At 58.0% G+C, this 57,671-nt stretch carries 46 protein-coding genes (1 of these 46 only partly in view); 26 read left to right on the top strand and 20 right to left on the bottom strand.

Annotated features, from left to right (window positions below):
* Positions 1–48: 48 nt before the first annotated feature.
* Both IVA78_RS19955 and IVA78_RS19950 read left to right on the top strand, forming a co-directional pair.
* Positions 49–297: a hypothetical protein gene (locus IVA78_RS19955; RefSeq protein ID WP_247467280.1), complete on the top strand. Its 249-nt coding sequence runs from the start codon at positions 49–51 to the stop codon at positions 295–297.
* Between the two features lie 1,086 nt (positions 298–1,383).
* Entirely contained in the window at positions 1,384–1,719 is a 336-nt protein-coding gene (locus tag IVA78_RS19950) for a hypothetical protein (RefSeq protein WP_247467277.1), read from the top strand.
* Between the two features lie 47 nt (positions 1,720–1,766).
* Here the strand turns inward: IVA78_RS19950 and IVA78_RS19945 are convergent, their stop codons facing one another.
* Together IVA78_RS19945 and IVA78_RS19940 are read right to left on the bottom strand one after the other, a co-directional pair.
* Positions 1,767–2,360, bottom strand: a complete 594-nt coding sequence (locus tag IVA78_RS19945; protein ID WP_247467274.1) for a hypothetical protein — start codon at positions 2,358–2,360, stop codon at positions 1,767–1,769.
* Positions 2,361–2,488: 128 nt separating this feature from the next.
* Positions 2,489–3,226: a metallophosphoesterase family protein gene (locus tag IVA78_RS19940; protein ID WP_247355400.1), complete on the bottom strand. Its 738-nt coding sequence runs from the start codon at positions 3,224–3,226 to the stop codon at positions 2,489–2,491.
* Positions 3,227–3,420: 194 nt separating this feature from the next.
* Here IVA78_RS19940 and IVA78_RS19935 point away from each other — a divergent pair, with 194 nt between their 5' ends.
* Complete coding sequence (locus IVA78_RS19935; protein ID WP_247467270.1) at positions 3,421–4,047, top strand: transglutaminase-like cysteine peptidase; 627 nt, start codon at positions 3,421–3,423, stop codon at positions 4,045–4,047.
* Positions 4,048–4,058: 11 nt separating this feature from the next.
* Here the strand turns inward: IVA78_RS19935 and IVA78_RS19930 are convergent, their stop codons facing one another.
* The gene (locus tag IVA78_RS19930) at positions 4,059–5,330 is read right to left on the bottom strand and encodes a hypothetical protein (protein WP_247467266.1); all 1,272 of its coding nucleotides are present in this window, start codon (positions 5,328–5,330) and stop codon (positions 4,059–4,061) included.
* Positions 5,331–5,471: 141 nt separating this feature from the next.
* A complete protein-coding gene (locus tag IVA78_RS19925) occupies positions 5,472–5,750 on the bottom strand; it encodes a hypothetical protein (protein WP_247305302.1) in 279 nt (92 codons plus the stop codon).
* A 683-nt stretch (positions 5,751–6,433) separates the two neighbouring features.
* On the opposite strand from IVA78_RS19925, the gene IVA78_RS19920 reads away from it, so the two are divergent.
* The 10 genes from IVA78_RS19920 (at position 6,434) to IVA78_RS19875 (ending at position 18,713) form a co-directional block, all read left to right on the top strand.
* The gene (locus IVA78_RS19920; RefSeq protein WP_247277326.1) at positions 6,434–7,636 is read left to right on the top strand and encodes a polysaccharide biosynthesis/export family protein; all 1,203 of its coding nucleotides are present in this window, start codon (positions 6,434–6,436) and stop codon (positions 7,634–7,636) included.
* A gap of 194 nt (positions 7,637–7,830) precedes the next feature.
* Complete coding sequence (locus IVA78_RS19915; protein WP_247467263.1) at positions 7,831–8,373, top strand: hypothetical protein; 543 nt, start codon at positions 7,831–7,833, stop codon at positions 8,371–8,373.
* 439 nt (positions 8,374–8,812) lie between these two features.
* Complete coding sequence (locus IVA78_RS19910) at positions 8,813–9,901, top strand: O-antigen ligase family protein (RefSeq protein ID WP_247467261.1); 1,089 nt, start codon at positions 8,813–8,815, stop codon at positions 9,899–9,901.
* Between the two features lie 141 nt (positions 9,902–10,042).
* Positions 10,043–10,657: a hypothetical protein gene (locus tag IVA78_RS19905; protein WP_247467359.1), complete on the top strand. Its 615-nt coding sequence runs from the start codon at positions 10,043–10,045 to the stop codon at positions 10,655–10,657.
* 262 nt (positions 10,658–10,919) lie between these two features.
* Positions 10,920–13,175 carry a polysaccharide biosynthesis tyrosine autokinase gene (locus IVA78_RS19900; protein ID WP_247467256.1) on the top strand — a complete coding sequence of 752 codons (2,256 nt, stop codon included), beginning with the start codon at positions 10,920–10,922 and terminating at the stop codon, positions 13,173–13,175.
* 147 nt (positions 13,176–13,322) lie between these two features.
* Positions 13,323–13,958, top strand: coding sequence for a hypothetical protein (locus IVA78_RS19895; protein ID WP_247467253.1), 636 nt, complete (start codon positions 13,323–13,325; stop codon positions 13,956–13,958).
* A 621-nt stretch (positions 13,959–14,579) separates the two neighbouring features.
* On the top strand, positions 14,580–15,965 hold the full coding sequence (locus IVA78_RS19890) for a right-handed parallel beta-helix repeat-containing protein (protein WP_247467250.1): 1,386 nt from the start codon (positions 14,580–14,582) through the stop codon (positions 15,963–15,965).
* Positions 15,947–16,384 (top strand): hypothetical protein, encoded by a 438-nt coding sequence (locus tag IVA78_RS19885; protein ID WP_247467247.1) that lies wholly within the window; start codon positions 15,947–15,949, stop codon positions 16,382–16,384. Before IVA78_RS19890 ends, IVA78_RS19885 begins: the two co-directional genes overlap by 19 nt.
* A gap of 114 nt (positions 16,385–16,498) precedes the next feature.
* On the top strand, positions 16,499–17,749 hold the full coding sequence (locus tag IVA78_RS19880; protein ID WP_247467244.1) for a hypothetical protein: 1,251 nt from the start codon (positions 16,499–16,501) through the stop codon (positions 17,747–17,749).
* 85 nt (positions 17,750–17,834) lie between these two features.
* Entirely contained in the window at positions 17,835–18,713 is an 879-nt protein-coding gene (locus IVA78_RS19875) for a glycosyltransferase family 2 protein (protein WP_247467241.1), read from the top strand.
* A gap of 1,249 nt (positions 18,714–19,962) precedes the next feature.
* On the opposite strand, the gene IVA78_RS19870 is transcribed toward IVA78_RS19875, so the two are convergent.
* Genes IVA78_RS19870 through IVA78_RS19860 form a run of 3 tightly spaced genes read right to left on the bottom strand, consistent with a single transcriptional unit; the run spans position 19,963 to position 23,823 of the window.
* Positions 19,963–21,315: a polysaccharide biosynthesis C-terminal domain-containing protein gene (locus IVA78_RS19870; protein ID WP_247467238.1), complete on the bottom strand. Its 1,353-nt coding sequence runs from the start codon at positions 21,313–21,315 to the stop codon at positions 19,963–19,965.
* 52 nt (positions 21,316–21,367) lie between these two features.
* The gene (locus IVA78_RS19865; RefSeq protein ID WP_247467234.1) at positions 21,368–22,441 is read right to left on the bottom strand and encodes a glycosyltransferase family 4 protein; all 1,074 of its coding nucleotides are present in this window, start codon (positions 22,439–22,441) and stop codon (positions 21,368–21,370) included.
* 26 nt (positions 22,442–22,467) lie between these two features.
* On the bottom strand, positions 22,468–23,823 hold the full coding sequence (locus IVA78_RS19860; RefSeq protein WP_247467231.1) for an undecaprenyl-phosphate glucose phosphotransferase: 1,356 nt from the start codon (positions 23,821–23,823) through the stop codon (positions 22,468–22,470).
* Between the two features lie 367 nt (positions 23,824–24,190).
* On the opposite strand from IVA78_RS19860, the gene IVA78_RS19855 reads away from it, so the two are divergent.
* From IVA78_RS19855 to IVA78_RS19840, 4 genes are all read left to right on the top strand, one after another.
* Positions 24,191–25,216 (top strand): ABC transporter substrate-binding protein, encoded by a 1,026-nt coding sequence (locus IVA78_RS19855; protein ID WP_247467229.1) that lies wholly within the window; start codon positions 24,191–24,193, stop codon positions 25,214–25,216.
* A 207-nt stretch (positions 25,217–25,423) separates the two neighbouring features.
* Positions 25,424–25,696: a hypothetical protein gene (locus tag IVA78_RS19850; protein ID WP_247467226.1), complete on the top strand. Its 273-nt coding sequence runs from the start codon at positions 25,424–25,426 to the stop codon at positions 25,694–25,696.
* 283 nt (positions 25,697–25,979) lie between these two features.
* Positions 25,980–26,954, top strand: coding sequence for a GDP-L-fucose synthase (locus IVA78_RS19845; RefSeq protein WP_247467222.1), 975 nt, complete (start codon positions 25,980–25,982; stop codon positions 26,952–26,954).
* A 60-nt stretch (positions 26,955–27,014) separates the two neighbouring features.
* A complete protein-coding gene (locus tag IVA78_RS19840) occupies positions 27,015–28,322 on the top strand; it encodes a WcaI family glycosyltransferase (protein WP_247467220.1) in 1,308 nt (435 codons plus the stop codon).
* A gap of 126 nt (positions 28,323–28,448) precedes the next feature.
* On the opposite strand, the gene IVA78_RS19835 is transcribed toward IVA78_RS19840, so the two are convergent.
* A complete protein-coding gene (locus IVA78_RS19835) occupies positions 28,449–30,413 on the bottom strand; it encodes an acyltransferase family protein (RefSeq protein WP_247467217.1) in 1,965 nt (654 codons plus the stop codon).
* Between the two features lie 232 nt (positions 30,414–30,645).
* Entirely contained in the window at positions 30,646–31,413 is a 768-nt protein-coding gene (locus tag IVA78_RS19830) for an FkbM family methyltransferase (RefSeq protein WP_247467214.1), read from the bottom strand.
* A 336-nt stretch (positions 31,414–31,749) separates the two neighbouring features.
* Between IVA78_RS19830 and IVA78_RS19825 the strand changes: the two genes are divergently transcribed.
* Positions 31,750–32,346, top strand: a complete 597-nt coding sequence (locus tag IVA78_RS19825; RefSeq protein WP_247467212.1) for a methyltransferase domain-containing protein — start codon at positions 31,750–31,752, stop codon at positions 32,344–32,346.
* Between the two features lie 301 nt (positions 32,347–32,647).
* Here IVA78_RS19825 and gmd read toward each other — a convergent pair whose 3' ends face one another.
* On the bottom strand, positions 32,648–33,739 hold the full coding sequence (gene gmd, locus IVA78_RS19820) for a GDP-mannose 4,6-dehydratase (protein WP_247467209.1): 1,092 nt from the start codon (positions 33,737–33,739) through the stop codon (positions 32,648–32,650).
* 192 nt (positions 33,740–33,931) lie between these two features.
* Positions 33,932–34,279, bottom strand: a complete 348-nt coding sequence (locus tag IVA78_RS19815) for a transglutaminase-like cysteine peptidase (protein WP_247467352.1) — start codon at positions 34,277–34,279, stop codon at positions 33,932–33,934.
* 1,650 nt (positions 34,280–35,929) lie between these two features.
* Here IVA78_RS19815 and tnpB point away from each other — a divergent pair.
* Both tnpB and IVA78_RS19805 read left to right on the top strand, forming a co-directional pair.
* Positions 35,930–36,928, top strand: a complete 999-nt coding sequence (tnpB, locus tag IVA78_RS19810; protein ID WP_247467205.1) for an IS66 family insertion sequence element accessory protein TnpB — start codon at positions 35,930–35,932, stop codon at positions 36,926–36,928.
* A gap of 744 nt (positions 36,929–37,672) precedes the next feature.
* Positions 37,673–37,951: a hypothetical protein gene (locus tag IVA78_RS19805; RefSeq protein WP_247355428.1), complete on the top strand. Its 279-nt coding sequence runs from the start codon at positions 37,673–37,675 to the stop codon at positions 37,949–37,951.
* A 90-nt stretch (positions 37,952–38,041) separates the two neighbouring features.
* On the opposite strand, the gene IVA78_RS19800 is transcribed toward IVA78_RS19805, so the two are convergent.
* Both IVA78_RS19800 and IVA78_RS19795 read right to left on the bottom strand, forming a co-directional pair.
* Positions 38,042–38,779, bottom strand: a complete 738-nt coding sequence (locus IVA78_RS19800) for a metallophosphoesterase family protein (protein ID WP_247279672.1) — start codon at positions 38,777–38,779, stop codon at positions 38,042–38,044.
* Complete coding sequence (locus tag IVA78_RS19795; RefSeq protein ID WP_247467202.1) at positions 38,776–39,003, bottom strand: hypothetical protein; 228 nt, start codon at positions 39,001–39,003, stop codon at positions 38,776–38,778. The genes IVA78_RS19800 and IVA78_RS19795 overlap by 4 nt, the downstream gene beginning before the upstream one ends.
* 378 nt (positions 39,004–39,381) lie before the next feature.
* Here IVA78_RS19795 and IVA78_RS19790 point away from each other — a divergent pair, with 378 nt between their 5' ends.
* On the top strand, positions 39,382–40,812 hold the full coding sequence (locus IVA78_RS19790) for an undecaprenyl-phosphate glucose phosphotransferase (RefSeq protein ID WP_247467199.1): 1,431 nt from the start codon (positions 39,382–39,384) through the stop codon (positions 40,810–40,812).
* 1,040 nt (positions 40,813–41,852) lie between these two features.
* On the opposite strand, the gene IVA78_RS19785 is transcribed toward IVA78_RS19790, so the two are convergent.
* From IVA78_RS19785 to IVA78_RS19760, 6 genes are all read right to left on the bottom strand, one after another.
* Positions 41,853–42,479, bottom strand: coding sequence for a hypothetical protein (locus tag IVA78_RS19785; protein ID WP_247355429.1), 627 nt, complete (start codon positions 42,477–42,479; stop codon positions 41,853–41,855).
* A 55-nt stretch (positions 42,480–42,534) separates the two neighbouring features.
* Positions 42,535–43,860: a hypothetical protein gene (locus tag IVA78_RS19780; RefSeq protein WP_247467196.1), complete on the bottom strand. Its 1,326-nt coding sequence runs from the start codon at positions 43,858–43,860 to the stop codon at positions 42,535–42,537.
* A 222-nt stretch (positions 43,861–44,082) separates the two neighbouring features.
* Positions 44,083–44,724 (bottom strand): hypothetical protein, encoded by a 642-nt coding sequence (locus IVA78_RS19775; protein ID WP_247467194.1) that lies wholly within the window; start codon positions 44,722–44,724, stop codon positions 44,083–44,085.
* A gap of 67 nt (positions 44,725–44,791) precedes the next feature.
* Positions 44,792–47,209, bottom strand: coding sequence for a polysaccharide biosynthesis tyrosine autokinase (locus tag IVA78_RS19770; RefSeq protein ID WP_247467189.1), 2,418 nt, complete (start codon positions 47,207–47,209; stop codon positions 44,792–44,794).
* Positions 47,210–47,853: 644 nt separating this feature from the next.
* Positions 47,854–48,837, bottom strand: a complete 984-nt coding sequence (locus IVA78_RS19765; protein ID WP_247467186.1) for an NAD(P)-dependent oxidoreductase — start codon at positions 48,835–48,837, stop codon at positions 47,854–47,856.
* 387 nt (positions 48,838–49,224) lie between these two features.
* Complete coding sequence (locus tag IVA78_RS19760) at positions 49,225–49,503, bottom strand: hypothetical protein (protein WP_247279499.1); 279 nt, start codon at positions 49,501–49,503, stop codon at positions 49,225–49,227.
* A 472-nt stretch (positions 49,504–49,975) separates the two neighbouring features.
* On the opposite strand from IVA78_RS19760, the gene IVA78_RS19755 reads away from it, so the two are divergent.
* Entirely contained in the window at positions 49,976–51,046 is a 1,071-nt protein-coding gene (locus IVA78_RS19755; protein ID WP_247467183.1) for a glycosyltransferase family 2 protein, read from the top strand.
* Between the two features lie 26 nt (positions 51,047–51,072).
* On the opposite strand, the gene IVA78_RS19750 is transcribed toward IVA78_RS19755, so the two are convergent.
* Entirely contained in the window at positions 51,073–52,353 is a 1,281-nt protein-coding gene (locus IVA78_RS19750; RefSeq protein ID WP_247467180.1) for a hypothetical protein, read from the bottom strand.
* Between the two features lie 138 nt (positions 52,354–52,491).
* On the opposite strand from IVA78_RS19750, the gene IVA78_RS19745 reads away from it, so the two are divergent.
* From IVA78_RS19745 to IVA78_RS19730, 4 genes are all read left to right on the top strand, one after another.
* The gene (locus IVA78_RS19745; RefSeq protein WP_256468126.1) at positions 52,492–53,682 is read left to right on the top strand and encodes an acyltransferase; all 1,191 of its coding nucleotides are present in this window, start codon (positions 52,492–52,494) and stop codon (positions 53,680–53,682) included.
* A 145-nt stretch (positions 53,683–53,827) separates the two neighbouring features.
* Entirely contained in the window at positions 53,828–55,174 is a 1,347-nt protein-coding gene (locus IVA78_RS19740) for a glycoside hydrolase family 16 protein (RefSeq protein ID WP_247467174.1), read from the top strand.
* Positions 55,175–55,351: 177 nt separating this feature from the next.
* Positions 55,352–56,452 (top strand): glycosyltransferase family 61 protein, encoded by a 1,101-nt coding sequence (locus tag IVA78_RS19735; protein ID WP_247467170.1) that lies wholly within the window; start codon positions 55,352–55,354, stop codon positions 56,450–56,452.
* 13 nt (positions 56,453–56,465) lie between these two features.
* A protein-coding gene (locus IVA78_RS19730; protein ID WP_247467167.1) for a lipopolysaccharide biosynthesis protein crosses the window boundary here: on the top strand, positions 56,466–57,671 show its 5' portion. The gene runs 342 nt beyond the window's last position; the window shows 1,206 of its 1,548 coding nt (coding positions 1–1,206); the start codon lies at positions 56,466–56,468; its stop codon lies off the right edge, out of view.

Raw genomic sequence — 57,671 nt, 5'->3', positions numbered from 1 at the left:
TGGGCAGAAACCTGTGACATTTCGCCCAGCTCCTCTTTCCGGTGTTTGATGATGCGCAGCATTTTGATGGCAATCAGTTTCTTGGCCCTTCTGGTTCAGCCCGCTTTGGCGCAAGGCGTGAAGGATCAGGCCAACACCACCAGTTCCAGCATCATCACAACGCCGACCAAAAAGGCGCAAACCAGCCAGGCCGCGTCCCGGCCTACCGCGGTCCGAAATGTGACGGGGAGCCTTCCTGCCGGAAGGGCGGCCCAAGGCGTCTGGAGGGATGGCAAGCTGATTGCCGTGCCTCGGTGAAGGCAATGCAAGCAACCGTGAAGGAACGGTGTTCGCCTCCCTGACGTTCCTGCTCGGGAGATGTCGCACATGAAACGCTTAGTCTCGATCATATTCGCGCTTGTCGTGCCGGCCGCCGGCTGGGCCCAGGGCGTCAACGATCCCTCGACGCCCAATCGCAATGTGATCATCGTCAACCCACCGCAGCCGTCGCCCTCCACGGCGACGCGAAATATTCCGAGCCGAATCGAGCCCCCCGTGACGAGCGGCTCTGCCCGGCCCTATTACGGGAACAGAACTCGGGGCAGCGACTCGAGCAGGCGGTAATTGTGTTGGCGGCCCGGCTGGGGAGCGGAAAGCTCGCCCTGTGTTGTCCAGTTGGAGAGATTGAGCCTTAGCTCTTTCCAAAAGGCAAAGAAGAAGCCTCACAGGCGCTCGGACCGGGTAAGAGGTTGTCCTCGTCGGCAGTAAGGGGCCGTTGGGAGCGAGAAGCCGAATGCAGACAAAGGTGGCATTAAAGCCCAATCAGCGATACCGGCATTGACGGGCATAGCGACGCATTGGCCAGTTCCGGTCTCGTTCTCAGCTCTTGCGCGTTCCGGTGAGCGCCCGCCGATCAAATGATAGGATCCTTCGATCTATGCGCGGCTGCGGAGCTGTTTGAGCAGAATGTCACCTCTTCAAGCAGTTCGCGCAGGCGTTGAGTGTTGCCAGTTCGAGTTTCTTGCCACTCGATGCGGTCTGAGGCAGTCCACAGAAGAGACTCTCGCTCGAAGCGATATCTCTCCGACCTGTCCGCTTCATACTAGTATGGATGAATTGCGGGTATTCGATCTGGCCTGCCGCCGGGCGTCCCGAACCACGTGCTGAAATCCCTGCGAACTAAAGTGGAAAGTCTGCCCGCGAACTGGCTTTCTTGCTACCTGCGAAGGTACAGACTGAAGAGCTGAAGATAGCGAAATGGCCAATGGTCGTCCTTATCGTTCTGCCTGGAGTTATCAATTGCGAACAGGTCGGCGTGATCACGAGGGAAAATGGTTTGGGGCGCCGTCTCGGGCGGTCATAATTGTTGCCGGTGCGCTCGGTCTTGGTTTCGCCAGCCCCTCGTTGTGTGTCGCCCAGAGCGAACCGGAGCTCTCACTCAACGACTATCTTCCGCCGAGCGAGCCGGAAGTCACGCGCGATGAATGGCATCAGCGGATCGAGGACGCGCGGCGCCGGGCAAAGGAGGTCTCGCGCGAGCGGCGGGAGCATCCCGAGCTCTACAAGCCGATTCCCGAAGATCCGGACCTTGTCGCGACCGAACGTCTCTTGCGCGACGAGAGCCTGCAACGCGGCGACATCGTCGCGACCAAGAAGGGCATGTTCGTCTACCAGGGCCGATCCGACCAACCGCGCCGCGATCAGGATTTTGTGCCGGTCAACCCGAAATCGGTGCGCTGAGAACTCGCTGCAGCCCAAGGAGCGATGGCAACGAAGCTCATACAGGTTCAGTATCGCCGCATAATTTCGTTGAATTTGGGATCGGTCACTTTCGTGGTCTCCAGCAGCAGCGACTTGCCTTGCGGCGTTGCCTGCACATAGGCCGCGATCAGCAGTGGCTCGTAACGAGAGCGATTGGCCAGAGCCGACCGGATGTCGGATTGCGCCAGCAGCTTGATCTCTTCATCGGTCGCGGCCGCGCTCGACGTGACAATCTGGACGCGAGAGAGGGCAACGTCGATCGGCACCGATCCGGTCAAGTAGGACATTTTCACTGCAGGCGTTACCGCCTCGCCGGCCTGTGCCTGCAGCGTGCCGAGCGTGAGCCATAGCGCAGGCCTGATCGGTGAGACTTTCAAGGCGGCTACGACCGCGCCTTGAGCTGCCTTGTTTTCGCTGGCCCGTCCGCCCGCTTCGGTTGACGGACGGTGAAGAACGTCAGCGGCGATCGCTGCCGCATAATTCGCCAGCAGATCGCCATCCCATGAAAAAGATGCCAGGCCGCCGGCGGCCGCCAGCTTGGCCTTGTCGGGCGGGATCTCGCCCGAGAACAAATCGCTGGCGCGAAAGTTCGGCCGTATCAGATCGCCGTAGAACGCCATGCCGGCGTGAAGCGCCAGCGCGGTTGCGGTGCAGATGCCGACGACGCGAAGCAGGATGATGCGGTTCATGATGGAATTGACGAGCCGGTGAGGGCGAGCGAACGACGGGACCGAGATCCAGCCAGAGCCTAAATTGCGAGCAGACTATCGCCTTGGATCGTTAGCAGCGTCAAGTTTCCGGTCGCGTAGGCGCCGGTGTCGATGTTGATGCGGTTAGGACGGATATCGGGCGCGCCGACCGGCGTATGACCGTGGACGATATATTTGCCGAAGCGGTCTTCGCAGTTCAGGAATTCCTCGCGGATCCAGAGCAGGTCCTCGTCCTTCTGACGATCGAGCGCGACGCCCGGCTTGACGCCGGCATGCACGAAAAAGAAGTCGCCGCAGGTGAAGGACGAGGGCAATTGCTGGAGGAAGGACAAGTGCTCCAGCGGGAGCGCGCGTTTCAGTCGCTCGATCAGTTCGACCTGCTGTTCCGCGGACGGATTCATGGTCGGCGTGATGCCGTAGGAAACCAGCGTCAAGAGGCCGCCATAGTGGCGCCACTCCTGCAAGCGGGCGGGATCCTTGAGCACCTCGAGCAGGAAGACTTCGTGATTGCCCTTCAGACAAACCGTCTCGTGAGATTTCGAGCGCGCGATCAACAGATCAAGAACGCCGCGTGAGTCCGGGCCACGGTCGACATAGTCGCCGAGAAAGACCTGAATGGCGCGTTGGGGGGCCGAGCGGGCAAGGTCGGCATCGATGACGGTTAACAGCGATTGAAGCAAATCGGCGCGGCCGTGCACATCGCCGATCGCATAGACGCGAACACCATCGGGAAGCCGAGGCTTGGTCTTCTTTCGAAAGCGTGAGGAAAGGTCCATCAGGTCGGTCGAATCGCATCCAGCGCCACGAGCGGAACGTCGTGACCGCTCTTAGCAGAACCAGTCACACATCGACATTCTTAATTGTTTGCAACCAACGCGCACGCATTTTGATTAAAGGATCGCTTGGCCTTTGAGCCGTATTTCAAGAGGTCTCGCGTAGCGTCCTTTCCTACAAGAAGGGGGAGCGCGATATGCGCAAAGTTGTAAAGTTCCTGGCGGCCGTGGCCGCCGTCGTCGTTGCTGGCGGGGTGCAGCAGAGCGCGGAAGCCGCCTTCGTGGGCGCGCCGTTGGGGCTGCGAGGTGCCATCCAATACATCAAATTCGACCAGCCGACGCTGGCGCCGATGGCGTTCACCATCTTTTGCCTGAAGTACAAGGATGAGTGCAGGCCGCGGCCGCAGCAGATCGTATTCCGCGGCGGCCGTCTGAAGCTCACGCCGGAGCGGCTGGCGCAGATGCAAGAGGTCAACCAGCGGGTCAATACCGCCATCCGTCCCGAGGCCAATCTGGAAGGGCTGCGGGCCGAGAAATGGCTACTGCATCCGGCGAGCGGCGACTGCAACGATTACGCGGTGACAAAGCGCCACGATTTGATCGCCAAAGGCTTTCCGGCGCGCGCGGTGCTGCTCAGCGAGGTCGTGACCACCTGGGGCGAGCATCATCTCGTGGTCGTGGTGCGCACCTTCTCCGGCGATCTCGTGCTGGACAATCTCTCCGGCCACATCCTGCCGTGGTCGAAGAAGCCTTATCGTTGGGTCCGCATTCAATCGCCCAAGAACCCGAATTACTGGGCGTCACTCGGGGATCGCGCTGTCTGATGACCGGCGCTCTATCGTGATGAAGATTGGCTGACGCTCTGCGACAGCCCCAGTCCCACGATCACCGAAAGACACAGGATTGCTGCCGGGCGCAGCAGTCCCGGACCGGCGAAGCTCTGGACGAGTGCAAAGAGAACGCAGGCCGCGCTCGCCGCCGGGAAGAACGAGTCGCGCCCGCGCTGGAGCGCGCCGAAGAACAGGCGCACCAGAGCGATCAGGCTTACTGCCATCATGGCGGTCAAACCGATCCCTCCCGTAACCGCAAAGGCGGCGATGGCCGCCGAGGGTGCGGTCAAAGTCGTGCCAGTCTCGCTCTGATAGATTCTGGCGACGGCCGAAAACGTCCCTGCGCCCGCGCCGAACCAGCGTGTGTCGGCCAACATCCTCTCGAGGGCGGCCTTCGTCTCGCCGCCTGCGGCTGGGACGAGCCGCATGAGGATAGGTCCAGAGCTCTTCTCGAAGAGGAAGCTCAATACGATGGTCGCGCCGATCAGAGCTGCTGCCGACAATGCGCCGGCGGCCAATGGCGAGAGATCGAGCCTGCGGATGATGAGGATCAGCAGCATCAGTACAACCCCAAAGGCCGCTGCGATCGCGCTGTTCGTTCCGGAAAACCCAAAGATCGCGGCTGCGCTGACCAGGGCCCCGACAAGGCCGCAAAGGCCGATCGCGACCGAGCGAAGGACCGAGTGCCGCGTTTCGGCCCGTTCAGCAGCAAGCTGCATGACGGCTAAATTGAGCATGAGACCGAGGCCGGCCAAAGTCGTCGTGAAGCCAGCGGGCGCGGCTGCCGCAACGCTCGGCGACAGCCGATGCAAGTCCAAGGTCAAGGCGGACACCGCGGTCACTCCGCTCAGCACGAAGAGAACCAGTTCGGCACGGCCGCGGTTGCGGACCACCGGGATGGTGACGCCGAGCAACGAGACCGCCGCGAGTGCCAGCAGCAGCGCGTTCACCGTCAAGCCGGTATCGGCCGTGATCGGCCCGAGCGACAGGCCGCCGAGGACGTCGTGAGCGCTGGCCCAGATCGGATGCGCCCAGCTCAGCGGAAGAGGGACGAGTTGGGCGGCGATGCACAGCGGAATGGCAAGCAGGATCCACCGGCCCCAGGCGGTCGCGCGAACATAGTGCTCGTAGTCGGCCTTTCGCGTGCTTAAGGCGGCCGCCAGCAAGCTCAGCGCTGCGGCCATCATCCCGAGTTGCGCACCGATCCTGGCGCCGGCAATTTCGAGAGCGGAAGCTGAGACGATTGAAACGATGAGGGCAAAATAAGCGAAGGACAAACGGCGCGCTCGAAGGGAATCCTGAAACGGTCAGATCACCATACAAGCCGGCGGTGCGTTTTCAAACGGAGGTCTGCCGGGAGAACAGCCTGACCTTCGGCCTTTCGTGCCCCGCGAAGGTCCAGCGCAGTGTGAGTCGGCTTAATCAGCGGGCAGTGTTGACGGGCGGGCGAACACGCGGCCGGCCCGCGCCGCAGCAAGGCCAAAGCGCGCTCCTGATCCAAAGAGGTAGCCGCCCTGGAGGGCGATGACGGCGAACACCACGTCTTTCAGGCTCTCAACCACGGTGAGATCGACCATCAAGCCGACCGGAATGGCGGCGAGCACCATGACGAAGGTCAGCGGCAGGACTACCAGGACGCGAAAGCGCTGGCCCAGCACGGCACCTACGAGAAAGCTGAAAATCAAAAACGCGGTCATCCGAAACACTCTCCGTGCTCCGGACCCTAGGTTTTCCCCCTAAAAAGACCCTTAAGTTGTATGGCTAAATTTGGTCTATTGGCTGCCGGGGCGGGAAGGGCCGGATCAAGGCCACCAGCACGTCGATCTTGCCCTTCGGCGCACATCAGACGATCAAGCCGGCGAAGTCCGGATCCGACTGGATCGTGTCCGCGGTCTTCATGATCGCAGCGAAGCTCTCGCCGTCCTTCGCTCCTTGTGTCCGGGTGAATTTCCAGAGGGAAGCAGGGGCAGGGGCTACCGCAACAACCGGTGCGCCGTGGCAGGAGAGCCCCACGCTGCCAGGACATGGGGCGGCAGTGCCCCATGGGCGATCGGCGGCGCCAAGGAGGGAACCCTGCCAAACAGCGGGATCAGAAGAAGACTGGACACGGGGATTCCTCCTCTCAATGGCCCAGCCTTAGCAGACCCCCGCGAGGTCAAGAAGCCTTACGCTCGACACATCGAGCCCTCGACTTCGGCGGTTTGCTCGCCGACGGGCACACGAAATACAACAAATAGTCACAAAGGGTTAAACCAAGCCCCAAAGAGTGTCCCGCACGCAACACTAGCCGACCGATCGCTCCGTTAACCACCCGGAGCCCTTGTCGCACCGCCCCCTAGGCCGTACCAATTTATGTCACTTGGGGACTCGGGCGCGATTCATGTCATCTATTGCCAAGACTTATGTATTGAAGCCGGCATTTCTGGCGGCCGCTCTAGCGCTGGGGGCGTGTTCGACCAATCCCGGCTCCGGTCCGCTGACGGACGACGTTAACAACAAGATCCAGACTGAAAACGCGCCGGCCTACGAGTTGGTGCCACTCAATCCGGCCACGGTGAAGATCCTGCACACCCATGAGCCCAAGGGACTCGCGGGCGCCTTCACGGACAAGCGGCCGCCGGCCAGCATCGTGTTCGGCGTCGGCGACATCGTCAGCGTTACCATCTTCGAAGCCGCCGCAGGCGGTCTGTTCATCCCGGCGGAAGCCGGCGTCCGTCCGGGTAACTTCGTAACGATTCCTGATCAATCCGTCGACAATGACGGGTTCATTACCGTGCCTTATGCCGGCCAGGTCAAGGCGGCCGGCCTTACGGCGGTGCAAATCCAGCGGGCTATCGTCGAGAAGATCTCCAATCGCGCGATCGAGCCGCAGGTTGTCGTTGCGATGTCGTCGCAGCGTACCCAGCTCATCAGCGTGCTGGGCGAAGTCAACACGCCAGTCCGTTTTCCAGCGAGCGCGGCGGGTGCGAAGGATCGCGTGCTTGACGCGATCACCCGCGCCGGCGGCATCAGGGGCCAGGGCTTCGAGACCTGGGTCATGCTGGAGCGCGGCGGACGGCGGGCAACCGTGCCGTTCGAGAATCTCGTGATGGCGCCCGAGAACAATATCTATGTTCGGCCGGACGACAGCATCTATGTCTATCGTGAGCAGCAGAAGTTCCTGGCGTTCGGTGCCAGCGGCCAGAGCGGCGAGTTCAACTTCGATGCCTGGCGCATCAACCTCGGCGAAGCCGTCGGCAAGGCCGGTGGTCTTTTGGATGGCCAAGCCGATCCGGCTGCCGTGTATCTCTATCGCCGCGAGCCGCGCGAGGTTGCAGCTCAGCTCGGCATCGACGTCAGCAAGTACACGTCGGAGACGGTCCCGGTCATCTTCAACGTGAACTTCCGCGATCCCGGTGGCTTCTTCCTCGCCACCAAGGTCATGATGAAGAATGGCGACATCATCTACGTCTCGAACTCGCGCAACGTCGAAGTTGCCAAGTTCCTGAACTACCTGCGCGTGATCATGGCGACCGGCAACGATGCCGTGAATCTCTCGAACAATGCGCTGATCTTCCGCAACAACGTCAAGCTGGCGCCGTAAGACGCCGACTTGATCGACCAAAGCGATGGCACCGGGGCCTTGTCCCGGTGCCATTTTCGTTTAGCGATCCAATCGGTACTGTTCGGGCTATGGATCAAGGCACAACCAGGCAAGGCGCGCCGGTCTTCGGTCATCCCGCAGTGTCGCGAGGCCTCATGCGCTTTGGATGGCGACCATTCCGGGGTTTTCTGACCGTGGCCATCGCCGGCCCCGCTCTGCTTGACGAAGCTTGCGGCGCGGCTGGAGAGCTCGGTGTTCGCCACCGGATCGACGTGGTTGTCTCCGCCGAGCCCGATGCGCCGATCTTTCGGCGCTTGAAGGGCACCAAGGGCGAGCTCTCGTTCACGGTTCGCTTGTCAGCAAATTCCAAGGAGAGCCGGTTCTTCGGGATGCTGCACCCGTCGTTCCCGGATATCGTTGTCCCCGATGTTGCCAACAAGCCGTTGGCCCAGCAGACCAAGCTGTGGGAGGAGGAGGTCTGTCATCAGCGGCGTGGGCTGCCGAAGGTGACGGTGACCCAGCTCGGCGGCCATTTTGGCAAGGGGGAGGGACGGATCGAGATTTCCGCCGTCAGCCGGCATATCGGCGTCCCGGTCCCGCCCGATGAATTAACCCCTGGAATAAAACTCGATCCGGGGCGTGACAATCTTGGGCTATTCTACGCCTTTCGGGCGCAGAGCCGGAACAGCCGCCTCAACGTTGATGTGAAGATCTATCCGATCGATTGTTTCCTCTAAAGCCAACAAAGCTTTCCCAGAACGATGCGCCTTTGGCCTCCCAATATGAGCTGGTCCAGGATTGGCTGGTCGTGGAGCCTGCCCGCGACTTTCATCCTGTTCTTCGTCGCCGCGGGCGCACCGTTTCCGTTCGGCTCGACCAACGATCTGTCGATCGCGTTCTGGTGCCTGTGCTTGGGAATCGCCGTGATCTTCGCGCCGACGCGTGAGCTGCGGGCGCCGCATCTGTGGCTGCTCGCCGGCATCGCCGTGATCGTCGCGGCTTACGCCTTCGTGCTGCATGAGCAGCTGTCCGATCATCCCTTCCTCGCGCCATTCCAGCCGATCTGGAAGCAGGCCGCGGATCTTCTCGGCGTGCCGATCGCCCCGTCCGCGTCCATCGTGAAAGAACGAGGCGTTCTTCGCGCTCGGCGCCCCGCTCGCCAACATCCTCGCCATCGTGCTCGGCATCACCGTCGGCGCCGATCGCGAGCGTGCGCGAAAATTGCTGTGGGTGATCGCGATCTCGGGCGCGGCTTACGCGCTCTACGGCGTGCTCTCGTTCCTGATCGAGCCGACCATGATCCTGTGGCGGGACAAGACGGCCTATCTCGGCAGCGTCACCGGCACCTTCATCAACCGCAACACGGCGGCGGCCTATTTCGGCTCCTGCGCGGTGATCTGGATGCTGCTGATTCTGGAGGACGTCCGCCGCCGGCTTCCTGAGCGGTACATCGAGTGGCGGCGTCTGTCCCTCGACTTGCGCGCGATTGCTCCAAAAGAAATCTTGCCGCAGCTCGCAAGCCTGCTGATCTGCCTCATGGCGATGTTCATGACGACCTCGCGGGCTGGTGTTGGTCTTTCGCTGCTGGCCATGATTGTTTCGACAACCGTCTTCCTCAGACGGGACCTGCCGCCGCGCACCGGCATATGGATCGCCCTGGGATCGGGAGTCGTAATTGCGCTTGGCCTGTTGCAACTTCTGGGCGGGCAGGTCTCCAGCCGCTTCGACAGCCAGGGCCTGGTCGATGAGGGCCGCGCCGAGGCCTGGAAATCGACGCTTCGAATTATCGCCGACAATCCCCTGTTCGGCACCGGCATGGGCACCTTCCAATGGGCCTTCCCGCCCTATCGCAGTCCCAACATCTCGATTCGCGGCATCTGGGATGCCGCGCATTCGACGCCGCTGGAGCTTGCCTCCGAGGTGGGCATTCCCATGGCGCTCTTGGTCGCGGTCGGCTGGGCGATCATGCTGCTCGTGCTGGCTCAGGGCGTGTTCGGGCGACGGCGCGACGCCATCATCCCGCTGGCGGCCACGGCCACCGCCACGCTGTCGCTGCTGCATTCGTGCCTCGACTTCACGCTCCAGGTGCCCGGCTACAGTGTTCCATTCTTTGCGCTTTTCGGAGCCGGTCTTGCGCAATCCTTCCCGACCCGGCAGGGCCGCTCGGCCGCGGATGCCCTCGCTACCGGCGGGCGAGGCGAGGCCCGTCAGACAACCGCTGACACAACCGCGCGGCGAATGCCTCCGCTTCATAAAAGTGTCTAGTTTTGAAGCAGTTGCGCTGTTTACGAAATCTTTAGAATAAATGGACAGCTCATTTCCCTTCGGATAGGTTCCGCGCTGCACAGCCATTTGCCCGGCGCCGAGGAAGCAAAGCGGGGCAGCTGATTTTTTGGAGGTCTATTTATGAGCGTTATCGAGATTGCGCTTCGCATGGCTGCCGCCGCGGCCCTCGCCGCGACGATCACCTCAGTCGCAAGCGCCGCCGTTTATCCGCCGCAGCGCCAGCTGCCGGCCCAAATCATTTCCGAGTTCAAGGCCGCCCCCAACAGTCTGCTACAGCAATATCCGACCGGCGCCCCGCAGCTGATCTCGCGCGTGCGCGACCTCGGCGCCTCCGATCCGACCACGCTCCCGGGCCTGATCGCGCTTCTGAAGGATCCCGCGACCACCAAGGACCAGATGCGCGCCATCGTGGCCGGTCTCGCGCAGGTCGCCCGCATGGCCGCGCAGACTGATCAGGCTTACGGCGCTGAGATCCAGGCCGCGATCGCCGGAACCGGCAACCCCGACGTGATTGCCGCCTATCAGGCCGCAACCGGCGATGTCCAGATCGCCGCGACCGGCGGCGGCGCTGGCGGCGGCACCGGCGCGGGCGGCCCGACCGGAACCAGCGGCTTTGCCACAGGTGGCAATGGCAGCATCGGCTTTACTTTCGGCAACAACACGACGGGCAACAATGGCACCAGCACCGGCGGCGGTGGCGTCGGCAGCGCCGCGAACAGCGTGAGCCCGCGCTGACCGGTCCGGCCCTGTGGCCCATACATGAGACATCACGACAGCGGCGCCATCGGGCGCCGCTATGCGTTTGCGCCGTTAAGCTTCACATGAAATGTCGCGCGACCGGCGCTGTGCACTGCGCCAATCGCGTTCAATTGAAGATGAATAATGTGCTAGTCTCTCGCGCGGCGCGGGCTGGCATCGGGTTTGCTCCGGATGCAGCCAGGCTGTTGCAGATTTCCAATCCTCAAAGACGCATCGATCCATTTTCAGGAATTGCTAGATGTTGCAGGTGAACAAGCCGACCTCGGAGATCAATCGTGATTTCCCCGAGGCCGACGGCTCCCCGTCGCAGACGCTGACCTCATATCTCGACATTATCAAGCGCCAGTTCCCGACCATGGTCGCGATCGTCTCGGCCTGCGTGATCCTGGCGCTGCTCTATCTCTTCACTGCCGCGCCGCTGTTCACCTCCACCGCCTCCATGGTGATCGACACCCGCAAAGTCCAGCTGTTCCAACAGCAATCGTTGCTCGGAGACGTCGCGATCGATTCGGCGACGGTGGAAACCCAGGTCGAGATCCTGAAATCCGAGAACATCAGCCTCGCCGTCATTCGCGACCTGCACCTGATCGAGGATCCTGAGTTCACCGGCAGCGGCGGCGGTCTCTTCGGTGCGATCCTTGGCTCAGTCAGCGGTCTGTTCTCCTCGAACCACACTCCGTCTGAGTTCGAGCTGATGCGCAAGGCGTTAGGGCGTTTCGAGAAGAGCCGCACCATCAAGCGCCTCGGCCTCACCTATGTGATGGAGATCGGCTTCACATCGGTTGACTCGCAAAAGGCTGCGCGCATCGCCAATGCGGTCGCAGATGCCTATATCGTCGACCAGCTCGAGGCAAAATATCAAGCGACGCGCCGCGCCAGCGTCTGGCTGCAGGACCGCATCAAGGAGCTGCGCACCCAGGCCTCCGCCGCGCAGAAGGCGGTGGTCGATTTCAAGACCGCCAACAATATCGTGGACACCGGCGGGCGACTGATGAACGAGCAGCAGCTCGCCGAGGTGAACAGCCAGCTGGTGCTGGCGCATGCGTCGACAGCCGAGGCCAAGGCACGGCTCGACCGCATGAATGACATCGTCAAGCAGGACATCCCGGATGCCAACATCACTGACGCGCTGAAGAACGACACCATCGTCAAGCTGCGCGGGCAATACGTGGATATGGCCTCGAAGGAATCGATCTGGTCTGCCAAATACGGCCGCGATCATCTCGCCGCGGTGAACCTGCGCACCCAGATGGCGGAGGTCAAGAAGAACATCCAGGACGAGCTCAGACGCATCCAGGAATCCTATAAGAGCGACTACGACATCGCGATGACCCGGGAAGATGCCATCAAGTCGAGTCTCGCCAACGTCGTCTCGGAATCACAGCTCACCAACCAGGCACAGATCCAACTCCGCGAGCTTGAGAGCAACGCGCAGAGCTATCAAGCAATGTACGACAATTTTCTCCAGCGCTACATGGAATCGGTGCAGCAGCAATCGTTCCCGATTAGCGAGGCGCGCGTGATCAGCGCGGCTACCGCCCCGCTGATCAAGAGCGCGCCGAAGTCGCTGATCGTTCTCGGCGCGGCGCTGCTCTGCGGTCTGCTGCTGAGTTTCGGCGCAGCTATGGCGCGCGAGCTTACCGACAAGGTCTTCCGCACCACCGGCCAGGTCGAGGAGCAGCTGGGGGCCAACTGTGTCGCCATCCTGCCGGCGCTAGGCGCGCCGGCGTCCGCGACGGCGCTCCCTGGCAAGCTCGGCCGCAAGAAGAACAACCCCGAGTTGGACCTGTTGCGCTATGTCGTCGACAATCCGCTGTCTCGTTTCTCTGAGGCGGTGCGTTCGCTGAAGGTGGCGGTTGATCTCAACTCCGTCGTGCGCGAGAACCGCGTGTTGGGGGTGACCTCGACTTTGCCTAACGAGGGCAAGAGCACGCTCTCGACCAACCTCGCGCAGCTCATCGCCCATGGCGGCGCGCGGGTGATCCTGGTCGATGCAGATCTGCGTAATCCCTCGCTCTCGCGCGCCCTGCGGCCGGATGCGAAAGCCGGCCTCGTCGACGTCGTTGCGCACAAGTTGCAGCTCGAGGACGTCGTCAGCATCGATTCGCAGACTGGGCTCGCGATCCTTGCCGCCGGCAGCACCTCGAAGTTGCTGCACACCAACGAGGTACTCGCGTCAAAGCCGATGCGCGATCTTGTGACGCTGCTCCGCTCGAAATATGATTACGTGGTGCTCGACATGCCGCCAATGGCCCCGGTAGTGGACGTGCGCGTCACCTCGCCCTTCGTCGATTCCTTCGTATTCGTGGTGGAGTGGGGCAAGACGAAGATCGACGTTGTCAGGCACAATCTGCGCAACGCGCCGGAGATCCAGGACAAGCTTCTAGGCGTCGTGCTGAACAAGGCCGACACGAAGTTACTCGCACGTTACGAGTCTTATCATGGCCGCTACTACTATCAAAAATACTATGCCCGTTATGGATATACGGAGTAACGGTCATTGCCAACGGCACCAGCCTTCATCCTTACGAGCCTGCAAAGAGGCGTTCAGGCTTTGCGGCTATTGCTAGGCTGTGCCGCGGGACTCTGGTCCGTAATGATTCTACCTGCGTCCTGGTCGGCAGCGCCGGCGAAAAGCTTCATGGCGCACATCCTCGCGGATGATCGCTTCAAGGCGGCCACGCTGAACGAAGTGCTCGCGATGGTGCCCACTAGTCCCGAACGCCTTAGGAGGCGAAGCGACTGGGTGCGGGCGGAAGCGTTGATCCGGCTTCGAATCGCAGAAGAAGCGTTGGGACGACAGAGCCCGGGAGAGGCCGACGGTCAGGCGACCGCGTTAGATGACAAGCTAAAGTCATCCTTAGCGTTCAACCCAACCGACTCCTTTCTCTGGCTCGTGCTGTATTCGCTGGAGATCACGCGACACGGCTTCGAGGAGGGGGCTGTTGGCTTTCTCAGCAAATCCTACGAGACCGGCCCGTTGGAAGGATGGATCAGCCTTCGCCGCAATAACGTTGCACTCGCCGCGTTTGCTAGCCTGAGCGCAGGGACGCAGGCTGTGGTTGTGGCAGAGTTTTCCGCGATGGTCGACAGCGACTTCGTGGAAATCGCCGCCCGTAACCTGATGGGGGGCGGTTGGAAAGAAAAGGATCGCCTTGTTGCGAGCCTTGCGAATGTGGAGCTGATCCCACGGGAGGCGTTTGCGAAGAGATTATCTCGGGAGGGTCTTAAGGTCAGTATTCCCGGCGTGTATCTGGATGAGAGGTTGTGGCGGTGATGAGTAATATTCGACGTCGACCGAGGAGGCTAACGTCAGCGTTCCTGATGCTTGCGGTGCTCCAGTCGCTTCTTGAGCCCGCCTCGGCTCAGACCAGCGCCCCCGCTCCAGCCGCGAGACTAAGGCTCCAAGGCGGGCCGGAGAATTCAGGCAATCAGGTGATCCGCGACTCTCTGAATCGACCGTGTTTGGACGTGGAGGCCGCATCTCGAATGCAGAAGGTGAATCCTCGGATGATCGACCATCTGATAAGCGTAAAGAACAGATGTCCTCGTCTGATCAGAGTCAAGATTTGCTACTTCGATAGCGATCGGTGCAAGTCCTTCAGCCTTAGTTCGTTTGGGCGTGAAGATGTAGTACTGGGTAGTATGATCAACCAAAGTTCGTTCCGGTATAGCCTTTCGCAAAATTAGACCGGCCATTTTCTGGCACACTGGATCGCCTCCTTGCGTACGACAGGTCCGTAGAATTCGAAAGTGTAAACGGATGCCTTGCGGCAAACACCTATGGATCGCCCTCGCGGTCAGCCTTGCACTCTTTGGAAGCTCAACCAGTCTGCGGGCAGATGAATTCCACATAGATGTCTCAGATCGCCAAAGCGGACTTTCTCTTCGAGATGCAATGTTGCTGGCCCGAAAACATCGGCGGGAAGCCCCCTCTGAAGCTATTGTCGTAAATCTGCCCGCCGGCGCAGTGCGGCTGACTGCACCCCTGGAGCTTTCCGCAGCCGACTCCGGGGTACCAGAAGCTCCGTTGATCATAAGAGGAGCGACGAATGCGAAAACGGAATTAAAGGGATCGATCACAGTTTCTGGTCTGACACCGAGTTCTCGTCGGGCGGAAAAATGGCTGGGGCGCGAGCCAGAGCTTGGTCTCTTCGAGCTAGATGTGAGTAGGTTCAACGGGAGGGCCGAACTCTCGAAACGGGGAATGGATCAAAGAGGTGCTTCTAGCAATTTTGATTTGTATCACCAAGGTCGCCGCCTAAGGATCGCTCGGTGGCCTCAGGTGGGATTTAGCCGCGAAGTGATCGCTCACGTCGATGCTGCCGATAAGCTCGTGCATTTGAAGCTTCCTGACCTTTTGTTCGATGTCGTGCGGGGCGAAAAGAACGTATGGATTGGTGGATTCTGGAACGCGGATTGGAAATATGAGACGGCTTCGTTGATCGCATCGGAGCCTGATCGCGACCACAAGATATCTGGCGCTTTGGGTCTCTCTACGCGCGGCTCATTTCGCCTTTCACTTTTTAACGCTCTTGGTTTTCTGAGCGAGAAAGATACCTACGTCTTGGATGCGGGGCAGAAGAGAGCGATCATCCTCGGGGAGCCGGGCGCCTCCTACGAAGTTGCAATCCTCAAGAATGTCATAGTGATGAAGAATGCCAAGAACATCAAAATCGAGAATGTGGCGATCGAGCAAGCGCTCGGAGACGTGATTACTATCTCCGACTCCGATGACATAACTCTAGAAAACTGCTTCATCGGGCATTCGGGTTCGACCGCAATTGCCATCTATGGTGGACATCGCAACGTAGTACGTCATTGCGTCATCAGAGATAGCTCGGAAACTGGCGTCTCAATAATCGGCGGAGACTATCAAACACTCGCGCCCTCGGGACACTCGATCGAGGAATCGATCGTCCAAGATTTCGGCCTGGAAAGTTTCAGCTATCGTCCCGGTGTTCAGATCCGAGGCGTTGGAAACTCAGTGATCAACTCGATCATTGAGGGGGGGCCTCACTCCGCAATCATACTGGAAGGCAACGATCATCGAATCATCGGCAACGAGATCTCGAATGTTGCCTTGTGGACGGACGATGTAGGGGGTCTTTACCTAGATCGTAGCTGGATCGCGAGAGGCAATGTAATCGCTAAGAACTACATCCATGACCTTGGAAACCCAACTTCTGCCCAGAGCTTAGTCATTGGAATATATTTGGACGATCAGTTTAGTGGGGTCGAAATCGAAGGTAATATATTTGAGCGTTGCAGGAACCGATCCTGATTGGGGGCGGGAAGGATAACTTTGTTCACGATAATCTGTTCATCATGGACGGCACGTATGCAGTGACCATGGATGGGAGAGGGCTGACGTGGCAAGGACCAAATTCCGAGGCCGGCCGCGCTCTTTTGTCGAACTATCAGCGCGTGCTCAGTAGCGCGCCTGAGGCATTGGTACGTTATCCGGCGCTGAGGTTAGACGAACGCCGGATGTGGGCCCCGACGGGCAATCGGGTCAGGGCCAACCGCATTGTTGGAGGACGCCTGTCGAAGGTCGCGAGTGAAGCGGCTCAGTACCTGGAGCAATCAACTGACAACGTTGTGGTAGCCCCGGGGGCGCCCGCCTCCGAACACGCGATGCGGGCGGCGATATCCAGGGAAAATTTGCTTTCAAACCTGCTTTTTCGTTCCAGGGCAAACTAGGCAGAGCGGTCGAGTAAGATGGGACAGCGTAGATCCGGATGCGATCGTGGTGTCATGATCCCTCAGTCAAAATCGTTCAGCCGATCGTACGACGGAACGAAATTTCTCCGTTACATGGTATTCACCGTAACGATAACCGGCGTTTCTTCCAGCCTCGCGCTCGCTTATGGGGTGGGCCTTCGGGGCTTCGAAGCTATTCCCTACGTCAACCTTGCGACGACAACCGCCGCACTAGGAGTGCAATGTTTCTTTCTGGGCAGGATAAGCGGCGTGGTGGGCGGTTCGCTCAGCAAGATCTACCTACTAAACTTCATTTTCGTTCCCGTAGCGGCGATGATTGGGCTGCTACTAACGAACAGCATCATTCACATTTTGGCTTGGCTGGCTTACTTCACCGTCAACTTGCTTTCTGTTCTGATACAGAACTCGTACACTAAGTCCGACTATTGTGGCTCGGACGAGCGTTTTGTGAGCGCGATCGCGGTCTGTGCCGCTCTGCTGTTGGTCGTGAAGCTGCTAACGAAGGTTCTTGATGTTTCGTCATCATTGGACAGCGTCTTGCTGTTGACCTTGGCGGTTTTCTTTCTTTCGGGGCCTTTGTCCGGTCGGTATCGAGTTTTGGGCGTGCTCCTGTTAGGTTCGTCCCTGATCGGGGTCACCGAGACAGGAGCATGGCAACTTGAAGGGAACCGAGCTGGTTATGTCGCCGTCTATGTAGGGCTGGTAGCCGCAGCGATTTTCCAGCGGCAACTCGTCCGGTTGTTGCCACTCGCGATCGTGCCCCTGCTCCTTTACTTCGTCGCTCTTTCGCTGGATCGCGCTGTCGTTGATGGCTTTTCACGAAACATCCGAGAGGCCGTGCTGCTTATCCAGGGGGATGATCTATCGAACCACGTCGCTACGCAGCAGCGCTTTTATGAAGCCGAGAAGGTTATGGCCGACCTCAATGAGGCGGGAGCTATAGGCCTTGTGACGGGCCTTGGATTGGGACGAACGATTGATATGTCAGCTTCCAGGGACAACTCAGTCCAGAGCGCTTCTATCACCGGTGCCGACAAGGTAAACAACGTCCACTTTCTTCATGTGGCGATCTTTCACAAGTTTGGTCTGATTGGGTTGGCTCTCCATGGCCTGATGTGGCTGATCCTTCTCCACTGCCTTCTTTCATTCTCCCCCAACAATCGTACGCCGCTTGCCTTATTCAGCGCTGTGTACCTGGTGGTTTGCATCTCCTATTCGGCGTCCGCGTCAATCACCTATTTCAGCAGCCCTTATCTAGGTATTTGCCTTGCTCTTTTGGATCGGGCTGTAGCTAGACCCTCCAAGCACGTGGCCTATCAACCGCGCCGAACAGCAATGTCATAGCTAACAGAGCATCCGAGTATTACTTCGATCAAGCCGTGGATCTGATTGGCGAAGATCCACTTTTCAGACTGAGCAGCGAGGATGCATGCGCATAGCAGTTGGATATGCAACGAAGGGAAGGCGCGACGTTATTGCGCTCTCAATCATTGCGCTAGCTCGGCAAACGAGGTCGCCCGACCACGTATTCTTCTCGATCACGAGCGAGGAGGATCTCGATCGCAATGATCTTGATCAGGTGCCATGCCCCGTCTCTGTAATCTCTGATCAAGCGTCGGGGCTGTGTTCGCAGCGAAACAGGATTTTAGAGAGATGCTCCGAATTCGACATCGTCATCTATTTCGATGACGACTTTATCATGCGAAGTGATTACATCGAGAGTTTGGAAACTATTTTTGCCTCTGACGAAAACATTCAGTTGTTGACTGGCCGTGTGGTCGCAGACGGTGCATCGGGACCTGGACTGTCAGCCTCGGAGGCCGAAGAGACGTTGCGTGTTTCGGAGAACCATTCTGCCATGATTGAGGACGTCTTCAGTGCCTACGGGTGCAATATGGCGGTCCGAATGCCGTTGGTCAAAAAGCAGGACCTTCGGTTCGATGAGGAACTGCCCCTTTACGGGTGGCTAGAGGATATGTGCTTTAGCCGTATGGTCGTTCTCCATGGAAGAGTTGTCCGTGCGACCAATTTGGTCGGAGTACATCTAGGGGTGAAGAAGGCGCGGGTTTCGGGTCGTAAATACGGTTACTCGCAGATTGCCAATCCATTGCATCTCAAATCGCGTGGGCTCGTCTCTCAACCACTTGTAATCAGGTATATCGCGAGGAATTTGGCGATGAACATCGCGCGGTACGCATGGCCCGAACCCTGGATAGATCGTCGCGGAAGGTTCAGAGGTAACCTTCTGGCGCTCAGGGACCTAATCTCTGGTAAGGTCCACCCTCGCAGGATACTTGAAGAAATATGAGAAGGTACGTGGCGGCGATTTCATCGAGATCAGAGGCTTCCTCCTCGGTTGAGGTGTTTGATTCAGGATTTCGAAAATGCCGGTTTGCTCGATTGTGGTGCCTGCCTTTAATAGCGCTTCAACCCTTGGCTTAGTCTTCGACTCCAAAACGCTCGGTGGCCAGTTGGACCTGCATCGATACCTATCGAGCGTCGGATGGAAGCACGACTATGGTACTCTTAAGCCAATAATCCGAAAGGAATTCATCACTGCTACAGGTTTGAGTTACAATTTGGAGGCCCGGTTCCCTCAAGATTTCTACTTCTTGCTAGACTTTTTCTTATCGGGGGCGTTGCGTATGTTTCAAATGAGGCGTTCTACAGGTACACGCTGCCGTTTAGTCCATTATTAAGAAAGTGGACCACGACAGGCGCAGGAGCTTGGAGGCATAATTTCGAGGTAGCTCTTAAAGTGAACGAGTCTTACCTTGAAAAAGAGCCAGTACTAGAGGGTCCCGAAGTCGAGGGTCTGCTGCGACGAAGGAGCGCTATTTTGAAGCGCAGCTTAAAATGGTCTGCTTTCAAAAGGCTCCTTCTAGAGGAGGGCACCAAAGAAGCGCTAATCTATCTGATCCAACGTCCTAAGTTCTGGCAGACTGCGCTTCGAAGGCTCATGCTCGGACGATTCTAGACGCGAGCGAACATGAGCCCGCCAGCCATCGGCGGAATCGTTTATCGCCGCTCAACCTAAACGCTAACATGGTCGCCCGGTGATCGGCGCGGGTTCGATTGGGCGATTAGTCGTCCGCTCGTGGAGGCACTTAGCAGAGACTTGGAATAGGAAAAATGTGTTCTCATCACGTTGCAGGCAGTCACGCGTCTGATTTCGTGAGAGCAGCAAAGAACGAATGCGTCGACCCGCTCCATGGGATTTGTTGGTCGTGAGATTCGAAAACAATAAGCGGAAGCGTTCGATCCAATCTGTGTTTGGCGCAGCATAATCCTGCTGGAGATAAACTTACTTGCGGACTTCCCAGTGGCTCGAGGCAATCCGGAGTGAAATGTCGCCTTTTTCGCGAAGACGAAGCGAGATGATTTTGGATCTATGTCTTGAGGGAGCTCGGCGCACAGACGCCATGCGGGCGTTGATAAAGCCGAAAGTGCGAACGGCCGAAGCGAAAGCCTCTATTCTCCGTAATGCAACTATGGACATTTTTTGTTTTCCTTTGAAATGATCGTTAAAATCGTGGCTTCTGGTCAAATCGGGTCAGTCATTTCTGTTCATTTCGCGCGATCGCAAATAGCTGGGAAATCAACGCTCGCACCTCAGCGGGGCGGGCTATGACCTTAGTGGCTAAACCGCTTATTAGGACGAACATTGCTGATTCGAGCAAGAACATGGCGATAGCGCCGCCGACTGCGCCGAAGCGTCTAGCCAATGGATAAGTGAGGAATACCGATACAATCGACAGAAAGAGGTAGCGGTAGGCGTAGTAACGTTGATGATTGATCGCTTGTAGAAGGTTGGACACTGGATACCAAAGGCCATGCAGGAACATCACGAGTGTCATAACGATCAGCACGGAGTTTGAAGGCCGAATTGCTCCCCCGCTCCAGAACTCCACAAACCGCTCACCGAAAAAACAAAGGAAGAAGAAGGCTGGAATCAACACAGCTACGGAGGAAGCGAGCGTGAGTCCATAAAGTTGGATGAGTCGCCCTCGCTCATCTAGCGCGAAAGCTGCTGAAAATTCTGGGGCGCTGGCGTTACACACGAGACTGCCAATTTGTACCCCGGCCCGCGTTAAGGTTCTGACGGCTGTAAATGCCGCTACATGGACCGGTCCTGCTCCGATGCCGATCGCCAACGCAGTGCCTTGCAGAACTCCGGCTAGTGACATGGGGATGATCATACTGGCGACAGACGGAGCAAAGAGCCGTTTGATCTCTTCTAGATTGACTTTCTCAAATCCCAGTTCAAGCCACGGCGCTCGCCGTTTTGCCTGTAGAACTAATGCCAAAACACCAAAAAAGCGCAGGAGCAGGTAGAGCCCTGAGGCAAGCACCATAGATCCGCCCAAGACAACGGAGGTTGCTATCACGCCTCCTTCGACGAGAACGACGATCGCCATTGTGAAGGTGCCAATAGCAAAATCGCCGTTAGCGCGGAGAACTCCGATGATCATCCAACCTTGGAGACCGATCCACGAATATCCAATCAAAAGCCAAAGGGTGTATCGAAGCTCGTCCGCCGAAACTGCACCGGAGGATGGGAAAGCCCCAGCGGGTAGGAGTGCGCCGATTACCCCAACGCATACACAAAATATCGAGGACAAGCAGAGCATAGTCAGCCAAGCACTTTGGAACACCACTGCTGCCTCGGCGAACTCGCCGCGCGCTACCCGCATAGTCATCTGCGTGGCCGATGTGCTCCCAAATCCGAGATCGCTCAGCGAGAGGAAACTCGGGAGGGTGAATAGCATCACCCATGTACCATAGAGGTTTGCACCCCAGTGTGATGCGAGCACCGGTAATAGGAGCAATTGAAGAACAATGTTGGCGAGCTGAAATAACCCAGCGGCTCCGAAGCCGCGAACAATCCGTGCCCGGAGCGAATGCGCCATGCCAGACTTCTTGGATTGTTCGGAATCTCTGTGGGTTGTATTTGTCGGATAGTTAGTCACTGTCGAAGCCTCTGCGGGCGCGTTCTCTCTCGTCGATATGACGTATCCTCATTTCATCTGAAACAGAGCTTCGTCGCGCGCCATCAAAGTTGTTGTGCAAATCGCTTAACCAAGCCAGTGCCTGCGGGGCAAATGGCTGATCTGCCGAAATGATGAGACCATGCTTGTGGATTTGAGAGGCTATACAGCCTCTTTCGTATGCGAGCACGAGGTTTCCCGCCGCCATCGCCTCATAGAGTACTGTCGGTTGGGCCTCGTTGGCATAGATGGTCGGAAACACGAACACGTCGATCGACTGGTAGAAGCGGGTTTTGTCGTCATCATAGAGTGGACCGGCGTAGTGCAGTCGTTCGCCGAACTCCTTCTGCGCAGCCACGAGGGCGGTTCTGTCGTCCGGCTCGCGCACTGGCCCAGCTAGCGTTCCGTGGATGTTTAAGCCTTGGTCGCGTGCCGCGCGCAACAGATCGAGGAAGAGATAGAGGCCTTTTTCGCGATTAAGGTTGCTCAGAAGTCCTATTCTGAGCAGCCCGCCAGGTGAGGGGATGGTTCGGTTGGCCAAGGGAGAAACGAAGGCGGCGTTCGAAATCACCAGCGAGCGTTTTGGTTGCCCATAGGTCTCCCCGAAGCGCGTTCGCATATAGTCGCAAAGGAAGATGTGCACGACCTCGGAGCCGCCCGCTCGGAGCGTGGACTCCATCATCCTGCGCCTCTCGTTGATGTATCCGAAATTATGATGATGAAGATACGTCGGATAGCGGAACAGCCGCGCAACGGCCAAGAGATAGGCCGTATAGACGAGACCAAAATCGCTTTGGCACGGCATGTAACAGGCGCGGTTCCCCCGCCATGCATGGAACGCAAGATGCAGCGATGCGCCCAGCACGATTGCAGTCCTCGATAGATGATAGGCAACACCCCGCTTCGACACCCTTGGTGAAATATTCAGAACCCTGACGTCGTGATCTTCAGCGAGAAGCTTGACGTACTCCGACGTGATGTAGGCGAGGCCGTCTGTTGGCGGTGGAATTTGTCCGATCGCCACAATGAAACGTCGATTGGGATTCATAGGAGGGTGGTCGGCCTGAATGCGAACTAATATGCCGAGGTATTGAGCATGCCAAAGGCGGTTCGCGTGATGATCTTGATATCCAGCCCCACGCTCCAATTATTGATGTACCACAGATCATGCTCCACGCGCTTTTGCATCAGCTCGAGCGTGCGGGTTTCTCCACGATAACCGTTCACCTGGGCCCAGCCGGTGATGCCGGGCTTGACGTGGTGGCGGAAGGCGTAGTTGCCGATGATCTGCTCATATTCGGTGTTGTGGGCGGCCGCGTGCGGGCGGGGGCCGACCAGCGACATGTCGCCCTTGAGCACGTTGAGGAGCTGCGGCAGCTCGTCGATCGAGGTCTTGCGCAGCCATTTGCCGATCGGCGTGACGCGCGGGTCGTTCTTCTGCGCCTGCACGATCGTCGGGCCGTCCTCGAGCACGCGCATGGTGCGGAACTTGAAGATCCTGAACGCGCGCCCATTGAAGCCGTTGCGGGTCTGGCGGAAGAACACCGGGCCCTTCGAGCTCAGCTTGATCAGGATCGCGGTCACCAGCATCACGGGCGCGAACACCAGCAGCGCAAGGCTCGCGCCGACGAGGTCCAGCGCGCGCTTGAGCGCGCGTTCGCGCAAGGTGAGCGGGGCGCGGCGCAGCTCGGCGGTGAAGGTGTTGCCGGTGCCCTCAAGCGGATAGCGCAGGAAGCGCGCCGTGTTGGCGTCCGGCACCAGATGCACCGGAACGGGGAGGATCTTCAGCACGTCCAGAATGCTGTCGATCGCATGCTGCCGGCTCCAGTTGATCAAGAGGAAGACGTGCTCGATCCGGCTCTCGCGCGCATAGGCGATCAGCTCCTCGAAGCGCGGCGCGAGCGAGGACAGCAGCAGCGGCGAATCGAGGTCCTTGGGCCGGACCTCCAGCACCCGCATCAGGCGGTAGCCGTGCTGGCCGAGGTCGTCGACCGCGTTGGACGAGGTAGCAAGGCCGAACTCGGCGATCAGAAGCGCGCGGCCGTTGGCGAAGGCGCCGGTGCGCAAGGCATGCGCGGTCCAGCGCGCGGCGGCTGCCTTCCAGGCGAGCAGGACGGCGAGGCCGCTCAGATAGAACGAGATCGTGGTGCCGCGGGAGAATTCGTCGCTGACCTTCATCGTGAAGGCGATCGCCAGCAGCGCGCCGAACAGGCCGGTCCACGTCGTCAGCGTCATCCGGAACGTGCGGGCCAAGTCGGTGATAGTCTTCAGCCGGTAGCCCTGCTGGACGATCGTCAGAAGGACGAAATTGATTGCAACCAATAGACTGGCCGCCGCATAAACGTCGGCCTTGCCGAGCGTGCCGGCAGTTGCGACGTGATAGCCGACGGCACAGCCAATGCCGCTGAACAGGATTAACACTGCATCCATGAGCGTCATAAGTCGTTCAACGACCATAGGCCGCAACCACCTCGGCGCTAAGCTTTTAGCTGTCGCCGGAGGCTGCTCGATGATGCGAATCTTCGCCGGAGAATCACAAACAGCCGAGGGCCGAGTGGAAACAAGAGTCATCCTGTCAAATATCCATTTACTCAAAATAAACTGTCCGACATTTCGCGGTGTCGGCCAAAATCATTCTCGAAACAACGGGAAGCGGAAAGTAACCTTAAACTTCCTGATTGATTGTAGCTCATTTGCCTAGACTGAGATATTAACTTTCGTAGCCCCTTGGGAGATATGATTGTCGCGAACCCGGTCCCGGCGGCGGTCCAGCCAAAGATGGAGCCGTTATCTGGCGATGGGTCTCTCCGGCGCCGCCCTGGTGGGGAGTGTGTTCCTTTTTCTCCGAACCGATGTCTCGTCGCTGCGAGCCCCGACAGCCCCCAAGTCGGCAGGCGTCAAGCTCCTCCTGGACGGGCCATATGGCGCGCGGTTTGCCGGCGAACTCGCTGCATCCAGACAGGGATACTTCTCCACTCGCATTGAGGTGTTGGCCCAGACTGAAGATCCTGACTTCGTCCAAACCATTGCAGGCCAACATGCCATCGGCGTGACGAGCGGCCAGAAGTTCTTGCTGGCGAGCTGGCGTGGCGTGCCCGTGACCGCCTTTGCTGCGAGCTTTCTCGACACCTCTGTCGCCGTTTTCACGCTCGAAGCCTCGGGATTGCGGCGGCCGGCTGATCTGGTCAGCAAGCGGGTTGGGTACCGCAGGGCGAGTGAGGGAGACGTCGTTTTCGATGCCATGATGGCGCAGCTCGGGCTTCCGCGCAGCCAGATCACCAAGGTCCCAGGCCGCGACAGCTTCGAGGCTCTGCGGGCCGGAGAGGTGGATGCGGTCATCACCGCAATCGACGAGCAACCCGATCCCTCCAGTTCGGCTTTCGTGAAGCTGAATGTCATCAAGCCGCAAGACTACGGCATCCACGTCCCAGGCCTGGTCTACTTCGCGAGCAATGGTCTCGTCCATGAACAGCCATCCTTGATCGCCGACGTCCTTCAGGGCCTCATTCGAGGATGGCAATTTGCCTATGCGGACTATGCACGGAGCGTGCCCGTTCTCGCCGGCGCCGGCCCGACGAGGCTGAGCCCTGAGCGGCTGAAATTCGAACTGCAGCAGCAGCGGCCGTTGGTGCTGCCGATGGGCGGTCGTATTGGCGACTACGACGAAAGCCGCTGGCGGACGCTCCGGGATATTCTCATTTTCGCCAAGCTCGGCGAGGAAGACGTGCCGCTGGCGCAGACGGTCAACTACCAGTTCGTTCGGGATGTGTACCGCCGTTCACCCGACCTCGCTGCCCCGGGTGCCTGGAGCGCGGAAAAGTAGGACTAAGAAGCCACACCTGTGCGCCATATGACCCAAAAGGCCTTTGGCCGCCGTGGCGTCGGTTGCTTTTCCACCGATGGCCTTGGTAAAGTTCGGTTCGCTATTTGGGCTAGCCGCGGAGTGGTTTACGACCCATGAAGTCGGTCGGCGGGGGTCTGACGGGTGCGGGGCGGGGGATCAAATCCGTAGGGGCGAGGAGCTTTTTGGATGTTTAAGACGTTGATGCGAGCAGGTCTTTTGGCCGCGATTGTTTCCCTCGGCGCAGCGGGCGGGGCAAGCGCCGCGATGCAGATGCCCGCACCGGCAGCCCTGCTCACGGGCGAGAGCCAGGTGACGCCTGTTACGTTCTGGGCGCAGCCGTACCCATACCGCTATGTGCCGGTGCGCCGTTGCCCCTTGGTGCGGGTCGAGACGCCCTATGGCTGGTACATGGACCGCGTTTGCGCGCCTGTCGGTCCTGTCATACGTCGGGCATATTGAGCTTGGGCTGAAGGAGCGGCGGCCGCCGTTTCTTTCAAAGATTTAAAGGCAGCCGCACAGCTCATGCGGCTGCCTTGCTCATTTTTGTTTCGCAGAGTGCTGCTCTTTTGTGCGCGCGGCGCAGGTTCACTATGAATATCTTTGTTGGGCCGGGATAGGCTGTCGCATGGTGAAGATTGTGTTACCAGATTGGCGGGGCTGCATCGGCAGCGTGATTGCTTAAAGCGGCGGTGGCTGGATCTCCTGGGAGTGGTGATCCGATCGGCCGCTGGTAGAGGATAGGATGACAGGGGTTTCCAGCTACGATCTCACGGGCAAACGTGTCTTTGTCGCGGGGCACCGTGGCATGGTCGGATCAGCTGTCGTCCGGAGACTTGCGTCAGAGAATTGCACCGTACTGGTTGCCGATCGGCGTGAACTGGACCTCACAAAGGAAGAGCCCACGCTGAGATGGCTCGAGGCCAATCGTCCCGAGGTCGTGGTTCACGCCGCTGCAAAGGTCGGCGGTATCGCAGCCAACAACAGTTTCCCGGTCGACTTTCTCTGCGACAATCTTGCGGTGGAATTGAATGTGATCCGCGCAAGTCACACGGTTGGCGTGCAGCGCCTGTTGTTCCTCGGCTCATCCTGTATCTATCCCAAGCACGCCAGGCAGCCGATCGCCGAAAGCGAATTGCTGACGGGGCCGCTTGAGCCGACCAACGAGTGGTATGCGATCGCCAAGATCGCTGGTCTCAAGATGTGCCAGGCGTATCGTCGGCAATATGGCGATGACTTCATCTCGGTGATGCCGACCAATCTCTACGGCCGTGGCGACAATTATCATCCGGACCATAGTCACGTCCCTGCAGCGCTGATCCGGCGCTTCCACGAAGCCAAGATCGCCAATGCGCCAAGCGTCTCCGTATGGGGCACCGGCACGCCGCTCCGCGAGTTTCTCAACGTCGATGATTTCGCCGATGCCTGCGTTTTCCTCCTGAAGAATTATTCGAGCGACCTGCCGATAAACGTCGGTAGTGGTGATGAGTTTTCGATCGCAAACTTCGCGGCGGCCGTAGCGGAAGTCGTGGGCTATGGAGGCAAGCTCGCGTTCGATACCTCCAAGCCTGACGGAACGCCACGCAAGCTGCTGGATAGCTCGAGAATTCGAGGGCTTGGTTGGCGACCGAAAGTTGCTCTGCGGGCCGGCCTCGCGACGGCCTACGCAGATTATCTAGAGGGCCACGGACGCCATCTGGAAGTCGGCGCAACGCGCTGAGTAGACGACTTAGATTGCAAGCGATTTTTTTATTCTGAAGTTTGAATTGGGGTGTACTTTATGCGTGTTCTCTTGGTCGGCATCAATTATGCCCCCGATCTGATCGGCGTGGCGAAATACAACGCCGAGCTCTGCGAAAGTTTGGCAGCCGACGGTCATGAAGTTCGAGTCATTACGGCGCCTCCCTATTATCCGGCCTGGAGGGTCCCCTCGGCGTTCAAATCGGCGTACTTCAGATCGAGAGATATTAACGGCGTTCGAGTAACACGTGCGCCGATTTATGTGCCCGGACATCCCTCGGGCGTTAAACGGCTGGTCCATCACGCTTCGTTCGCGCTCACGAGCGCGGCACCGGTCCTCTTTGAGGCGCTATCCTGGCGACCGGACGTTATGATCGCTGTCGCGCCATCGCTGATGTCGGCGGGCTTCGTCTCGTTCGTCGCTCGTCGCGTCGGCGCTAAATCATGGCTTCATGTGCAGGATTTCGAGGTCGACGCGGCCTTCGATCTTGGTCTCCTGCGCAACCATTCACTGCGCAACTGGATGTTGAGAACGGAAGCTGCAATCCTCAAATCCTTCGATCGCGTCTCAACTATTTCCGAGGCGATGCTGCTCCGCCTGGTAATCAAGGGGCTAGCGCCCAACAAAGCGCTTGAGGTCAGAAACTGGATTGATACCAGCGCGATCTGCCCCGGATCACGAATGACGAAACATCGCCAGCAGCTGAAGCTTGGCGAGGGCGATATCGTTGCGCTCTACTCCGGAACGATGTCGAACAAGCAGGGCCTTGACCTGGTGATCGAGGCCGCGATCGGGTTGGAGCAAAGCCATCCGCATATTCATTTCATCCTTGCAGGTGAGGGGCCTCACAAGATGAGGCTTGAGCAGATGGCCGCGGGACATTCCAACATCCATTTCTTTGGGCTTCAGCCCAACGAGAGCTTCAATGAGCTGATGGCGACGGCCGATTTTCATCTCATTCCGCAGAAGGCCGAGGCGGCCGATCTGGTGTTGCCCTCGAAACTTGGCGCGATCTTCGCGTCCGCTCGGCCGGTCATTGCGATGGCCGAAGAGGGCACGGGGCTGGCGGCGGAAGTGACCGGCGCAGGCATCGTAATCCCGCCCGGAGGTTCGTCCGCACTGGAAGTTGCGATCTGCCAGCTCAGTGAGTCGCCCGCACTCCGCCGGCGTTACGGCGATGAAGGACGAAAGCGCGCGCTGGATCGATGGGATCGGCGGACCATCGTTCGCCGGTGGGCGGAAGTCATGGCGGGCGAGTCCAACTCAGCTGGGAAAGAGAGCAGCGGCCGAGAGGGCGCCAACGACAACGTTGCACTGCCGGAGGAGAATGCGGTTCGTGTTCCCTGAGGTGCCTGGCCTCAACCAGCTGCGCTGCGATAGATTTGTCGACCGAGACTAGCCGGAAGTAAGTGCCGCGATGAGCGCTCACGCCCGAGTCTCGCTCGCTGGGATGCATGACCGACACGATCTTCCTCAGAGAGCGGCTATTAGTTCTGCGGCGAGACGATCCATAAGCACTAGTGTGAAATCGACTGTGAGATGGTTTGCGTCTCTATAGACAACGACGCCATCACGAATAGCTGGACACATCAAGTCTGTGCAAATCGACGATGTTAGGTCGATCATGCGCGCGTTGTTGATGGACGAGACGGCACGTTGCTCTGCTTCGAACACTTCGTTGCTTGTAGTGAGCGAAAGACTACGGCTGCACGTGCTGAATGGTAGGCCGCGCCATTCCGCCCGAGCGAGACAATTTCCGACCGGGTGGTAAGGAGTGGGATTGTCGCGGATCACAATGAGCTTGGCCTTGACCAGTTCGAGCTTCTTGAGGACTCCAAATAATCCACGCTCCCAGGTGTCAATGCTCACTGCGTTAGGTCCCAGATTGGTGAATGGTCCCTTGACGTTTCCGCTCGAAAACTGCGCCAACAGTATCGCGTCCGGGCTATCTTGAGTTTTTATCATCGCGATTGTCTGCTCGCGCCAGCTTGCGCATTGGGGCGAAAGCCGACGGAGCCGCAAACTGTAGACTTTGGAAACCGGGATATCGGCGACAGGACAGGAAGCTCTTAAGTAAGTGATAAGCCGCCATCCTCTCTGTTCCGCAATAGTCGCAAGCGCGGTCGTCCATTGATCGGCATGAGAATCTCCCAACAGCACAATTGTCTTCGTGTAGCTCGATGGCCCGAACACGCAACGAATTGGCCTCGGTGTCGTGAACCCGGCTAGACAACCGCTCTCACTCGAAAGTGAATACTTGGAGGTTGAGGCAACTATCTTCGCTTGCGCACCATCCGTAACGTAATGTGCAATCGTGAACGAGAGGATGCCGGCAACTGTGGCGGTTAGCGTAAGAGCGCCGCCCATAACAATTGAGCGGACAGATCGTTGTGCCAGCCAGTGACTAGCTCTGATCGGGTATTCGAGCCAGGCGAGGCTGAGCGAGGAGAGAACGACCGTCATGACAAAGAAGAGGCAGTTAGCGAGTGCCGTGCTGCCGACAAGCACCGTACCGAGAACTGCAATCGGCCAATGCCAGAGGTAAATGGCGTAGGACCGGGCACCGAAAAACTGAAACGGCTGCGTCCTGAGCAAAGCGGACGGTCCAGCAGGATTGTCCCCCGTGAGCAGCAGCAGTGCCGTAGCTGCCACTGGAACAACGGCAACTACTCCCGGGAACGGCATGAAGCCGTCGATAGCAAAGAACGACAGGATGAGAATCGCAAATGACAACCATCCAATGATTGAACTTGAGCCCGGCTGCTTTGCCCAACGCTCGAAGGGTCTTGTTGCAATCAGAGCTCCTGCTCCAAACTCCCACGCTCGAGGGGGCGCGAGATAGAACGCCCAAGCTTGCTTGCCGTAGGTCAGGTAGATGCAGCCAGCGAACGATCCGAACACTACGATCAGCAAAGCTAGCAGGATGATCTTTTGGCTGAAACGACCGACAATGAGGAGAAACGCGGGCCAGACCAAGTAAAATTGTTCCTCGACCGAAAGTGACCACGTATGAAGGAAGGGATTGAGCGAACTTTCGGGGGCGAAATAGTTCATGGACTGGTGGAGGAGCCAGACATTGGCGGCATACAGCGCTGAAGCGGCGGCCGACTTGGCCATTTCCTTCTGTTCAAAGGGCGCCAGCACGAAGTATCCGATGATCAAGGTCGCTAGCGTGACCGCGAAGGCGGCAGGCAAGAGTCTCTTAGCCCTGCGACCATAGAAGCCAAGAAAATCGAGTTTCCCGGTCGCGGCTATCTCCCGAAGCAGAAGTTGCGTGATCAGGAAACCGGATATGACGAAGAAGACGTCTACGCCAACAAATCCGCCGGTTAACCCTGGAACTCCGTAGTGAAAGGCGACGACCGATAGAACTGCGATCGCCCTAAGCCCCTCGACATCAGCTCTGAAATGGGCCGCCGCTCGCGATACGGGTTGCATATCTATCGCCGCATACGTTGAATCAAATCGCGGGAACATTAGCACCGCGTATTTCGTTCGGGGAGTTTGGCCGTTTTCGGTTGTTCGTAGGGCGGCGGCGAGGCAAGGGCGCCTGTCGTCGGATACGCGGGGGGAGAACGGGCGCGGCCCGCCAGGAGTCGAGAGGGAATCAGCGGATCAGATCCGCTTCAGACCAAAGCCGGCAGGTTGGCGTCATTCGCTGACCTCAGCCTTAGACGCGTTCGAACAAGATGTCGAAATAGGCGCCACCAGATGCACGTTTCGCAAACCGGTCCTCGCGTCTCACCTGAAAGTCAAAAGCTTTCAGATACGAGCATATTTGATCAACGGTCGCACAATTCCGATATGACTCGAAGTCCGCCGCTTCTGCTTTGATGAACCTGAATTGCCGCAAGATTTCTTGCGCACCCCGCAGAACCAGCAACTCCGAACCCTGGGTGTCCAACACAAGGGCATCGTATTGCCCGGGATCGACCTGCCACATTTCAAGAGCCGTTTTCAACGTCAAAGAACGAACCGTTATGTCGCGGACGTAGCGCACATCCGGCCAAATGTCCTTGTGGTCATGCAAATCCAGAATGGACGATGACAGGCCATCATTGTTCGAGACATGGAAAGTATAGGGCTTGCCATCAGTATCGGCGATCAGAGCGTTGATTGCCCGCTGGTCAGGCAGCGAACGGATGTTTTGTCGAAGCATTTCAAATTGCTCCGGGACAGGTTCTATCCACGCCACCTTGAGTTTGTGTCGGGCATAGAGGTCTCGTTCTTGGCCAGCATTTGCTCCGACATGAATCACGCCGGAACATAGTTCAAGATGGGAGTCCGGATCGCCGTAAAGGCGGCGGGAAATGTAGCGGCGCAATCGGCCGGCAAAGCGTAGCGGCGCTGTGAGCATAATGAGTTCGCCTGTGCTTGTCGCCTGAACAGCCCACCCGGCAATTTGACCTCCACTTAAAGGGAGGTCAACCCGCTCCATGCTAAGCACGCCAGTGTTCCGTTCGAAACAATGGCGGCAAAGCGGCGACGCATTCTTCGAAATACGCGATGTTGCCCAGGTCCTTCAAAGTCGGTGAAAGATCAATTGAAGAAGAGACCCGAACGTATTGCCGCGATAGAGCCCGCGTTATTGCAGCGCTCGAAGTTGGGAGTGCGATCCGCGAGCCGAGGTCGCGTACCACAAATGTGGCAGTGCGGAACTCGGTCGCATAGGTCACATTTTGCTGCAAACTCCAATGAGTGACGGGCTTGACGTTATGCGCCGGCATGGCGCAGGCTTGCTTGTCCGGAGGGTTGGGTGTCCGGAGGTGTCGATATGGAGAAGTCTGTCGCTGAGCATTACGGTGCGCAGTTCTTCAAGGAGCAGTCCGGCGGGTCTTTCGAATCTGCGTCGGTGATCGTCCCACTGGTGCTTCGACTTTTCAAAGTAAATTCGGTCGTTGACGTCGGCTGCGGAGTCGGCACCTGGCTGCACGAATTCGCTACGAACGGTGTAAGCGATTATCTCGGAATTGACGGCGACTATGTGCCTCGTGATCAGCTCAGAATTCCGTCGGAAAGGTTCAGATCCATGGACCTTCGATCCATCACCGATATCGGCCGCAAATTCGATTTGGCGTGTTCGTTAGAGGTGGCCGAGCATTTGCCCGAGAGTAGCGCGAATGAGTTCGTTTCCGCGCTCGTGGCCGCTGCGCCAATCGTAGTGTTCTCTGCTGCAGTCAAAGGGCAAGGCGGTAAAAACCACCTGAACGAGCAGTGGCCATCCTACTGGGCAGAACGTTTTAGCGGCCATGGTTACAGCGCCTTCGATTGCGTCCGACCGCAGATATATGACGACAGCCGAATTCGTATCGACAGAATCTTCTCGTTTTTTGTCGCGGCGATTATTGTCCCGAGGGTTATTCGTCGCTAACCAGCCCCTTCGATCTGGATCGTGTGTTGCCCGACTACTTTCAGTATAAGCTCCAGGAAGTCACCGAAGGCAAGAGTGCGGCGATAGCGGCAAGACATCTCCTCGGAAACCTTGGGGTCTTGGCAAGAGCAGCGAGACGTCGGTCCGGTCTCTAACGCCTCATTTCCGGCCGAAGATGCGGTTCGCTTGGCCTAAGAGAGATGACACCGCGATGACGTCGCTTGGGAAGAGCAGCCAACAGCAAGCGCCGCGAGAGCGCTTACTTGCTTCTCATCAATCGCGATGACGACCTACCAACAGGCTATTCGTGTCGCGCGAAGTAGCGGAAGCCGTGCTGCTTGATCAGCTCGTCGCGCTTTGCGGATTCGAGATCCTCCTTCATCATCTCCCGAACTAAGCTCTCGAACGACGTTTTCGGCTCCCATCCGAGCTTCTGTCTCGCCTTGGCAGGATCACCGAGAAGCGTCTCGACTTCGGTCGGTCGGAAGTACCTGGGATCGACCGATACAACGCACTTTCCAGTTTGGGCATCGTATCCCTTTTCATCGACCCCCGCGCCTTCCCAGCGAATTCGCATTCCAATCTCGCTGGCCGCGACGTTGACGAAGTCCCTCACCGAGTGCTGTTTGCCGGTAGCGATGACGAAATCCTCTGCCTTCTCCTGCTGCAACATCAACCACTGCATCTCAACATAATCGCGCGCATGTCCCCAGTCGCGCAGCGCGTCGAGATTACCTAGATACAAACGTTCCTGCAGGCCCAAACGGATCCGCGCCAAAGCTCGCGTGATCTTTCGGGTTACGAAGGTTTCGCCGCGGACGGGAGATTCATGGTTAAACAGGATGCCGTTGCAAGCATACATCCCGTAAGCTTCGCGGTAATTGACCGTGATCCAATACGCGTAGAGCTTGGCGACAGCGTACGGCGAACGCGGGTAAAAAGGAGTGGTCTCCTTTTGAGGGATTTCCTGAACGAGCCCGTAGAGTTCAGAGGTCGATGCCTGGTAGAACCGGGTCGTCTTTTCTAATCCGACGATCCGCATCGCCTCGAGAATGCGAAGGGTACCGAGGCCATCGGAGTTCGCCGTATACTCGGGTTCCTCGAACGAAACGGCAACGTGGCTCTGCGCCGCGAGATTGTAGATCTCGTGTGGCTGCACTTGGCCAACGATCCGGATCAGGCTCGATGAATCCGTTAGATCGCCATAGTGGAGCCGGAAGGGGGGATCGGGCTCGTGCGGATCGAGATACAGATGATCAATGCGATCGGTGTTGAAGAGGGAGGTCCGGCGCTTGATGCCGTGGACCTCGTATCCCTTCTGTAGAAGAAGTTCGGCCAAATAAGCGCCGTCCTGGCCGGTGACGCCGGTAATAAGTGCTCGTTTCTTGGTCATATTAGTCCCAGAAATGGAAATCTGTGCTTACACGGAATTGACTTGGCTAGGGAGGGTGAAACAGAACGAAAATCAAGCTTAGATTAACGGCAGCTTGGCTGCAGCGGTGTGCCAAAAGTCCCCTGCAGTGAAAAGCTGGATCGGATTGATGACAGCTTTCAGTCTTGGCCCGGTAGTCGGCCAATAGCCTAGCTAGAAGGCGGCGACGTCCCGTGTCCACCGTTGTGGATCTGTGCCAGATTCCGCGCGCACGATGACGTACCGATCCAGCGCCTCGACTAGTGGCGTCACGACCGGGCTCAGATTATCGAGTACAAGGACCACTCTTCTCTTACGCACGAGCAGCACGAGATGATGCTCTCCGTTAGTTCGGATGATGACCTCAGCGAGAAGGAGAGCCGAGCGCGGCCAGCCGGATCGCAGCAGTCGATCGCGCTTGGTGACGGCATAGTCGCCGCAATTGCCTTCGTAAGGGAAAATCTGCCTTTCCACGTCATCTCGAGTTGCGGGCGGATCCTTTGGCGCTATGCCGAAATTCACCACTGAATTGATCCGGGCGAGCTCTCGCCGGCGTTGAACGGAGGAGCGTAAATTTCGAATCCTGCATCATCGTGGGCGCTGGCAGTCCTCGGGATATGAATGCAGAATTGAAAGAATGAAAGCGGCGGTGTGCTGGAGAGGCATCGGGATGGTTACCAGCAACGGTCGATCACTGACCATCACGCCAACGCTAATTTGGAGGTGATCATCCAAGCCGTCAGTAAGAGCCCAGGTCAGGTTGCGCACGAATTTTCGGCAAGTGTTAACGGCCTACGATATCGGAAAACAGATCGCTCCAGACACTCTGGGACCTAGCGACGGTAAGCGAAGGAGATGTCGATGCTCTATTCTGAGGCGTGGAAACTGGGCCGGCGGTTGCATGCCTGATTGGCAACGTTAGGCTCGATAGCCATCCGAGGCGACGAGGCAGACAGCAGTGCCATAGCCGATCGTTCTTCGGCCAAGCGCCTCTCAATGTACTGCCGTTCAACTTCGGTCAGCGTCGTTTCGAGCAGGCGCACATATCGATCTATGTTCTTCTGATATGTGTGCAAACGGTCCATCATCGTCCATCCCGGGGGAACGAGTACGATATTGAAAATATCTCTTAAAGAGGCGTTTTTAAATATTTTAATCAATGCGTCTGATTTAAAATGGCAGATAAATCCGTACCGGTCAAGAAGGAGTATCTTCGATCAAATCACAGTCATAATTCTGTTCGCGATTTCGACCGTCGCGCCGCTCTATCCGTCTCCAGCATCGGCTCAGCAAAACACACCCGAAATGGCGCCGGCCATGAGGATTTGAACTTGATCATGGAGATCTGTGACACTCCCACAGGTTCGGTCTCAATGCTACGCAACCGTATCTCCTTACGCTGACGCTTGGCGCATCGTGCAGCATCATCTGCCGCACTGCCTTAAGCCCGCGCGCCCGCGAGGTGAGATATCAGCGCTGCCGTCGCGGCTGGCCGACTCAGTAGCGCTCCAATTGCAGAGGAATGCCAGTTCTTTCTTTCTGAGCAATGTTGTTGCTCGTGTTTGGCCCCCAATTTTCTCCCCTGTGAGATTGGGGAGGCGGCCACCACTCTCCCCAAAAAGTCACAAATCAAAGCCAAAGAAGGGCGGTGATCTTGCAGGGGTCATGGCGCATTCTGCCGCTCCCTCGGGGAGTTCAGCTTTTCCACATAACGCTGGATTGGATCATCTGAACTATGTGACGCAGAGAATCGCGCCCGACGCCGGGACATCTAAAGTCCGAAGCAACTTTAATTAAGATTGAGGGTATCATCCGTGAGGAGGGAAGGCCTATTGATCGCCGCACCGATAGCCTCGAAGATCAAAAGCGGGATTGATGCGGAGCCGAGGAACGGCTGATGCCAAGAACCCTCCAGGAGCAACTTGACCAACTTGAGCGAGACATCAAGCTGTACATGGAGTTTGATAGGGCAGAGAAAGATCGGTTCAATCGCGAGTCTTACTTGTGGACTGCCGAGGATCGCATCGAGTGGCAGGAGATACAATCCGACAACGCTGAACGACTCCGAGACCTTCGCGAACAGCGTGACGCATTGCGCAGTCAGATGGGCTTATAACTGACTTCTGTTTGAGAGCGCTTAAGAGTCTTGCACCGTTGATAGTGGAGCTTCGTATGTGGATTGCGACCGGCCACGCCGATATGCGCCGTCGCATGGGCTCGCTGGCCTTGCTGGTGCAGGACGCGTTCACGCGAGACCCGCACGGCCGCGACCTCGATGTGTTCCGTGGCAAAAGCGGCAAGCTGATCAAGATCCTTGGGCACGATGAGTTGGGCATGTCGTTCTGTGCCAAACGACTGGAGCGCGGCCCCTTCCTTGAGTCGTTCGAAACGAAGCTCCAGCAAAGCTACACCTACAAGCAGCTGGCCGACGCACTCAATGCCGGAGGCGCACAGGGCCGGAGGGGAGCTCCATTCACCGAAAGGTCGCTTTACACCTGCATTGCGAGAGCCAGAGCGCGCCTTGCTGATCGGGGCACTGCCGAGATCCGCGTCAGGGCTGTCCAAACAGGTCACAGTGTAGCGACAGCAAAGACGTCGCGGTGGGACCAGGATCTGCCAAATTCGCCCGAACTTAGCGAGTTCAAGCAGCGCATCAGCGATGCGAAATCTCATGCTGCGACGGGCGAATTTTTGTTTGGCAGGGCGAGGCGAAGTAGCTCGCCATGCCGTCAATTGATGATCGTGGGGAGCTGGAGCTTCTTCTCGATCGAATTGGTGTACCAGATCAAGATCGTAGATCTCGAGGAGGCGACGCTATCGTACCAATGGCGGTGCGAGCGTCGCGCGAATTCGCCCCGGATCAGTACGGTGGTGTCGCAGCTAGCTCTAGCCTGGAAAACGCAACTCGCACGCTGCACAATGGCAGCTCCTCATCACCTAGGCCTTGGAGAAGGCATCGGCTCCGTGGCCATATTGCCGCGCGGCGGTCGAACGAATATGGCGCGCCTCAAACAAAGGCCGCCGCCAGTCGTTAATCCAGCCTGGCTCGCCTCAGCCAAGCGCTCTCGAATTTACCGGACGTACCAGTATCCCCACCAGCGCTGGGACACGGGCCGTGCCTGCGCCTTCATGGCCGCGACTTCCTCGACCGGGCGAAGCTGGGGACCGTAGATCGCGGGCGGGTAGACATTATCCCACAGCACAAGCCCGCCTTGGACGAAAGCCGCCTGATGATGCGCCGGACCAAGCGCGAGCTCGGCGGCTGGCGCCACCGATGCCGTCAAGGTGAGGCCAAGAGCAGACAGGGCAATGGATGGAATAAGCACGCGGAAGTTCATTGGATTGAATCCCTTCGAAATGCGATGCGAAATAATGCGACGGCTCCCGGACGGTTGCAAGGGCATCGGCCGACCGATCGGCCCGAAATTCCCGTTGCGGGAAGCGGGGTCTGCGCGAAGCGCTCCTGCTCGACGATCAAAGCCTGGGACCCGCAGGCTCGCAAGAGCATCTCTGTATAGAGTGTAATCGTTGCCGGCCGAAACGAGAGGTGGGGGTGGATGATCGAACACGGCATCGCCTTGCATGCACACAAGAAGTCAAGGCGTGAGCAATCTTTCGGCGCCGGGAGTCATCGAAAATCATGATGTCGACACACTGCTCGGTCTTGATGTGTCTCCGGACTATCCGGGACGACTCTCCATGGCTTCTGCATTTGTCTCCGCTTCCATTTTTGGCGCTGGCCTCATCTTGGGATATGCGCTGCGTGCTTGGCGCGTCCAGCGAAGGGCTGCAAGCTCCGCTGAGACCTCGACTCCCGCCTCAACATTCGGCCATGCCCGACGAGCCTTTTAAGCACCGTCCGGCTCGCCGGCAGGCACTCGGGGTTCTCACTGAAACGAATGGGGGCATGACGAGATGAGTGAACCCAAGAAGGACGCTCCGCGGCGATACATTGTGGATGGTGCGGGACAGCGTGTTCTCGTCGGCCTGACGATTTCGGAGACGCTAGAGTTCGAAACGTTGGACAATCCGGATGCGCGATTGCGCGCCGGTTTGCCTGATCAGGAGCCTAGTCTGCAGCAGAACGAGCACGGCGCGCGTTGGCTGGAGCTCTACGTCAAGCATGAGCGAGCCTGGAACGATTGGATGGCCGAGACGCGTGCCCAGCCGCAGAAGCCCTGCCTGCTCAACTAGGCGAGGCGCTTCACCTCTGAGCGCCGAAGCCCATTCGACGCTCGCCGCGGAAGGGCTTTGGCAGGCAGATGGCAAGCGGTTGGGACCATGTCACACCGCGAGCATGCGACTTCCCTGGATGCTCATCAGGGTGAGGTTGCCGGTCGCATAGGCGCCGGTATCGATGTTGGCACGGTTATTCCGCACGTCGGCGTTCCGCACCGGCGTGTGACCGTGCACGATATATTTGCCGAAATTCTTTTTGCTCTCCAGGAACTCCTCGCGAATCCACAAAAGATCGTTCTCCTGCTGTTCGGATAACGCCACGCCCGGTCGAACGCCCGCATGCACGAAGAAGAAATCCCCGCACGTAAAGCTCAGACGCAAATTGTCCAGGAATTCCAGATGCTCAGTCGGCATTGCGCGAATCAAATCGCGCAAGATCGATGTCGGCTCGTCGCGCTTCAGATCCGGCGGGGCGAGCCCGTAAGACATCAATGTCTGGGTCCCCCCGACGGCAATCCAATCCTCGAACAGCGAAGGATCTTCGAACACGCTCACCAGAAATGCCTCGTGATTACCCTTGAGGAAGACCGCATTGCCCCGGCGACTACGCTCGACCAGGATGTCGAGGGTGGCGCGCGTATCCGGGCCGCGATCGATGTAATCGCCCATGAAAACCTCGATCGCGTAGCGCGGGCGACTGCGAGCCACGTCGGCGTCGATCACCCGCAACATCGGCTGGAGCAGATGCGCACAACCATGAATATCCGAGATCGCATAGATGCGAACTCCCTCCGGCAGGTGCGGCTTATGGATTGGCCGACGTGGTCGGGCGAAAGATATCATGGCGCACAATCGATCAGGTGGTCGCGAAATTTCCCCAAGCCGCCGGCACCTGAGAACTCCCCATCTGATGCGAACAACGTGCGGTGGATGGAGTAGCGGTCCTCGTTCTCCGGCTTGATCACGCCAAAAGAAGGGCGGAATTTCTTGCCTACCCCTGCTTGCGACGGGTTCCACCGGTCCGGAGAAATTGCAATGCTGAGCTGGATACCGCGGCAAAGATGCATGGCTCATTGCAAATTTCGTGATGCATCCGCAGATAGAAATTCATCCATGTTCCCGCAACTGACCCCTCGCGCTCTCGCGACAGGATAGGCGCCTGAAAGATGAGCGAAGACGCGCTCGCGTGACCGTTGAAGCATCGCGGAGGATATGGAACTTGAATCCAAAATACGGCAGCGCCGTCGCTGATATGTCAGCACTATGACGAGAGCGTCAGCGCGTCGAATTGTCGATGCGCATTTCGACGCGACACATCATGCGTGCAAAAGTTTTGCATGCAGCGCCACAATGTCGCTGCGATCACTTAACACCCTCCGTTTGGGAAGCGGTAAATCTTCAGCATCACAATGACCGCCAGGCACTCTCCACACGTAGAGGATCGAATGGCTGTTGCCACTTATAGCTCTGATAGCACCTATGCGATATCCTCCGCACGGGGCACGGCTCTTCAGAAGCCTTTTCAGCTCCTCGTGATCGCGGCCGACCTCTTGCTGATCTTGCTCTGCTACGCGATGGCGTCTGAACTTTATAGCGTCGCCACGCCGTCCTCTGGAGACGGAGCGCCCATCGGCGCCGGACTGATCGTCAGCGCAGTGTTCGTTGCAATCGCCTATTTTCAGGGTGTCTATGCAACGCACCGTTTGCTGAGTCTGGTCTGGCAATTGCGCAAAGCGATGATCATTTGGCTGGTGTCACTGACAATCCTTGCGGTCGCGGCGTTTCTATTGAAATCGTCGGACAATCTGTCCCGCGGCACGTTCCTCATCTTCACCGGAGTTGGCGGCGTTGGGTTGCTCAGCCTGCGCTTTGCGTGGCAGTGGGCGCTCGGCACGAGCTTTGCCAAGGGCCGATTGGTCGATCGCAAGGTTGCCCTGCTCAGCCTGAAGCCGCTTGATTTCACCTCGAGCCGTTTCAAGGACCTGCGCAAGAACGGATTCGACGTGGTTCGCCATTTCGTGCTTCCCGCTAACAACCATGGGACCGGCTGGGAGAGGCAAATCCGGGATGTTATTCGCCAATCCCGTGCAGCAGATGTCGAGGAGTACCTGTTGGCGGTTGATTGGAACGAGCTGCCGTTGTTGCAGCAACTCGAACTGCACTTGCGCGCTGTACCTCAGCCGATCCGTCTCTTGCCGGATAATTCGATCGCTGATCTGGTATCGCGCCCGTTTTTGCCGGTCAGCGGCACGGTGGCAATCGAGATTCAGCGACCACCGCTCAGCGTGTTTGAACGTCTCCAGAAGCGCTGCCTCGACGTCGGTCTGGCGTTGTTTTCGCTAGTGGCCCTAGCGCCAGTGCTGATCACCGTCTCCATTCTGATCAAGCTGGATTCGCCTGGGAGCGTGATCTTTCGACAGTCGCGCCGCGGCTTCAACGGCAAGCCGTTCGACATCTGGAAATTTCGCAGCATGTACGTGTGCGAGAATGGTCACTCGATTACTCAGGCAACCAAGAGGGACGCACGCGTCACGAGGATCGGGCGCTTCCTCCGCATGACAAGCATTGACGAGCTGCCCCAGCTCTGGAACGTGCTGCGCGGCGACATGTCGTTGGTCGGACCACGCCCACATGCGCTTGCCCATGACAACTATTATGACGAGATCATCAGCAACTACGTATACCGCCACCACATGAAGCCGGGCCTGACGGGCTGGGCTCAAGTTAACGGTTTCCGGGGCGAAACGCCGACCATCGACCTCATGGAAAAGCGGGTAGAATATGACGTTTGGTATGTAAGGAATTGGAGCATTTGGCTCGACCTGAAAATCATGGCGCGCACGGCGGCTGCAGTCATTTCCCAGGAGGCGTACTAGGTCAGCGCAGGCGGCCTTGGCGGCGCGGCGCGGACTTGTAGGCGCTGAGCTAGATGCGGATTGAGGCGAGAGCTCCCTTTGGAGCCTTCGAATCAGGCGTCGCGCCAATCACCAAGCTTCAGGTCTTATGCCTACGCGTCCTGTTCCACAGCCGCACAATGGCCTCACGTATTGCGACCAGCCGCGCCATCAAGACGAAAAAGACTCCCGTTGCGAGTGATCCGAGAGCGTGGCGAAGGGAGAATTGTTCGTTGTGATCGAGCTGGTCTTGATGCTTTTCGATCGGGACCGGTACAAGGATTGTTCCTGACCTGTTCAGCCGCGATCGCGACCCGCGGGAAGGAACCACGATGAGCACGAATAAAACGTTGAGCAACAGCCAGATGCTTAATATGGCAAGTACCGTCATCCAGTCCCACCGAAATGCAAGATCAAGTATGGGGTTAAATTAACCCTCGGAACCTCAGAAGGAAAGGGTGCACAACGCGGTTGAGGCGTCGGCTGACTCCTTCCAGCCGACGAGTTCCAGAGATACTCTATTTCGATCATCTCACGCCCGCCTTCATCAATCCGTGCAAAATCGGCTACGACAATGATCGTCGTTTGTGGACTCCGTACGATTACGGTCGGCGCTGGAACCATGGATCGCGCGAGCGCTAAGCCGCAGGAAGCGCTTTGCGTAGGATCCTTCGGCCTTCGGGGCGCAGCGGATGAGCCGGAACGATGTTCGAGCTGCTCGGAGCCCCTACGCACCGCGCTCAGCTTCCGCACAGCCGTGAACCCGTCTGGATCAGGTGTGACAAGAAGCCGCCTCGGGCTGCGGTGGCAATCGCCATGTCTAGCGCACGAGAATTGATTGTAAAGGAAAACGCGCGTGGCGCGCCAAGCACGACGGTTTGCCTGAACGATTGAAGACCCGAATCCTGTGACGAAGCGGTAAACTCCGGCATCACCACATATCGATCTGGTCAGGTTGAGAGGGCCTGGCTCAACTAGGCTCGGGCGACGGCAGCGAAGCGCGCCCACTAAACGCCACGAGGTCAACCGCGCAGTGTCGCCAGAAAGGACGGGTCAATCGATTCAACTGCATCTTCCAGGAAGGCCTTGCCCAGTTTTGATGCCCTCCGATAAGCGGACACGAGTGCCGATCTCGACCCAGGTCGGCGTATCAGGATGAGCCGAACGTCATTGCGTACGAGGTCCTTGACATCGGGAAGGGCGAGCGCGTCGAAGCGGGTCGCAATGTCGATCCGCGCCGGCATCAATCGCGCGTCGTTTGGTGCGACGAAATATGCCATCTTCAGGGCCTCGACCACGACCGGATCGTGCGGGTCGCGCTGGACCTGAAGCAGCGCCAGCGCCAGCCATAGTTCAGGATTGTAAGGAGAGGTCGAGAGCGTCCGCCTGAGGCGGCCGAGAGCGTCGGTATGCGCTATTGATCGCAGGATCGTGGGCTTTTGCTGGCCAGACTCAATTGTCTGCAGCGCGGCGATCAATCCATGATTACCTTCCAGCTCTGATCCAAACTGCGAGCGCGTTCCCAACAATGTGGGCGCGTCTTCAGTCCACCGCGCCCCAATCTCGGCCGCATCTGCGGAAAATGTTGTCCGGCCCAGCGCCGTCACCTCCGCTATGGCCGACACAATCGCATAGGATCCGACCGCCAAGGCCAACGCCACCAGAAGAACGCGAAATCTGCTCGATGAACTCATTGTCGATGCATTAGTTCAACATACGGCGCGCGGAAGCCGCCGAGTGGTTGGCGCCACTGGTCCGTCCCACTGATTGTGCAAGTCCAACTCCGACCATCACCGCCACGATTGCTTGAATCGCGGGGTTTGAGAGGCTTGAGTCAAGAAAGCTCTCGCAGAGTACAACGACAACGGCGGCGGCCGCGGCGGCCGCGAAAAAGGAATCACGTCCTCGCCGAACGGCGCCGCGAAAGCTAACGAGGAAAAACTGGACGGCGAAGGCTGCTAGGATGGCGCTCGCCAATCGTCCCGCCTCGACAGCCATCAAGACTGCGGTGGAGGGAGGGGCTGCCAGCGCAGCGCCGAACTCCTGATAGGCTCTCGAAATCAGCCTAAAGGTTCCGAGACCATGCCCCCACGTCGGTGCATCAGAGAGCAGGTGCTTTGCCGGCGCAACTGCTTCCGGGGGGAGGCTGACGAATCCAAGGAGGCCCAAGCCTCCGGATCGAGAGTGCGACGCAGCCATCGCGCTGGCGATCGCTGCAAGGACCAAGAACAATAGCGCCGAAGGCCAAGACCGAAATCCCAAGCGCCGCACAGCGGCTATGAACACGAGGACCATCAATCCGCAGCCAGTAACCGCCACCAATGCGCGTTGTTCGAGGGCGGCAAGTGCGGCGAATGCTACGGCAATTCCTAACAGACCGCAGGAAACGCCGACCCACAGTAGGGGCGAGGCCAGGTTGTGGATGTTCTGCTGGTGCAGGTGGCGTTCGAGTGCCCGGGCGACGAGCGCGCCATTTGTCAATATCGCAAGAGCGGCTGCTGCCGGAAACAGATTCGTAGCTACGCCGGGCTGGGGAATGATTCCGGCGAATAAATCGAGCCGGCCAAGTAGGAACTCGACTGACATGAGGGTCGTCACTGCGCTCAATACGAACAGGATCGTTTCGGCCATACGGCGATCCCTGGTGATGATGACGGTCGACACCAGGAGCGACACGTCGACCAGATAGAGGAACAGGCTGTGCAACGTTGCGCTCGTATCAACGCTGATGCGGCCCGGCAGCGATGGCTGATTCAATGCGATCGAAGTCGCCGACCAGATCGGGTTCGCGAGCGAAGACATCGGAAAGATTTGCAACGTCATCCAGACGACCGGAAGCAAGAATATGAGGAGAAATTGCTTCAGCAACTGCGCGGCAGACGCGATTTGCGTCTCCGGACCTCTTGTTGCCATTGCCATCATCAACGCAGTAGCAAGTGAAATCACATGCTGTGCGAAGGAGCCGCTTGTGAGCGCCAGGATCGGAGTCGCGGCCAGCAATGTGATTAAAAGCCAGGAAGCGATGAGCACTCGGAGAACCGTGAGACGTGGAAGCGGGAATGGAATGCAGCATTGCACAAGTGGGACATTGATACGCGTCGCATAGCCGAGCTTGCGACGCCACCGTCGTCTCGGTGATGGATGGCCGGATAGAAGCCACCATGACGCATCATCACAACGCGGCCTGCCAACTGGTCACATGCATTCGGTTTGCGGAATTCGCTCTGCATGACAGTTCCGTGACCGGCTAAATTATCGAGCATGGCAGTACTGCGACAAGTAACGGAGAGCCGTCGCCAGTCCAGCCATCGGCACCGCACCGCGGATCGCGGTCGGTGTGGTCCCAATTTCAACCTCAAGCTCGTTTGCGGTTTGCCAGTCGCTAGCAGCAAGCTTCGAGGCGCCGGCGGGTAGTAGGAGCGCGACGCCGCCCTGGATCACAGATGCCTGGAACTCTGCGCGCTTCTCTCCCGCTATGAGGGCTACGTTCGGTCGCGCCGAGCGGGACAGTGGCTCGAGTACAATGAGTACAATTTCGATGCCACCTTTCCCGCATTGTAGGCTCAGGCCAGCAAGGCGCGTATCCGACTTGGCACTATCGACGACATGCATCACTGAAATGGCATCGGCGCCGCCATCTGGATTTTTGCTCTTCACCAGTCGCCATCCGCCCTCAAGCTGTGTCGATTGGCTGCCGGACTCGATCTGCTTGAACGCCTCTTCGTCACAACGTCGACGCTGCTCGGCGCTGATCCCAGACCCGCAGTTCAGAATGCCCGGACGCACCGCCTCGGCTCGACCGGGAGCCGTCGTCATCAAGAGACCAGCACCGAGCAGGACTGAGCGCACCATCAGAAGCGCCGACCTAACATGCGCTAGCGCCAAATCATTCATGTTGTATCCAAGGCCCCGTCAAAAATCGGGCAAGCGCTGCCCGCCGCTCCGGATCAAGCATCTGACGTCAATCGACGTAACCATACCTCTTGTAGTATCGATTGCGATAGTAGGCTGCGCCGTACGTATCGTATCGGCTCATCACCGACACGTTCACCTTGTTAAGAACCGCACCGAGCATCCGCTCGCGCACAACCGGCGTTTCGCCTAGCACGCGCTCGACAATATCGATTTTCGACTTCGCCCATTCGATGACAAGGATATAGGAATCAGCCAACCCCCCGGTCGCCCGAACGTCAACGACCGGCGCCAGCGGGCTAAGATCGAGAACGATGCGATCAAAGTGCTGCCGTAGTTGCTGGAACAGGTCGTCCATCTGTTGCGAGGCCAGCAGGTCGCTCGAATTCGAGAAGCGCGATGTGATGGCACAAGGAAGAAAATGTAGATTCGTCTGCGGGTCTATCCAGACCACGTCCCTCCAGTCGGCTTGGCCGATGACGACATGGATCAAGCCGTCCTGCGCAGCCGGAGTAAGCCTTGCGGTGAGGCTTGGGTTGCGGATGTCGCCATCGATCAGCAGCGTACGGCAGCCGCTTTGCGCCAAGGTCTGCGCCAGCGCTTCGCTGATGGTTGACTTTCCCTCGTTCGGAAGAGCGGAGGTAATCCCCAGGACCTTGTTGGACCCTGCACCGAAATTTGCGAAATCGCTGGCGAGCTTGATCGACCGAAATCCCTCCGCGAAGCGTGAAAACGGGGCATTGATCACGTGCCGCCCGACGCTCTCCTCAGTTGAAAGCAGACGGTCGCGATGCGACTGTTGGTGGCTGAACGCGGGCGCGGGCCCGTGGAGTGGCAAGGTCGTGCCGGATCCCCCGTGACTCGGTGATGCCTGCTGCGGTTTGGGCTTGTCGCGTTTGCCGAATCGCCAGGCTGCTTTGCCCGATTGAGCGGAATTCGCTTTGATGGCACCCTGCTCTATGACCGGAATCGAAGCGAGACATCGGGTATCCACGAACTTCTCGACCTGCGAAACGGTACGGAAGACGCGATCCATCATATCAAGCAGGATTGCCACGAGAGCTGCGAGAATCGACCCACCCACGATCGCCGCAAGCAGGATGAGTGTCGTTCTTGGCGACGTCTTGTTGGGAAGAGTCGACGCGGCCTGGCTGATCACCCTAGCTTCGGTAATGGGAAACGATTGCTGCTGAACCGAGACCATGTACAGTTGCAGGAAGTTGTCAGACAATGCGCGAGCGCTCTGAGCGTTGCTTTCCAGATCTCTCAGGATGATCTGGGCCTGGCTGGTATTATTCGAGACCGCGATCGTATCGTTCAAGCTCTTCTGGCTGGACTCTTCGCGCGCCTTGGCAATTTCAAGGTCACTCTTGTAGACCTCGGCCGTGCGTCGCAGTTCGTCAATGATCGAGCGTCGGATTTCACGCATCTGATTGCGTAAATTGACAACCGCCAGATGTGTCGATCCATACCGGTTCGACCAATCGGCCTGCTTGGCCGCGTACTCGAGATAGGTCTGGCGCAATTTGGTGATGACCGGGTTGGCCATCGTCTCGCTCACCGTCGCCAAATCATTCAGAATGACCTTCGAATCGTCGCCGTCTGCATTCAATATCGCGGTGATGCGTTCGAGCTTAGCCTGTGCCTCCGCACGCTGGCTACGCGCAGTCGTCAGCGAAGTATTGATTTCAGCGAGTTGCTGCTCGGTGAGCAGTCGCCCGCCGGCGTCGACGATGTTGTTCTTGGCCTTGAAATCCGCAACGGTGCGTTCGGCGGAAGACGCCTGCGACCGCAATTCCTTCAATCGGTCTTGCAGCCAGACCGCCGCCCGTCTCGATGCCTGATATTTCGATTCCAACGAATCCACGATATAGCCGTCGGCGACTGCGTTGGCGATCCGCGCTGCCAACTCCTGCGACAATGCCTGAAAGGAGATCTCGATAACATAGCTCACGCCGACGCGCTTGATGCTGAGGCCGCTCGCAAAGCGAGCGAGTGCTGCGCGCAGTACTTGCTCTTCCGTGGGCGGGGTCGACTCGGAGAATATTCCGGTAATCGCGCTACTGATGCTGCTGAGCAATCCGCCGCCGTCGCTCATGAAGTCTGCCGACTCCGCAAGTTTCAGATCCTTGATGACTTTGGAGGCGATCGCTTCGGACTTGAGAAGTTCGACCTGACTGTCGACCATCGCCGAGTCGATCGGGTTGTCTGCGCCGCTCGCGGGCGCTTGCGTCTGCAGGCCCTGCATCTTGCGGCTGTCGATCATCAGGATCGCCGTTCCGGTATATCGCTTCGGTGCCGTGAACACGTAGACGCCGGCAAGACAGATGCACAGGAGCAGCGTGAAAATCATCACTGGATACTGGCGGCTCATCAGCGCAAGCGCAGAGGAGATGGTCTGCTCCAGCGATGGGGCCTCTGGCGCCGTGTTTTCGATCTCGCGAGATGTGATCTTTGTTTGAAGCATCCGGCCCGCCCTACCTAAATCTCTGTGAATGCGGCATCAGGCTGGCCTTGCCGCGCTGAATTCGTGCAAAAGTGCCGCGTAGAAGTTCCCTGTTGGTCGAATTCGACCCGACGGATGCGGTGATCGACGCGCGGCGCTCGAGAATTGGCCAGTGCCACCGAGGCTCTCTTGTCAAAGCACCTAGTCGGATCGTGCGACACGTTATTGGTCAGAGAAGTTTCGGCAACGCTGCAGGGCCACCGTAGGTACCGCTTGCCGCAAAATCGTCATAATGCCCATCTCCGTCAACTTTGCCAAAAAAGCGACTTTCAAGATCGAGACAATTCATGCCGCCTGAGAAGATCATGGTTCGCCCACGAATTGGGCAGGATTCCACGAATGCTACGTGCCGACCCGGTGGACAGCGTCCGACCGGTCTCAAATTCTGCGATGCAATATCGACCTGAGTGTGACGGACAAGCATGAGATCTTGCAACTGCCACAGGCAAGGCGAATGCGGTCTCGCGGTTACGACCGAGCACGCGACGCCGGAATCCGAACGGGTCTGGTTTCGGAATATCCGCTATGGCGGCGAGAATCGGCTTTGAAATTCCACCGGTGAATCTCCGATCTCCGGACACTTGAAGGATCCAGCCAACAAAATCTCAATCAAAATCCTTGATGGAGGATTCCCGATTCCAATCCACAAGCGAGCTTGCCAGATCGTACTCGAATTTGAACCCGCTTGCGATCAGATGCTTTGGCAGAATGTTCGTAGAAAACCACAACTTCTTGATCCGGTCACGATTGATGCCGGTCTTGATGCCGACAGCCTGCAGCACCTCGAATGGAAGCACGGCGAGATTCATTAGCCATACCGGAATCGTTATCGTCGGCTTGGGGTAAGCGGCAGTTCGAGAGAAGGCGGAGCAAATCTCGCTGATGGTATAACGGTCCTCATAGCAGAAATTGTAGATCGACAGACCGTCGTTGCGAGACGCCATGAAGAACATCGACGAGACCAGGTCCTTCACATAGCCGCACGACTTGATGGTGTCGGTTCGGCCCGGATAGATGAAGGCCCGCCTTTCGAGAAGCCTCGACAACCGCGTGAAATTGCCTCGCTCGTAGCGCCCATAGATGACGGCGGGGCGCACGATGGTCAGCCGCCTGTCCGGGTCCTCCGATTGCCATAGACGATGGATCGCTTCGGCCGAGAGTTTGGAGCGTCCATAGGCACTGACTGGGACCGGCGTCGCATCTTCGGTAAGTGGGGTCTCGGTCGGACCGTAGACCGATATCGAGCTGGTAAAGATGACGTTCCGGCTGCCAGTGTCTCTCGCAAATCGGCAGACGTGCACCGCACCCAGCACGTTTGTATAATAATAGTCGCCGTCCGGATGACCTGGGGTGACATGGACTGCAGCCAGGTTGAAGATGTCGGCAGGCAGCCCGCCTGCGAGCTTCGGGTCGATTGGCTCACGGACATCATGATCGACATACTCGACGCCTTCGACGTGCGCCCTAGGCTTCCCGATATCCACTGAGACGATTCGGTCGTAGCGGCCGGAAGCGAGCATCCGCGTCATCAGATGTGTACCGATGAAGCCTGCGCCTCCGAATACAATAGCCTGGGTGGGATTGGACATGAGCGCGAGGGTCAACTTGAGTGAAGGTGCTGAGTCAACGGCGACAAATTTCGGTCAAGGCTCCCTGACAATCGAGCGCACGCATTGGAAAGCGGCACGCCCTGCCGTTGCAAGGGTTGTGCCCAGAAAGAACAAGATTGCTTGATGTGCAGTGCGCCCGCTCGCGACCGCGAGCGCTATGCTGCTCGACATCAATGAAGCGGGCAATTCGGGGCAGCAATTGGTCAGTCATGCGTTTCTCATGTGGCGATAACAACATCGTTACCGACAGCGCGTGTGACATGCTCGGAATCATCGGTTCCATCTGGGCGATCCCGAATGCGGTGGCGCTGATTCAAGCGGCAACGCGAATAGATGGGAGGACGGACTGCTCGTCTGAACAACGACTCAATAGAGCTCGCGGTACTCAAATTGGAAGTTCGTTGATCCCGCCGCGATCCCCAATAATCTTTGCAGCTTCTGGTAACCCGCGAGCGGAACGACGATGCAATCGGAACTTCCCGCGTAGCAAACCCGAACTCGGATCGATTGACCGCAGATGTTTTGAACCAGCACAATCTGCTCGATGATCTTGGGGTTGTTGGCTTGAGGGTGTGTCACCGGATTGACTGATATGCAAAGCTTTCCGTCCACTGTCGTGTGATTTGGAGCGAAGGTACCTTCCATCGGTCGAATCGAACTCGAAGGCCGAGTGGAAATGCCGGAGCCGCCATACATCGGAGGAGATGTGCGACCGAAGCCGGAAATTTGAGCATCGGTCGTCGTTGCGAGCAGCGATGAAGCGATGGCTACACATATCGCCACATAACCGTCTGAGCGCCTAGATCGGTTATCATGCATCTTCACTGCTCTGCACATCCATGATGGTTGGGGCCAGCTCTCGAAAGAAGCCGCGATTGTCGCGGCAGGATAGAGTTGCAGTTGCGGCAACAGAATGACAGGTAAAATAGTTCCCGGGATTGCAGGCGGGAATCTTGCCTCTTCCTTGCGCTTGAAAACACGTGCTAGAGGCTGCACCTTCCTGGAGTAAGTGTCTGACGCCCGTCGACTGTGATGTTCTGTCGGCCGTCATGCGACGTACTTGCAACGCGAGTATTCTAGGCGGCGAATGTTGAAGGAGATACCAGGACCCGCTGTGTTGCCGGAAGTCGAACCGGCGACCCTGCCGCGCCTCTCGGTCGTCATTCCGAACCACAATTACGCAGCTTATGTGGGATCCGCGATCCGCAGCGCGCTGGACATACGATGGCCAAACGTCGAAGTGATCGTCGTCGATGACGGGTCGACGGACCATTCACTCGACGTCATCAACGAATTTGCAGACGAAGTCACAATCATCAGCCAGGCGAACGCCGGGCAGATGATGTCATGTGTGAACGGCTTTCGCAGGTCTTCCGGCGATATCATCATATTTCTCGACTCGGACGATGCCTTGCATCCTGATGTCATGACGGAGATCGTATCCGTCTGGTCCAAAGCCGCGAGCAAATATCAGTTTCAGATGCGCGTGATCGATGCCGAGGGGCAGCCGACCGGAAACGTCCTGCCGCAGTACTTCTCCTGTCCGTCCTCGGAGGACGTCCGCAAGTGGATGGCAACCACCGGCGCCTATCCGACGCCGCCCGGGTCAGGAAATGCCTACCCAAAATGGTTTGTCGAGCGTGTCTTCTGCTTTGATTCCGACTTCGTTGATCGGGCTCCGGACAGTTATCTTTTGGCGGCCGCTCCTGCGTGTGGCGAGATCGTGACGATCACCAAGCCATTGGCGGATTATCGCGTGCACGGCCTCAATCACGGGGCTTTCCTTCAACTAGACGATACCCGCTTTGCGAGAGAGATCGACCTCACGCGGAGGAGATACAAATTCTTTTCCGAGATCGCGCGCACGGAGAAGTTTCCGGTTGCGCCCGATGCGCTCAAGAGTAATTTGATTTTTCTTTGTTTGCGGACAGCCTCGTTCAGGCTGCGGCCGGACCTTCATCCAATTGCCGCGGATAGTTCATTGAGCATCGCTGTCGATGCGCTTGGAGCGGCTGCGTCGCCGCAAGGGTTCTCAAGGTCGCAGCGCGTATCCCTGCTGGCTTGGATCTTCTGCATCCTGATCAGTCCGCGGTACTTTCGTCGTGCCCTGGTGAGTTTGCGGTACGTGCCCGCCCAGCGGCCGAAATGGTTGCGCGCGTTGCTCGGTCGCTTCCGCATCATTCGATGATCAGGGACGGGGCTGGGACCCTTCGGTCAGACGGCAGCTTTGGTACGAATCGACCTCAGGCCGGCGCCTGGTGGCTGCGACCATACGCACAGCATTGCCATCATGATCAGGAATGGAGCCATGGCGAGGTTGCCGCCGCCGAGCTGATAGCAGGCCAGCATTGTCAGTGCGAGCATCGAGTTGTCCTTCCTGAATATCGAGAGGATAAGATAGAACAGGAAAATCAGTAGCCCGATAATTCCGTAATCCGCGACAAGCTTGAGAACCGGATTTCCGCTGCCGCCAAAGTAGGCAGGCGACCGTTCCAATCCGCCGGGTCCGGAGCCGATAAGCACTCTGTCGGTCTGAAAGAGATAGTCCCAGGTCTGTAGTTGTGCGACGTAGCGGGCATAGCCGCTCGACTTGGTTGAACTGAATTCGTTAAGTCTACTAACGATGGGCTCAAAAGGTTCCGGCGCAACGAGGTACGTTGTGCCGATCAGCAAGGCAACGGCCGTCCCGATGGCGATAACCCGCAGCGATTTGAGCGGAGCAATCAGGGGATAGGCGCCGAGGGACACGACGAGCACCAGGAGGCCCGATCCGGACCGAGTGAGCACGTACGAGATGGCGTACAACGGAAGACTGGCAAGTCGCCGCAAAATGAACACATCGACGACCACACCTATGGCGAGCAATTGGGATAACGCTCCCGGCTCCATCGGGAAAAACCCGTTCGCGCGCCGATTCGAAGACCCATAAAATTCCACCGCATTTTGATTGTAGGCGGACTCGACGAGGACCGGATCGAGCGCCGGGATTGCATCCTTGAACGAGAAGATGCGTATTCCGCCGAATTGAAGAACGATCTGGATGATTGCCAGAACGGCGCACAGGCGAACATAGAACAGGAAGACGGGAAGGACCGCTTCGTTCGAGAATCTCGTCGACGGCCCGAACAGGAAGATCGAATTCGTGACAAGAACCATCGCAAGTGATGCCGGGCTACTCTCGACACCGCGATCGGGAGATTCGGCTGCCGCGACCGCGCTGAAGAGAAACCAGATGACAACTAATCCGAAGGCGAGCGTCTGCGGCCCGCGAATGCTCACCAGACCAACCCACCATCCCCACGCGACGAGCGCGAGGAATCCGAACAGCGAAAAGAAGATCTGTCCGGTTCCGATGAGGAGTCCGAAACGCTGCATGCAAATGCACAGAATGAAGGCGACATGGGCGAAAATGACGCTGTTGGTCTCGTCGCTTGACGCTGCTGCAGCGCACTTGTTAGACGAGGTTCTGGCTGGGAATGTGTCGAGGCTCACCATGTTGGGACTCGTCGATTACTGTTTCTTGGCGCCTCGGTTGGTGGGTGCGTCTGGGCACAGGGCAACGATCGCGATCGACCTTGGTCTCTCTCGTGAGGCTGTTCACCCTCTATACTAGAGCCTGTAGCGACTTCCCACATGGAACACAACGCGAGCGCAAGATTTAACCCTTACGTTCATGGTGCCAGAGGTTTGTTTTGCCTCATGGTATTCGTCTATCACGTCGTTCATTCCGGACTACCCACGTTCGATCTGTTTGCCAGGGGGCTGTTGGGAGAAGCGCTGCAGACCGGGAAGTTCGGTGTCGAGTTCTTCTTCGGCATCAGTGGAATCGTGATTCTGCCAAGCCTGTATCGCGCATCCTCGGTGTTGACCTTTATTCTTGATCGCTATGCGAGGATTCTTCCTGTGCTCTGGGCGACCGTGATCGCGATTGCGATCGTTAGCTGGCTTTCAGGTAAGGGTCCAAGTCTGCTGCTGGTTGGTGCAAATCTGTTGGCGCCGCCTCCTTTCATTGACATCATCCAGATCAATCCCGCTGCTTGGTCGCTCGGATACGAATTCCTGTTCTATGGAGTATGTGCTGTCGTTTTCCTGATCAGCGGCGTCAGTCGGCCGCTGGCGCTGGCATTAGCCGCCAGTTCGCTGATCTTGCTCGTGTACTATCCCCGCGCGCTCCTGATGGTCGGTGGCGTACTTATTGCGGAGAAGTATCTGTCGTCGACCTTGTTGCATTCCCTGGCGAAATACCCGGCGATCTTCTTCGCGCTGTTCCTGACCGTCTGGAGAGGCCTCGAGCTTGCCAGCGCAACGGACTACGTGGGCTTTGTTACGCCGGCATATCTGTCATTCCACAACTGGATCTCTGCTTTTCCATTTGTTGTTCTTGGTGGCGTCTTCGGGACCATTTTCCTGCTCGGCATGTCCCGCGGAAACGGGCTGTTCGGAAGAATGCTGCGTTGGCAGGTCATGCAGTGGCTGGGAACGATCAGCTTCAGTTTTTATCTCTGGCCGCCGATCGTCATGGCTGGGGTCAAGCTGATCATGTATCGAACGGGCATGGTCGATGCATTGGGGGACGGATCGCAACTGTTTTTTCTCCTGGTCTCGCTTCCGCCGTCGCTTATCATTGCAACGATCAGCCATCGCTTCCTTGAAGTGAAGGTGACGGGACAGATTCGAAAATGGCTCGACAGGGTCTCGGAAGCGAAACGAGCAGTCCGGCCGATCAATCAAGCATTCGACGGCGCTCCAGGGAACCTGATCGGGGAACAGTCAAATGTTCTTGATTGTGCGACAAGTCACCGCCCCAAAACGATCGCAAGTTGAATGTCTACTCAAAAGCCGCAGAGCCGTGCACTCGATTGTGCCGGCTCATGACGTGGCAGCATCACCGTTGCCATCGTCTTTGCGCATTGCGCCGGCACAGCGTTTCCCAGCCAGGACTAACAGCCGAACCGAAAGGATCTCGTTGATGATCGCAGTCGTGCGCAGGCAAGTCCTTTGTGTCGCCTCGATAGTTGTTGCACTTGGATCCGCAACGCCGGCCTGGTGCGCCGGCTGGGAGCTGGTTTTTTCGGATGAGTTCAACGGCGACAAGCTTGATCGAACCAAATGGGCGACCCGATACATCTACAACAACGAAACAATGGATCGTTTCAACGATGAAAAGCAGCGCTACCGCGACAATCACGTGGTGTCCGAAGGTGCGCTGAGCCTGACCGCAAAAAAGAATGAGGGGGCGGACACATTCGATTCCGCGATGATCCGAAGCCATCAGACATTCTACTACGGCTATTATGAAGCGCGGGTCTTTCTTCCGAACGCGCGGGGATCGTGGCCGGCATTCTGGCTCGAAGCCGATTACGACATCGATGGAAAGTTCTGGCATCCCCCGGAGATCGACATTTTTGAGTACGTCATCAACGGTGTGGAAGACAAGCCGAACATGCTGCACTCGAATGCCATGAGTAAAGAGAAGTGGACGCCGCAGTCCTACACGTATGTGGACAGCTCGTTCGTGCTCAGGTTTCAGGACATGGTCAGCAAGGAGGATCTGAACAAGGACTGGCATATTGCCGGCTTCGTTTGGGCTCCTGACCGCATTTCGTTCTTCTGGGACGGTCGTCTCGTCTACACGCGCATGTACCAGTGGCTCAGGAAGGACGGCCAACTGGGGCCGCCGGCGCACATCGATCTCAATTTCGCTGTCGGCGGAGCAGCGTGGGCCGGTCGGCACGGGATCGATGATGCGGCTTTCCCGCAGACGTTCAAGATCGACTACGTTCGCGTCTGTCAGTTCACGTCCTCTGAGCGGGGAAGCCGAAAATGCGGTCCGAGCGACGTGACACCGGATCCGAATGATTTTGGATATAAGGCAGCGCTCAACGACATGCCCAAGCCGACATTTCTCAACGTTACGAATGTGGTAGCGGATAAGAAGCCGAATGCGGGGGTGTTGTCACTGAGCACAACCGACCCGCTCAAGATCGAAATTCCGGTCAAGATTCCGGACGACTATCCGACAAATCGAACGATTCATGCGTACGTCTTCGATGCAACAACCGGCGCGATGGTCGCATCGGCAAAGAAGCCGCTACAACAGGTCTCTCGCAAGGACGCGGAAGATGGCGTCAGTGTGATCGAATTTGCGCTGCCGGCCGCACCGCGTGAAGGGAACTATCTGCTGGGCAGCAAACTGACGGCTGAAGTCGCGGGCGAGGTCGGCCCCAAAGAAGTCCCAGTTGCTTGCGACACCACGGTGATCCAACCAAAAAAGGCCAGATCTTGCCGTCTATTGTCGCTGCATGTGCGCCGCTGATCGGAGGGGTGCATCCAGCGTGAGCACAACTCCGTGGATCTGGATCAAGCCGAGCACCGCTGATTGCGATCGGCACGCTGTCCGAAGGTCGGTCTGAATTTTGCTTTGGCTGTGGCAGGTGAGGCCTCATGCGGGCTTGCCTGTCACGGTCAGTGTCTCTTGCATGGGTAGTCGTCCATGAACTCAAAGGTTCGCGCCGTCAGGCAAATTCTTCGTGGTGCATTGCGCGGCAGCCCGAGCCGGCTTTGTGATCATCGCACGTGGCGAAGTGAACATCCGCATACCTGGCTGACTGCCGTCGAGGAAGAGGTACTGGCGCGGAAGGCGCCGGTTCGATTCGGCAGCCGCGACGCAGGTTTCGGTGAAAGCGTTGACAACAGAATGCCCGAGCTGGGCATTCTCCGCCTGGACAAGGCCCGAATCCTCGGTCCCGACGGCTGGCTCGTGACGGAGGATGGATCGCTGCTCTACGAGAGCACCTGGTACGGATCGTCGTTCTCGCGCCATCCGCGATCAGTTGCCTACGGGACGCCGCTGCCGCTAAGTGGCACCTGTCTCTCGCTGGCGAGTGATTTCGCCGGAGGAAACTATGGGCACTTCCTGCTCGATTGCCTGGGACGCTTGGCGCTATTTCAGAAAAGTGGCCTGTCGCTCGATGATGTCGATTATGTCTATTTGCCCAAGCCTGCGTCCGAAACGGCAGCCAAACTCGTTCGCCGGCTTGGAATTCCAATGCGCAAGTGCGTGTGGGCAGGCCAGGAGGATATCCAGGCCGATCTCGTGATTGGCACTTCGTTTCCAGGCTTGCCACGGAATTATGCGCCATGGCTTACGGAGTTCTTCCGCTTGCAGCTAGCCAAGTCGCCGCTTCGTCACGACAGGCGCGTATACGTTCCGCGCAAAGGACAAAGGAAGGTTGCTAACGAAGAAGAGCTGATGCCTGCACTGAAAAAGTTCGGCTTCCAGATCTACGAATTTGACCACGTCGAGGATGAAGCGGCGTTTTTCGCGGAATGCTCGATTGTCGTTGGCCCACATGGTGCAGGGCTGACCAATCTCGTATTCTGCTCGCCTGGAACGCAGGTCCTGGAGCTGATTCCCTCAGACCACGTGCATCCCTACTACTACACGATCGCAACGTCCGCCGGCGCGGACTATTCCTATATCGTGGGAGACAGCAAGGGAACGCGCCCGCAGGGCGCGTTTGGACCCAGTCCATTCGATTTCGAGGTTGCGCCTGACATCTTCGAGCGCGCACTGGAAACCATATGCCAATGAACGAGCATTGAAAATGGTCGCTCTTGGTGCGCGTACGCCGCTCCCTTTGTCGAAAAATTCAATCGCCATCGGAGCTGCCTGGATCGGCGTGAGCCGGCTGGTGGTTGCCAGTCTCGGCTTCCTGAACACGCTCATATTGGCGAGAATGCTCACGCCGGAAGATTTCGGCCTGGTTGCTGTCGCGACGGCCATCATTGCTGTTCTGACATCTATGACTGAACTGTCCCTGGCATCGGCCCTCATTCACCACAAGGATCCAAGTGAAGATCAATTCCACGCCGCGTGGACGTTGGGCCTGGCTCGTGCCTGCTTGCTCGCACTCTTGCTGTCGTTGCTTGCTTATCCGGTGGCATTGTCCTACGGCGATGGCCGCTTGATTCCAATCCTGTTGGTCCTGAGCTGTTCGATTGTAATATCCGGCCTTCGAAACCCGATGCTAGCGATGATGCAGCGTCAACTCGTCTTCTGGCAGGAATTTGTGACGAGCAGCAGCCGGGCGCTCGCAACCATCCTCGTCTCCTCCGGGATCGCCATTTGCTTCAGGAGCTACTGGGCGCTGATCGCCGGGGCCGTCGTCGCCAACTTCATCGATGTCGTTGCCTCTTATCTGATCCAGCCGTTTCGGCCGAAATTCCGGATAAAGGGTAGCCGCTCCCTATTCTCGTTCTCTGTGTGGCTATCGCTCGGACAGGCCGTCAGCACGCTGAACTGGCGTTTCGACCAGATCATCATCGGATATTTTCTTGGGAAATCCACCCTGGGTGGATATGTGCTGGGCAGCGACCTGGCCGCCACGCCGACAAGAGAAGCAACAAATCCGCTCGCCGGGACGCTGTTTCCCGCGTTCGTGAGGCTGAGGGACGACAAAGCCGCCCTTCAACGAGCTTATCTGTCGGCGCAATCAATGCTGTGTGTGATCGCCTTTCCGGCCGGGTTCGGCTTCGCGTTGATCGCCGATCAATTCGTTCCGCTCGCGCTGGGCGAGGCCTGGGCAGGCGCGACAATCGTGATCCAGCTCCTCGGTGGTGCAATTGCGTTGCATACGCTCAGCGCGACCGTCCAACCCCTTGGTCTGGCGCTTGGGCAGACGCGCAGGTTATTTCATCGCGACGTTGCGATCCTAATCGTGAGGCTGCCTGTCATTGTTGCCGGCTTGTGGGTAGCGGGGTTACTTGGCCTGCTGGTCGCTCGCGTGGCGGTTACGCTCGGCGGTGTCGTC

This window comes from Bradyrhizobium sp. 137, assembly GCF_023074095.1.
GTDB lineage: Bacteria > Pseudomonadota > Alphaproteobacteria > Rhizobiales > Xanthobacteraceae > Bradyrhizobium.
The sequence above is the reverse complement of the archived record's forward strand: the minus strand, read 5'-3'. Positions and strand labels throughout refer to the sequence as shown.

Excerpts from the sequence above, each read along its gene's own strand:
- IVA78_RS19890 (WP_247467250.1), top strand. The coding sequence starts at position 14,580 with ATGTTGCTGGCCCGAAAACATCGGCGGGAAGCCCCCTCTGAAGCTATT.
- IVA78_RS19895 (WP_247467253.1), top strand. The coding sequence starts at position 13,323 with ATGGCGCACATCCTCGCGGATGATCGCTTCAAGGCGGCCACGCTGAAC.
- IVA78_RS19905 (WP_247467359.1), top strand. The coding sequence starts at position 10,043 with ATGAGCGTTATCGAGATTGCGCTTCGCATGGCTGCCGCCGCGGCCCTC.
- IVA78_RS19795 (WP_247467202.1), bottom strand. The coding sequence starts at position 39,003 with ATGCATCTTTGCCGCGGTATCCAGCTCAGCATTGCAATTTCTCCGGAC.
- IVA78_RS19860 (WP_247467231.1), bottom strand. The coding sequence starts at position 23,823 with ATGGATGCAGTGTTAATCCTGTTCAGCGGCATTGGCTGTGCCGTCGGC.
- gmd (WP_247467209.1), bottom strand. The coding sequence starts at position 33,739 with ATGACCAAGAAACGAGCACTTATTACCGGCGTCACCGGCCAGGACGGC.
- IVA78_RS19935 (WP_247467270.1), top strand. The coding sequence starts at position 3,421 with ATGCGCAAAGTTGTAAAGTTCCTGGCGGCCGTGGCCGCCGTCGTCGTT.
- IVA78_RS19855 (WP_247467229.1), top strand. The coding sequence starts at position 24,191 with ATGGGTCTCTCCGGCGCCGCCCTGGTGGGGAGTGTGTTCCTTTTTCTC.
- IVA78_RS19760 (WP_247279499.1), bottom strand. The coding sequence starts at position 49,503 with ATGGAAGGTACCTTCGCTCCAAATCACACGACAGTGGACGGAAAGCTT.
- IVA78_RS19925 (WP_247305302.1), bottom strand. The coding sequence starts at position 5,750 with ATGACCGCGTTTTTGATTTTCAGCTTTCTCGTAGGTGCCGTGCTGGGC.
- IVA78_RS19900 (WP_247467256.1), top strand. The coding sequence starts at position 10,920 with ATGTTGCAGGTGAACAAGCCGACCTCGGAGATCAATCGTGATTTCCCC.
- IVA78_RS19750 (WP_247467180.1), bottom strand. The coding sequence starts at position 52,353 with ATGGTGAGCCTCGACACATTCCCAGCCAGAACCTCGTCTAACAAGTGC.
- IVA78_RS19920 (WP_247277326.1), top strand. The coding sequence starts at position 6,434 with ATGTCATCTATTGCCAAGACTTATGTATTGAAGCCGGCATTTCTGGCG.
- IVA78_RS19840 (WP_247467220.1), top strand. The coding sequence starts at position 27,015 with ATGCGTGTTCTCTTGGTCGGCATCAATTATGCCCCCGATCTGATCGGC.
- IVA78_RS19735 (WP_247467170.1), top strand. The coding sequence starts at position 55,352 with ATGAACTCAAAGGTTCGCGCCGTCAGGCAAATTCTTCGTGGTGCATTG.
- IVA78_RS19790 (WP_247467199.1), top strand. The coding sequence starts at position 39,382 with ATGGCTGTTGCCACTTATAGCTCTGATAGCACCTATGCGATATCCTCC.
- IVA78_RS19770 (WP_247467189.1), bottom strand. The coding sequence starts at position 47,209 with ATGCTTCAAACAAAGATCACATCTCGCGAGATCGAAAACACGGCGCCA.
- IVA78_RS19870 (WP_247467238.1), bottom strand. The coding sequence starts at position 21,315 with ATGGCGCATTCGCTCCGGGCACGGATTGTTCGCGGCTTCGGAGCCGCT.
- IVA78_RS19825 (WP_247467212.1), top strand. The coding sequence starts at position 31,750 with ATGGAGAAGTCTGTCGCTGAGCATTACGGTGCGCAGTTCTTCAAGGAG.
- IVA78_RS19745 (WP_256468126.1), top strand. The coding sequence starts at position 52,492 with ATGGAACACAACGCGAGCGCAAGATTTAACCCTTACGTTCATGGTGCC.
- IVA78_RS19880 (WP_247467244.1), top strand. The coding sequence starts at position 16,499 with ATGGTATTCACCGTAACGATAACCGGCGTTTCTTCCAGCCTCGCGCTC.
- IVA78_RS19940 (WP_247355400.1), bottom strand. The coding sequence starts at position 3,226 with ATGGACCTTTCCTCACGCTTTCGAAAGAAGACCAAGCCTCGGCTTCCC.
- IVA78_RS19850 (WP_247467226.1), top strand. The coding sequence starts at position 25,424 with ATGTTTAAGACGTTGATGCGAGCAGGTCTTTTGGCCGCGATTGTTTCC.
- IVA78_RS19740 (WP_247467174.1), top strand. The coding sequence starts at position 53,828 with ATGATCGCAGTCGTGCGCAGGCAAGTCCTTTGTGTCGCCTCGATAGTT.
- IVA78_RS19775 (WP_247467194.1), bottom strand. The coding sequence starts at position 44,724 with ATGAATGATTTGGCGCTAGCGCATGTTAGGTCGGCGCTTCTGATGGTG.
- IVA78_RS19865 (WP_247467234.1), bottom strand. The coding sequence starts at position 22,441 with ATGAATCCCAATCGACGTTTCATTGTGGCGATCGGACAAATTCCACCG.
- IVA78_RS19830 (WP_247467214.1), bottom strand. The coding sequence starts at position 31,413 with ATGGAGCGGGTTGACCTCCCTTTAAGTGGAGGTCAAATTGCCGGGTGG.
- tnpB (WP_247467205.1), top strand. The coding sequence starts at position 35,930 with ATGTGGATTGCGACCGGCCACGCCGATATGCGCCGTCGCATGGGCTCG.
- IVA78_RS19875 (WP_247467241.1), top strand. The coding sequence starts at position 17,835 with ATGCGCATAGCAGTTGGATATGCAACGAAGGGAAGGCGCGACGTTATT.
- IVA78_RS19945 (WP_247467274.1), bottom strand. The coding sequence starts at position 2,360 with ATGGCGTTCTACGGCGATCTGATACGGCCGAACTTTCGCGCCAGCGAT.
- IVA78_RS19800 (WP_247279672.1), bottom strand. The coding sequence starts at position 38,779 with ATGATATCTTTCGCCCGACCACGTCGGCCAATCCATAAGCCGCACCTG.
- IVA78_RS19955 (WP_247467280.1), top strand. The coding sequence starts at position 49 with ATGATGCGCAGCATTTTGATGGCAATCAGTTTCTTGGCCCTTCTGGTT.
- IVA78_RS19845 (WP_247467222.1), top strand. The coding sequence starts at position 25,980 with ATGACAGGGGTTTCCAGCTACGATCTCACGGGCAAACGTGTCTTTGTC.
- IVA78_RS19805 (WP_247355428.1), top strand. The coding sequence starts at position 37,673 with ATGAGTGAACCCAAGAAGGACGCTCCGCGGCGATACATTGTGGATGGT.
- IVA78_RS19765 (WP_247467186.1), bottom strand. The coding sequence starts at position 48,837 with ATGTCCAATCCCACCCAGGCTATTGTATTCGGAGGCGCAGGCTTCATC.
- IVA78_RS19835 (WP_247467217.1), bottom strand. The coding sequence starts at position 30,413 with ATGCAACCCGTATCGCGAGCGGCGGCCCATTTCAGAGCTGATGTCGAG.